Origin of the sequence: Mesorhizobium cantuariense (genome assembly GCF_042647205.1) — a bacterium.
Taxonomy (GTDB): domain Bacteria; phylum Pseudomonadota; class Alphaproteobacteria; order Rhizobiales; family Rhizobiaceae; genus Mesorhizobium; species Mesorhizobium cantuariense.
In genome coordinates this window covers 4,901,153-4,954,677 of record NZ_JBHRVD010000001.1, presented here as the reverse complement: position 1 = coordinate 4,954,677, position 53,525 = coordinate 4,901,153, and the positions used below count along the sequence as shown (strand labels likewise).

At 62.8% G+C, this 53,525-nt stretch carries 61 protein-coding genes (2 of these 61 running past the window's edge); 33 read left to right on the top strand and 28 right to left on the bottom strand.

What is annotated here, in order from left to right:
- The 5 genes from ACFOJ9_RS24185 to ACFOJ9_RS24165 form a co-directional block, all read right to left on the bottom strand.
- Nucleotides 1-132, bottom strand: the start of a protein-coding gene (locus ACFOJ9_RS24185; protein WP_378982023.1) for a hypothetical protein. The gene continues 243 nt to the left of window position 1, outside the view; the window shows 132 of its 375 coding nt (coding positions 1-132); its start codon is at nt 130-132; its stop codon lies beyond the left edge, outside the window.
- A gap of 54 nt (nt 133-186) precedes the next feature.
- Nucleotides 187-888, bottom strand: a complete 702-nt coding sequence (locus tag ACFOJ9_RS24180; protein WP_378982021.1) for an LssY C-terminal domain-containing protein — start codon at nt 886-888, stop codon at nt 187-189.
- 200 nt (nt 889-1,088) lie between these two features.
- Nucleotides 1,089-1,892, bottom strand: a complete 804-nt coding sequence (locus ACFOJ9_RS24175) for an extensin-like domain-containing protein (RefSeq protein ID WP_378982019.1) — start codon at nt 1,890-1,892, stop codon at nt 1,089-1,091.
- A 115-nt stretch (nt 1,893-2,007) separates the two neighbouring features.
- On the bottom strand, nt 2,008-3,069 hold the full coding sequence (locus tag ACFOJ9_RS24170) for an extensin-like domain-containing protein (protein WP_378988021.1): 1,062 nt from the start codon (nt 3,067-3,069) through the stop codon (nt 2,008-2,010).
- 186 nt (nt 3,070-3,255) lie between these two features.
- Complete coding sequence (locus tag ACFOJ9_RS24165) at nt 3,256-3,681, bottom strand: DUF3775 domain-containing protein (protein WP_378982017.1); 426 nt, start codon at nt 3,679-3,681, stop codon at nt 3,256-3,258.
- A gap of 143 nt (nt 3,682-3,824) precedes the next feature.
- Between ACFOJ9_RS24165 and ACFOJ9_RS24160 the strand changes: the two genes are divergently transcribed.
- Both ACFOJ9_RS24160 and greA read left to right on the top strand, forming a co-directional pair.
- A complete protein-coding gene (locus ACFOJ9_RS24160; RefSeq protein ID WP_378982015.1) occupies nt 3,825-4,364 on the top strand; it encodes a tetratricopeptide repeat protein in 540 nt (179 codons plus the stop codon).
- 274 nt (nt 4,365-4,638) lie between these two features.
- Nucleotides 4,639-5,112: a transcription elongation factor GreA gene (greA, locus tag ACFOJ9_RS24155; protein WP_013530066.1), complete on the top strand. Its 474-nt coding sequence runs from the start codon at nt 4,639-4,641 to the stop codon at nt 5,110-5,112.
- A 238-nt stretch (nt 5,113-5,350) separates the two neighbouring features.
- Here the strand turns inward: greA and waaC are convergent, their stop codons facing one another.
- The 3 genes from waaC to rfaD are packed head-to-tail and all read right to left on the bottom strand — an operon-like array spanning nt 5,351 to nt 8,252.
- A complete protein-coding gene (waaC, locus tag ACFOJ9_RS24150; protein ID WP_378982013.1) occupies nt 5,351-6,325 on the bottom strand; it encodes a lipopolysaccharide heptosyltransferase I in 975 nt (324 codons plus the stop codon).
- The gene (gene waaF, locus ACFOJ9_RS24145; protein ID WP_378982011.1) at nt 6,322-7,329 is read right to left on the bottom strand and encodes a lipopolysaccharide heptosyltransferase II; all 1,008 of its coding nucleotides are present in this window, start codon (nt 7,327-7,329) and stop codon (nt 6,322-6,324) included. Before waaF ends, waaC begins: the two co-directional genes overlap by 4 nt.
- Complete coding sequence (gene rfaD, locus ACFOJ9_RS24140; RefSeq protein WP_378982009.1) at nt 7,302-8,252, bottom strand: ADP-glyceromanno-heptose 6-epimerase; 951 nt, start codon at nt 8,250-8,252, stop codon at nt 7,302-7,304. Before rfaD ends, waaF begins: the two co-directional genes overlap by 28 nt.
- 154 nt (nt 8,253-8,406) lie before the next feature.
- Here rfaD and ACFOJ9_RS24135 point away from each other — a divergent pair, with 154 nt between their 5' ends.
- The 6 genes from ACFOJ9_RS24135 to ACFOJ9_RS24110 all read left to right on the top strand — a co-directional run bounded on the left by ACFOJ9_RS24135 (nt 8,407) and on the right by ACFOJ9_RS24110 (nt 12,586).
- Nucleotides 8,407-8,643: a type II toxin-antitoxin system Phd/YefM family antitoxin gene (locus ACFOJ9_RS24135; RefSeq protein ID WP_378982007.1), complete on the top strand. Its 237-nt coding sequence runs from the start codon at nt 8,407-8,409 to the stop codon at nt 8,641-8,643.
- Nucleotides 8,636-9,049: a hypothetical protein gene (locus tag ACFOJ9_RS24130; protein WP_378982005.1), complete on the top strand. Its 414-nt coding sequence runs from the start codon at nt 8,636-8,638 to the stop codon at nt 9,047-9,049. Before ACFOJ9_RS24135 ends, ACFOJ9_RS24130 begins: the two co-directional genes overlap by 8 nt.
- A gap of 38 nt (nt 9,050-9,087) precedes the next feature.
- On the top strand, nt 9,088-9,720 hold the full coding sequence (locus tag ACFOJ9_RS24125; protein WP_378982003.1) for a LysE family translocator: 633 nt from the start codon (nt 9,088-9,090) through the stop codon (nt 9,718-9,720).
- Nucleotides 9,721-9,860: 140 nt separating this feature from the next.
- Nucleotides 9,861-11,354 carry a D-glycero-beta-D-manno-heptose-7-phosphate kinase gene (rfaE1, locus tag ACFOJ9_RS24120; protein WP_378982001.1) on the top strand — a complete coding sequence of 498 codons (1,494 nt, stop codon included), beginning with the start codon at nt 9,861-9,863 and terminating at the stop codon, nt 11,352-11,354.
- A gap of 7 nt (nt 11,355-11,361) precedes the next feature.
- Entirely contained in the window at nt 11,362-11,934 is a 573-nt protein-coding gene (locus ACFOJ9_RS24115) for a D-sedoheptulose-7-phosphate isomerase (RefSeq protein WP_378981999.1), read from the top strand.
- The gene (locus ACFOJ9_RS24110; RefSeq protein ID WP_378981997.1) at nt 11,927-12,586 is read left to right on the top strand and encodes a D-glycero-alpha-D-manno-heptose-1,7-bisphosphate 7-phosphatase; all 660 of its coding nucleotides are present in this window, start codon (nt 11,927-11,929) and stop codon (nt 12,584-12,586) included. Before ACFOJ9_RS24115 ends, ACFOJ9_RS24110 begins: the two co-directional genes overlap by 8 nt.
- Before the next feature lie 4 nt (nt 12,587-12,590).
- Here the strand turns inward: ACFOJ9_RS24110 and ACFOJ9_RS24105 are convergent, their stop codons facing one another.
- Nucleotides 12,591-13,385, bottom strand: a complete 795-nt coding sequence (locus ACFOJ9_RS24105; RefSeq protein ID WP_378981995.1) for a glycosyltransferase family 2 protein — start codon at nt 13,383-13,385, stop codon at nt 12,591-12,593.
- 264 nt (nt 13,386-13,649) lie between these two features.
- Nucleotides 13,650-14,129 carry an Lrp/AsnC family transcriptional regulator gene (locus tag ACFOJ9_RS24100; protein ID WP_378981993.1) on the bottom strand — a complete coding sequence of 160 codons (480 nt, stop codon included), beginning with the start codon at nt 14,127-14,129 and terminating at the stop codon, nt 13,650-13,652.
- 250 nt (nt 14,130-14,379) lie between these two features.
- Between ACFOJ9_RS24100 and trxB the strand changes: the two genes are divergently transcribed.
- Together trxB and ACFOJ9_RS24090 are read left to right on the top strand one after the other, a co-directional pair.
- On the top strand, nt 14,380-15,354 hold the full coding sequence (gene trxB / locus ACFOJ9_RS24095; RefSeq protein WP_378981991.1) for a thioredoxin-disulfide reductase: 975 nt from the start codon (nt 14,380-14,382) through the stop codon (nt 15,352-15,354).
- A gap of 79 nt (nt 15,355-15,433) precedes the next feature.
- Entirely contained in the window at nt 15,434-16,330 is an 897-nt protein-coding gene (locus ACFOJ9_RS24090; protein WP_378981989.1) for a LysR family transcriptional regulator, read from the top strand.
- Nucleotides 16,331-16,498: 168 nt separating this feature from the next.
- Here the strand turns inward: ACFOJ9_RS24090 and ACFOJ9_RS24085 are convergent, their stop codons facing one another.
- The 3 genes from ACFOJ9_RS24085 to ACFOJ9_RS24075 form a co-directional block, all read right to left on the bottom strand.
- Entirely contained in the window at nt 16,499-16,996 is a 498-nt protein-coding gene (locus ACFOJ9_RS24085; RefSeq protein ID WP_378981987.1) for a methyltransferase family protein, read from the bottom strand.
- Between the two features lie 729 nt (nt 16,997-17,725).
- Complete coding sequence (locus ACFOJ9_RS24080; protein ID WP_378981985.1) at nt 17,726-19,777, bottom strand: elongation factor G; 2,052 nt, start codon at nt 19,775-19,777, stop codon at nt 17,726-17,728.
- A gap of 194 nt (nt 19,778-19,971) precedes the next feature.
- Nucleotides 19,972-21,501: a putative bifunctional diguanylate cyclase/phosphodiesterase gene (locus tag ACFOJ9_RS24075; RefSeq protein ID WP_378981983.1), complete on the bottom strand. Its 1,530-nt coding sequence runs from the start codon at nt 21,499-21,501 to the stop codon at nt 19,972-19,974.
- Nucleotides 21,502-21,785: 284 nt separating this feature from the next.
- On the opposite strand from ACFOJ9_RS24075, the gene ACFOJ9_RS24070 reads away from it, so the two are divergent.
- A complete protein-coding gene (locus ACFOJ9_RS24070) occupies nt 21,786-22,181 on the top strand; it encodes a (R)-mandelonitrile lyase (protein WP_378981981.1) in 396 nt (131 codons plus the stop codon).
- A gap of 70 nt (nt 22,182-22,251) precedes the next feature.
- Here the strand turns inward: ACFOJ9_RS24070 and ACFOJ9_RS24065 are convergent, their stop codons facing one another.
- A complete protein-coding gene (locus tag ACFOJ9_RS24065) occupies nt 22,252-23,454 on the bottom strand; it encodes a pyridoxal phosphate-dependent aminotransferase (RefSeq protein ID WP_378981979.1) in 1,203 nt (400 codons plus the stop codon).
- Nucleotides 23,455-23,649: 195 nt separating this feature from the next.
- Here ACFOJ9_RS24065 and ACFOJ9_RS24060 point away from each other — a divergent pair, with 195 nt between their 5' ends.
- The 3 genes from ACFOJ9_RS24060 (at nt 23,650) to ACFOJ9_RS24050 (ending at nt 26,108) form a co-directional block, all read left to right on the top strand.
- On the top strand, nt 23,650-24,543 hold the full coding sequence (locus tag ACFOJ9_RS24060) for an EAL domain-containing protein (RefSeq protein ID WP_378981977.1): 894 nt from the start codon (nt 23,650-23,652) through the stop codon (nt 24,541-24,543).
- Nucleotides 24,540-25,388: an EAL domain-containing protein gene (locus tag ACFOJ9_RS24055; protein ID WP_378981975.1), complete on the top strand. Its 849-nt coding sequence runs from the start codon at nt 24,540-24,542 to the stop codon at nt 25,386-25,388. The genes ACFOJ9_RS24060 and ACFOJ9_RS24055 overlap by 4 nt, the downstream gene beginning before the upstream one ends.
- 111 nt (nt 25,389-25,499) lie before the next feature.
- Nucleotides 25,500-26,108, top strand: coding sequence for a glutathione S-transferase family protein (locus tag ACFOJ9_RS24050; protein WP_378981973.1), 609 nt, complete (start codon nt 25,500-25,502; stop codon nt 26,106-26,108).
- 54 nt (nt 26,109-26,162) lie between these two features.
- Here ACFOJ9_RS24050 and ACFOJ9_RS24045 read toward each other — a convergent pair whose 3' ends face one another.
- The 4 genes from ACFOJ9_RS24045 to ACFOJ9_RS24030 form a co-directional block, all read right to left on the bottom strand.
- Nucleotides 26,163-26,408, bottom strand: coding sequence for a hypothetical protein (locus tag ACFOJ9_RS24045; protein ID WP_378981971.1), 246 nt, complete (start codon nt 26,406-26,408; stop codon nt 26,163-26,165).
- Entirely contained in the window at nt 26,405-26,605 is a 201-nt protein-coding gene (locus ACFOJ9_RS24040; protein WP_378981969.1) for a hypothetical protein, read from the bottom strand. Before ACFOJ9_RS24040 ends, ACFOJ9_RS24045 begins: the two co-directional genes overlap by 4 nt.
- A 273-nt stretch (nt 26,606-26,878) precedes the next feature.
- Nucleotides 26,879-27,091 (bottom strand): cold-shock protein, encoded by a 213-nt coding sequence (locus ACFOJ9_RS24035; protein WP_010910991.1) that lies wholly within the window; start codon nt 27,089-27,091, stop codon nt 26,879-26,881.
- Between the two features lie 81 nt (nt 27,092-27,172).
- Nucleotides 27,173-27,379 (bottom strand): hypothetical protein, encoded by a 207-nt coding sequence (locus ACFOJ9_RS24030; protein WP_378981967.1) that lies wholly within the window; start codon nt 27,377-27,379, stop codon nt 27,173-27,175.
- Here ACFOJ9_RS24030 and ACFOJ9_RS24025 point away from each other — a divergent pair.
- Entirely contained in the window at nt 27,369-27,698 is a 330-nt protein-coding gene (locus ACFOJ9_RS24025) for a hypothetical protein (protein WP_378981965.1), read from the top strand. The two genes, ACFOJ9_RS24030 and ACFOJ9_RS24025, sit on opposite strands and share 11 nt — an antisense overlap.
- Before the next feature lie 27 nt (nt 27,699-27,725).
- Here the strand turns inward: ACFOJ9_RS24025 and ACFOJ9_RS24020 are convergent, their stop codons facing one another.
- Entirely contained in the window at nt 27,726-28,616 is an 891-nt protein-coding gene (locus ACFOJ9_RS24020) for a LysR family transcriptional regulator (protein WP_378981963.1), read from the bottom strand.
- 160 nt (nt 28,617-28,776) lie between these two features.
- Between ACFOJ9_RS24020 and ACFOJ9_RS24015 the strand changes: the two genes are divergently transcribed.
- Both ACFOJ9_RS24015 and ACFOJ9_RS24010 read left to right on the top strand, forming a co-directional pair.
- Nucleotides 28,777-29,679, top strand: coding sequence for an MBL fold metallo-hydrolase (locus ACFOJ9_RS24015; RefSeq protein WP_378981961.1), 903 nt, complete (start codon nt 28,777-28,779; stop codon nt 29,677-29,679).
- A gap of 90 nt (nt 29,680-29,769) precedes the next feature.
- The gene (locus ACFOJ9_RS24010; RefSeq protein ID WP_378988018.1) at nt 29,770-30,078 is read left to right on the top strand and encodes a nuclear transport factor 2 family protein; all 309 of its coding nucleotides are present in this window, start codon (nt 29,770-29,772) and stop codon (nt 30,076-30,078) included.
- A 41-nt stretch (nt 30,079-30,119) separates the two neighbouring features.
- On the opposite strand, the gene ACFOJ9_RS24005 is transcribed toward ACFOJ9_RS24010, so the two are convergent.
- Nucleotides 30,120-30,689 carry a methylated-DNA--[protein]-cysteine S-methyltransferase gene (locus tag ACFOJ9_RS24005; protein WP_378981959.1) on the bottom strand — a complete coding sequence of 190 codons (570 nt, stop codon included), beginning with the start codon at nt 30,687-30,689 and terminating at the stop codon, nt 30,120-30,122.
- A gap of 180 nt (nt 30,690-30,869) precedes the next feature.
- Here ACFOJ9_RS24005 and ACFOJ9_RS24000 point away from each other — a divergent pair, with 180 nt between their 5' ends.
- From ACFOJ9_RS24000 to ACFOJ9_RS23960, 9 genes are all read left to right on the top strand, one after another.
- Complete coding sequence (locus ACFOJ9_RS24000; RefSeq protein WP_378981957.1) at nt 30,870-31,763, top strand: transglycosylase SLT domain-containing protein; 894 nt, start codon at nt 30,870-30,872, stop codon at nt 31,761-31,763.
- A 5-nt stretch (nt 31,764-31,768) separates the two neighbouring features.
- Nucleotides 31,769-32,257 (top strand): GNAT family N-acetyltransferase, encoded by a 489-nt coding sequence (locus tag ACFOJ9_RS23995; RefSeq protein ID WP_378981955.1) that lies wholly within the window; start codon nt 31,769-31,771, stop codon nt 32,255-32,257.
- Between the two features lie 127 nt (nt 32,258-32,384).
- A complete protein-coding gene (locus ACFOJ9_RS23990; protein ID WP_378981953.1) occupies nt 32,385-33,653 on the top strand; it encodes an ABC transporter substrate-binding protein in 1,269 nt (422 codons plus the stop codon).
- Nucleotides 33,654-33,705: 52 nt separating this feature from the next.
- Nucleotides 33,706-34,674 carry a carbohydrate ABC transporter permease gene (locus ACFOJ9_RS23985; protein WP_378981951.1) on the top strand — a complete coding sequence of 323 codons (969 nt, stop codon included), beginning with the start codon at nt 33,706-33,708 and terminating at the stop codon, nt 34,672-34,674.
- Nucleotide 34,675: 1 nt separating this feature from the next.
- Nucleotides 34,676-35,500, top strand: coding sequence for a carbohydrate ABC transporter permease (locus tag ACFOJ9_RS23980; protein WP_378981949.1), 825 nt, complete (start codon nt 34,676-34,678; stop codon nt 35,498-35,500).
- A gap of 147 nt (nt 35,501-35,647) precedes the next feature.
- Entirely contained in the window at nt 35,648-36,088 is a 441-nt protein-coding gene (locus tag ACFOJ9_RS23975) for a lysozyme inhibitor LprI family protein (RefSeq protein WP_378981947.1), read from the top strand.
- A 139-nt stretch (nt 36,089-36,227) separates the two neighbouring features.
- Entirely contained in the window at nt 36,228-36,971 is a 744-nt protein-coding gene (locus ACFOJ9_RS23970; protein ID WP_378981945.1) for a DUF899 family protein, read from the top strand.
- Between the two features lie 72 nt (nt 36,972-37,043).
- Nucleotides 37,044-37,592: a DUF4142 domain-containing protein gene (locus ACFOJ9_RS23965; RefSeq protein WP_378981943.1), complete on the top strand. Its 549-nt coding sequence runs from the start codon at nt 37,044-37,046 to the stop codon at nt 37,590-37,592.
- Between the two features lie 355 nt (nt 37,593-37,947).
- Complete coding sequence (locus ACFOJ9_RS23960; RefSeq protein ID WP_378981941.1) at nt 37,948-38,412, top strand: cupin domain-containing protein; 465 nt, start codon at nt 37,948-37,950, stop codon at nt 38,410-38,412.
- Nucleotides 38,413-38,419: 7 nt separating this feature from the next.
- On the opposite strand, the gene ACFOJ9_RS23955 is transcribed toward ACFOJ9_RS23960, so the two are convergent.
- A complete protein-coding gene (locus ACFOJ9_RS23955) occupies nt 38,420-38,740 on the bottom strand; it encodes a DUF1476 domain-containing protein (protein ID WP_378981939.1) in 321 nt (106 codons plus the stop codon).
- A 221-nt stretch (nt 38,741-38,961) separates the two neighbouring features.
- Between ACFOJ9_RS23955 and ACFOJ9_RS23950 the strand changes: the two genes are divergently transcribed.
- From ACFOJ9_RS23950 to ACFOJ9_RS23930, 5 genes are all read left to right on the top strand, one after another.
- Nucleotides 38,962-39,345 carry a DUF6152 family protein gene (locus ACFOJ9_RS23950; protein WP_378981937.1) on the top strand — a complete coding sequence of 128 codons (384 nt, stop codon included), beginning with the start codon at nt 38,962-38,964 and terminating at the stop codon, nt 39,343-39,345.
- Nucleotides 39,346-39,807, top strand: coding sequence for a DUF6644 family protein (locus ACFOJ9_RS23945; protein WP_378981935.1), 462 nt, complete (start codon nt 39,346-39,348; stop codon nt 39,805-39,807).
- Nucleotides 39,808-39,884: 77 nt separating this feature from the next.
- A complete protein-coding gene (locus ACFOJ9_RS23940; protein ID WP_378981933.1) occupies nt 39,885-40,277 on the top strand; it encodes a RidA family protein in 393 nt (130 codons plus the stop codon).
- Between the two features lie 203 nt (nt 40,278-40,480).
- Nucleotides 40,481-41,656 (top strand): FAD-dependent monooxygenase, encoded by a 1,176-nt coding sequence (locus ACFOJ9_RS23935; protein WP_378981931.1) that lies wholly within the window; start codon nt 40,481-40,483, stop codon nt 41,654-41,656.
- A 242-nt stretch (nt 41,657-41,898) separates the two neighbouring features.
- Nucleotides 41,899-42,261 (top strand): Rid family hydrolase, encoded by a 363-nt coding sequence (locus tag ACFOJ9_RS23930; RefSeq protein WP_378988014.1) that lies wholly within the window; start codon nt 41,899-41,901, stop codon nt 42,259-42,261.
- Between the two features lie 178 nt (nt 42,262-42,439).
- Here the strand turns inward: ACFOJ9_RS23930 and ACFOJ9_RS23925 are convergent, their stop codons facing one another.
- From ACFOJ9_RS23925 to ACFOJ9_RS23900, 6 genes are all read right to left on the bottom strand, one after another.
- Nucleotides 42,440-43,117 (bottom strand): P-loop ATPase, Sll1717 family, encoded by a 678-nt coding sequence (locus tag ACFOJ9_RS23925; protein WP_378988010.1) that lies wholly within the window; start codon nt 43,115-43,117, stop codon nt 42,440-42,442.
- Nucleotides 43,099-43,959, bottom strand: coding sequence for a hypothetical protein (locus ACFOJ9_RS23920; RefSeq protein ID WP_378981929.1), 861 nt, complete (start codon nt 43,957-43,959; stop codon nt 43,099-43,101). The genes ACFOJ9_RS23925 and ACFOJ9_RS23920 overlap by 19 nt, the downstream gene beginning before the upstream one ends.
- Before the next feature lie 311 nt (nt 43,960-44,270).
- Entirely contained in the window at nt 44,271-47,768 is a 3,498-nt protein-coding gene (gene carB, locus ACFOJ9_RS23915; RefSeq protein ID WP_378981927.1) for a carbamoyl-phosphate synthase large subunit, read from the bottom strand.
- Nucleotides 47,769-48,130: 362 nt separating this feature from the next.
- Nucleotides 48,131-49,054 (bottom strand): SH3 domain-containing protein, encoded by a 924-nt coding sequence (locus ACFOJ9_RS23910; protein WP_378981925.1) that lies wholly within the window; start codon nt 49,052-49,054, stop codon nt 48,131-48,133.
- 215 nt (nt 49,055-49,269) lie between these two features.
- Complete coding sequence (locus ACFOJ9_RS23905; protein WP_378981923.1) at nt 49,270-50,028, bottom strand: metallophosphoesterase family protein; 759 nt, start codon at nt 50,026-50,028, stop codon at nt 49,270-49,272.
- Nucleotides 50,029-50,298: 270 nt separating this feature from the next.
- A complete protein-coding gene (locus tag ACFOJ9_RS23900; RefSeq protein WP_378981921.1) occupies nt 50,299-50,655 on the bottom strand; it encodes an ArsR/SmtB family transcription factor in 357 nt (118 codons plus the stop codon).
- Nucleotides 50,656-50,862: 207 nt separating this feature from the next.
- On the opposite strand from ACFOJ9_RS23900, the gene ACFOJ9_RS23895 reads away from it, so the two are divergent.
- Nucleotides 50,863-52,041 carry an MFS transporter gene (locus tag ACFOJ9_RS23895; protein WP_378981919.1) on the top strand — a complete coding sequence of 393 codons (1,179 nt, stop codon included), beginning with the start codon at nt 50,863-50,865 and terminating at the stop codon, nt 52,039-52,041.
- A gap of 25 nt (nt 52,042-52,066) precedes the next feature.
- Here the strand turns inward: ACFOJ9_RS23895 and ACFOJ9_RS23890 are convergent, their stop codons facing one another.
- The gene (locus ACFOJ9_RS23890; RefSeq protein WP_378981917.1) at nt 52,067-52,525 is read right to left on the bottom strand and encodes a MarR family winged helix-turn-helix transcriptional regulator; all 459 of its coding nucleotides are present in this window, start codon (nt 52,523-52,525) and stop codon (nt 52,067-52,069) included.
- A gap of 218 nt (nt 52,526-52,743) precedes the next feature.
- Between ACFOJ9_RS23890 and ACFOJ9_RS23885 the strand changes: the two genes are divergently transcribed.
- A protein-coding gene (locus ACFOJ9_RS23885) for an SDR family NAD(P)-dependent oxidoreductase (RefSeq protein ID WP_378981915.1) crosses the window boundary here: on the top strand, nt 52,744-53,525 show its 5' portion. Its footprint extends 13 nt past the window's final position; only the first 782 of its 795 coding nucleotides appear in the window; its start codon is at nt 52,744-52,746; its stop codon lies off the right edge, out of view.

Below are 53,525 nucleotides of genomic sequence, written 5' to 3'. Positions count from 1 at the left end.
GATATGCACCGTCGGATCGATGTATGTGCCTTCCGGTTCGAATGAGGCGAACAACAGCCGGCGACGCTCCTCAGGTTCCGGGTCGAACCAGGCCCTGCAGTAGCTAGTCACCACACTTTCCGCGTCGAACATCAAAACCTCCTTTTGAAACCGCCGGACTGTCTCAGCTTGCGAGGCCCGTGCGACCTACCGTTTGACTATACCGACAATCGCCTCGCCGTCTGTGAAATAGGGATCGCCGCCGCCATTGCGCCCGGTGGTTGTTGCGCCAATGCCTGCAATGTCGCTCGTCGAGATCAGCATGCCGGCGGTGGCCAGGTCGCGCATCAGAAAATCGCGCTCGGCGTCGATGTCGGGGCCGATATGATGGGTGACGGCGCCGGTGTCGTGGCTCAGTCCCACGCCGCGATCGAAGCTGGCCGAGCCCAGCCACAGCGGCCGGCTGTCATCGCCGGTCGCACCGGTCTGCCAGAAGCGAACATGGTGCCGGCGATCGGCGCTGCCGCCGACCGGCTTTTCGAAGGCCAGATCCTGGGTGCGGCCGTCGAACAGCAGCTGGCTGACCGGCGCATCGGGATAGGGGTGGTCGAACAACACGCTCTCACCGATCTCGATCGCGGTCTTCAAGGTCACGGCGTCGGCGGTGTCCCAGCCGGCGACGGCGAAGGCATGGACCACCTCCTTCTGCGTGCCGACAAGGCCGACATTGATGGGGTCACCCGGAATGCCTTGCGGCGTGTGCGTCACCATCTCGAAGTGTTGGCTGCGAAAGCCGCGATCGCGGAATGTCCAGAATTCAGGTGCCGCGAAATAGGCGAGCGCCAGATAGGCGGCCAGCAAGGCCGCCACCCAGGTTACAAAGCGTCGCCGAAGGCTTCGTTGGCTCATGAATGCCGCTCAAACGTTCCGGCATCACATTAGGCGGTGTCGTGGCATTTCCGCAAAGGGTACCCGGCATCGATCTAAAGCGGCTCACCGTTTCAGAGAAACGGCCAACCGCTCTAACTATTTGTTTTTACGCAATTCCCAGGGGAAAGCGCTATGCGCTTTTCCCGGGAAAACCGTTTCACACTTTTCCTGGAATTGCTTTAGCGGCAAGCGCGATAACCGCTCTTGCGGTTCTTGATGTCGAAATGGAAATGGTTGCGGTGGTCGTAATTGTAGCCGGGGCCGAGCACGGTGGTGAAATACTGGCAGCCGTCGGCACGCACATTGTTGAGGAAGCCACGGGTGCGGAAGGCGAACAGGCCGGGCTTGCGCACGTCGATGTCGTCGCCATTGTTGAGCTCGATGCTCATGACGTCGAGCGCGTTGCCCTTGCCGTGCTCGGACAAGACGCCTTCGTCGGCAATCCTGCGGCAGGAATAGCTGGAGCCCTGGTGGATGGTCTTGACGCCGGAGAAGTAGCGCCAGTGGGCGGAGGGAACGAGTTCGTTCTTGGTCCAGCCGGCAAAGGTGGCGGCCATGTCGCAGGTCAGCGTCGCGGCGGGCTTCATCTGGATGTTGCCGATGGCCGAAACCTTGACCGGATAATCGATGCCGCACTGACCTTCATGGATCGGCGCCAGGTCAGTGAAAGCAACATCGAGGCGCCTCAATTGCTGGCGGCAGTCGGTTTCACTGGCCGGCATCTGCTCGACAGGGGACATCGGCTCGTCCATGCGCGGATAGGCGGCCTGCGTCATGTAGGGATTGGAGGGAACAAGCTTCTGCATGCCGGCATATTGCGGCACGGCCGCTGTCTGCGAGCCGACGTCGACGGCCGGTTCAAGCGACAGCACGCTGCCGGTGTTGCAGGCCGAAAGCGCCACGACGGCGAGGCCGGCGGCCAGCCCGCCGACTGCCGTGCGCATACGTCTCCATTGCCGCACGGCGGCAAATATCCCGGCCATTAGCGGAATCCCTGTTCCCAGATATCCGGCATTTTAACGATCAAGGGTAAAGGAAAACTCAGCGCCCGCGTTCATGCCTGCGGCCGAATTGCGGCGCGGTCTCGGCTAATTGCGCTCACTGGCAGAACGTTCCGCCATGCCGGCGCGGCTCGAGATCGAGATGGAAATGCAGGGAATGGTCGGGGTCGGCGCCGGGTCCGAGCACGGTCTTGAAGGGTCCGCAGGCGGCCTTGCGCACGGCGTTGAGGAATTTGCCCTCTTTCTCGGGCGGCGCCGGGCCGACCTCGATCTTCTTGCCGTCCGACAGCGTGAAGCTGGCGATATCGAGGGCGTTGCCGAAGGCATGTTCCGACAGTTTTCGTGTGCCATTGCGTGGCCGGCAGACAAAGGCCGATGCCTGGCCGATCGATTTCAGATCGGCGCCGAAATCGGCTTTCGCGGCCGGCTGGATGACACTTGCCGCAAAACGCGCGGCCACCTCGGCCATCGGGCAATTGAGCTCGGTGCCCGGCGCGATGGCGATCGACTTGCCGAGTGTCTTGAGCACGATCGGGTAAGGGATCGAGCAGCCGATTTTGGGATTGCTTTCCGCTTTGTGCTCCTCGAATTCGACGCCGAGGGTCTTCAGCCGCTCGCGGCAAGCGACTTCCTCGGCGGGCATCTTGCCGTCAGGCAGATCGGCCGAGCGCGGGTCGGGCAGCATCTTCTCGTCGCCTGCATCCGTCGGCTTTGGCGGCGGCTGAGGGGCGACTGCCGGCGGCTGAGCCTCGGGCTCTGCGATGTCAGGCTTTTGTGTCGGCGTTGGTGCGACCGCTGGCGGCTCCGGTTCGCTCTCCGTATCGGCTGACGGCTCCGGGGCCGACGGCTGGGGGCGTGCCTGCTTTTTTTGATGGGACTTTTCTTCATTGAACCGGTCGGGCGCTCCGGTGGTCTTTGGACCTTCCGTCTTCTGCTCCTCGGTCTTTGCAGCGTCGGCCTTTGGAGCGTCCGCCGGACGTGGCTCGGGCACCGGAATACCGGGCCCGGGCACCGGAACATCGGCCGGCGAGGGCAGCGGAGCCTGCGTTTTCTGCTGTGTCTGGTTGCGCGTGACGTGCCGTTTGCCCCGTGGTTTCAGGCGCTGTCCGCCCCGCGGTTTCAGAGGCTGATCGACCCGCGGTGTCAGCGGCTGCTCCACCCGCGGCGTCAGCGGCTTGTGCTGCCGATGGCGATGTCTGGCGTCGGCCGGCATCACCAGCAAGGCCGTGACGGCCATGACCAACGCAATCCTGCATGTTCGGGAAAGGACAAACGACCCCATGGCCCTCAACGGCGCCAACGCAAGGAGGTTGCCTGCGCCGCATCACGAACGGTAACCACGTCGTTACGCGCCAATCGCTTCCAGCCCTTCCTCCAGCCAGTCGGCAAGCAGCGGCATGCCAAGCAGGTATTTTGCGGTGCGCTTGTTGGCGCGTTCGCGCGCCGTGGCAAGCGCGTCCGCCCATTCGGTGGCGTCGTAGTCGCCGCGACCGACCCAGGCCAGCGCGATCAGTTCGGCTGCTTCATCGACATTGAGATCGTTGATCAGTTCGCGTAGCTCTTCTTCGGTGAGGTTTTCGGAACTTTCCTCGGCAAGGCCATCATGGTGATGGTTGACATGGGACTCGCCGTCGAGCTCGACCTCATGCTCGGCGCCATCGGCATAGTCTTCATTGACGGCCGCACTCAGCGCCTTGGCCTTGAGGATGAACAAGCGCACGGTGTCGGGGCCGATCGAAAGCTCCCAGTCCTTTTCAAGCCGCCGCTGCACGAGCCGTCTCCGTCAGGTCGTTTGCCCGATGATAGCGGATTTGCGGCATCCGTCACCTGATGTTCTCCGGCACGCATTTTTCCGGGATGAAACGCAAGCCGTCCGGCGTTAGTGTTGCATTCTCACCCCTCCAGGAGGCTTCGATGCATAAAAGAATGCTGATCCAGGCTGCGACCGCGCTGGTCGCTCTGCAGTTCCTTGCTGTTCCGGTGTTTGCCGCCGGCGGCGATAGTGGCGGCAGCGATCAGACCGTCACCCAGTGCAAGAAGGGCCAAGTCTGGGACAAGAAGAAGAAAAAATGCGTCGCACCCCAGGAAGGCATGCTGGATGACGACAGCATCTATGATGCGGGCCACGCTCTGGCGATGGCCGGGCGTTATGACGAGGCGATTGCCGTGCTCAGCCTCGCCGCCAACAAGCAGGATCCGCGCATCCTCAACTATCTCGGCTATTCGCACCGTCATTCCGGCCGCGTCACGGTCGGCCTCGGCTATTACGAGGAAGCGCTGCGCATCGATCCCAACTACACGCTGGTGCGCGAATATCTCGGCGAAGCACATCTGCAGATCGGCGATCTGGCCGGCGCCCAGCAGCAATTGATGGAGATCGAGAAGCGAACCGGCAAGGGTTCGCGCGAATACGGCATGCTGGCCGAGCAGATCGACCATTTCATGAGGAGTTGAAAAGGCCGCCGGGGCTCTTCGAAGCGGCCGCGAGCGATCGCGGCTGCTTTTTTGTTACCCCTTGGTCTTATTAGCCGCCCCCGACTGATGAAAGCGGGGATGATTTTTGCAAAACCGATTTTTGGGCGTGAAAAACCCGCGAAGATTGCTATATTCAGGGAAATTGCGGTGAAACGGTTCCGTTAGCCCGAGGCTGCCGGACCGTTTTCTTTTTGTACCCATCGACAAGGCTTTCCCCGAAACGCGGGGGTGGCAGCAGGAAAGGTCAGGCATCATGAACAAGGTCCCGATGACAGGCGAGGGGTTCGCGTCATTGAAGGAAGAACTGCGCTGGCGCCAGCAGGAAGAGCGGCCTCGCATCATCGAGGCGATCTCCGAAGCGCGCTCGCATGGCGACCTGTCCGAAAATGCCGAATACCATGCCGCCAAAGAGGCGCAGAGCCTCAACGAGGGCCGCGTCAACGAGCTTGAAGATTATATCGCGCGCGCCGAGGTGATCGACGTGAGCAAGCTCAGCGGCGACAAGATCAAGTTCGGCGCCACCGTGGTGCTGGTCGACGAGGACACCGAGGAAAAGAAGACCTACCGGATCGTCGGCGATCAGGAAGCGGACGTGAAGTCCGGCCGCATCTCGATCTCCTCGCCGATCGCCCGCGCGCTCATTGGCAAGGAAGTCGGCGACGCCATCGAGGTCAATGCGCCGGGCGGTGCCAGGGGGTATGAGATCGTCCAGGTGCAGTTTATTTAGGACCTCTAATAATTCTACTCTGGCGGCCGACTACAGCGCCGCGCGTCCTCTCGGACGCGCAAAGGACGCTGTAGGATTTTCAGTTAGCGCATGATCCCTTTCCGAAAATCAATTACGATTTTCGGGGTCATGCGCGGGCGGTTTTCTGCGCTTCCGGTGCTCATGTACTTGAAGTACGCTCCGCTCGGTTCTCGAAGAACCACGCTATTCGACTCGCCAGAGCGAATTCTGAAAGGTCCTATGCCGGCGCCTGTAATTTAAGTGCCAATAGCTTTTCTGCTTCCGCCACTACCTCCGCCGGCATCACACGCCCGCCAGGCACCGCCAAAAGCGTCGACGCATAGGGTCCGCGCGGGCCGGTGAGGCCGGGCTCGGTTGCCAGGAACACCGCAACCGTCGGCAGCCCGAAGGCGCTGGCAAGATGGGTCAGCCCGGTGTCGGCGCCGATGACCAGCTCCGAGCGGCCGATAAATGCAGCGATGTCGGCCAGCGGTGACTTTGGCACCACAACTGTTGATGGCACTGCCTTGGTGACGGCTTCGGCAACGGCCTTCTCGCGCTCGTTCGACCATGTGGTGACCGGCGTCATGCCGCGATCCACAACGAGGCGGGCGGTTTCGATCCAGTCTTGGACGGGCCATTTCTTGTCTTCGCGGCTGGTGCCGTGCAGCAGGAAGGCGGTTTTTCCACCGATGCCGGCCAGATTGCCGGCTGGCGGCACGATGCCGGAGCCCAGCGTCGAAAGATCGGGCTGATAGCCGAGTGCCAGCCCGAACAGCCGTCTTGTCCGTTCGATGGCGTGCAGGTTGCGCGGCACGGCATAGGTGACATCGTAGAACAGCGTCGCAGAAGGTTCGCGCGCGCTGGAACGGTCGAAGCCGGCAATGGGTGCGCCAGCCTGTCTTGCCACCAGAGCCGATTTCAGCAGTCCCTGCGCATCGAGGACCAGGTCGTAGCAGCAAGCGCGCAAGGTGCGGCGCAAGGCGGCGGCCTCGCGCCAGGTGCCGCCGTCGAACAGCGTCTTGCGCCAGCGCCGGATCGCCACTGTGTGGATCCTGTCGATCGCCGGGTGCAGCGCCACGATGCCGGCGAATGCCTCTTCCACGCACCAGTCGAAGGTCACGTCCGGCCGGTTGAGGCTGGCATCCTCGACAGCTGGAAAGGTGTGGATGACATCGCCCATCGAGGACGTCTTGACGATCAGCACCTTCATGCCGCGGCCGGAATTTCCAGCAGGCGGTCTGCTGCCGCGGTCACCTGGCCGACTTCAAGCGTCTTGAGGCAGTTGAGGTGGCCGAGTGGGCAGATTTTCTGGTGGCAGGGCGAGCACGACAGGCCGAGCCAGACCAGCTCGCGCTGCTCCGCCAGCGGCGGCGTGTTCTCAGGCGAGGTCGAGCCATAGATGGCCACGATCGGCGTGCCGACGGCAGCGGCGACATGCATCAGCCCGCTGTCGTTGGAGACCGCCAGCCTTGCGGCAGCAATCAGGTCGATGGCGTCCTCCAGCCGCGTCTGCCCGGCGAGGTCGATGATGCCAGGGGCAAGTGCGGCGATCTCCGCCGTCACGTCGCGGTCGTTCTTCGAGCCGAACAGCGCGACCTTCAGGCCTTTGCCCATGAAATCGCGGGCAAGCCCGGCATAGCTTTCGCTCGGCCAGCGCTTGGCCGGGCCGAACTCGGCACCAGGCATCAGTGCCGCGAATTTTTGCGGCGCCAGCCGGAAACGGTCGAGCAGGGCGACCTGGTTTTTCGTGTCCACGGTCAACCGGGGCGCCCGGAAGCTGCCGCCCTGGGCGAGACCGAAATAGGCCTGCGCGGTGCGTCGTTTCACGGCATCGGGCAGCGGCACAATGTCGGTCAACAGGCCGTAGCGCATCTCGCGTAGATTGCCGACACGGCGCGGAATGCGGGCAAAGAACGGGATCAGCGCCGATTTCCAGCTGCCCGGCAGGATATAGGCCATGTCGTAGCGGCCGCGCAGCAGGCGGCCAAAGCGGCGGCGATGGGTGAATTCGAGCGCGCCGGGTTTGAGCGGAAAGTCGATCTGCTGGCGGATTTCGGGCATGCGCTTGACCAGCGGTGCGGCCCATGCCGGCGCCAGCACATCGATAGCGGCGTTGGGATGCAGCTCCATCAGCGCCGAGAACAGGCACTGCGCCATCACCATGTCGCCCACCCAGCGTGGGCCGATCACGAGGATCGTTGGGCTTTCAGCCATTCGACATAGTCTCTGACACCGGTTTCCACTGTCCGGAATTGGCCATTATAACCGGCCGCACGCAAACGGGACATATCAGCTTGCGTAAAGCTCTGGTAGCTGCCCTTGAGATGGTCGGGGAAGGTGATGAACTCGATTTCGCCCTTACCCAGCGTGTCGATCACCGTTTCGGCGATGGCGCGGAAGGGTTGGGCGCGCCCGGTGCCGCAATTGAAGATACCGCTTGAGCCCCGCTTCCACAGCCACAGATTGACGTCGGCGACATCGCCGACATGGATGAAGTCGCGGCTTTGCTCGCCGGGTCCGAACCCGTCATAGGCGCCGAACAGTTTCGGGTTCTCGCCGCGGTCGACCTGGTTGAACAGATGGAAGGCGACCGAGGCCATGGCGCCCTTGTGCGCTTCGCGCGGGCCATAGACGTTGAAGTAGCGCAGGCCCGCGACCTGCGAATGATCGGTGTCGAAGACGGTGCGCCGGACATAATCGTCGAACAGCTTCTTGGAATAGGCGTAGACGTTGAGCGGCCGCTCGAGCGCCGGATCCTCGCGAAATTCGGAACCCCCGCCATAGACGGAAGCAGAGGAGGCGTAGAGGAACGGCACGCGCAGCGTCTGGCTGGCGTGCAGCAGCCGCTTCGAGAAGGCGTAATTCATCTCCATCATGAATTTGCCGTTCCACTCGGTGGTGGTGGAGCAGGCGCCCTGGTGGAAGACGGCCTCGATGCGGCCGAGCGAGCCGGCCTCCATGCGGAGCAGAAAATCGTCCTTGTCGAGATAGTCGGCTACCTGCAAGTCGGCGAGATTGGCGATCTTGTGGCCGTCGGTGAGGTCGTCGACGACGAGGATGTCGTCATGCCCTTCGGCATTCAGCGCGGCGACGATGTTGGAGCCGATCATGCCGGCGCCGCCCGTGACGATGATCATGTGGTTGGCCCTGATACGCGTTTCACTTGCCGATTCCGGCCCTTATAAGGGAGGCAGGGTGGGCTGTCGATAAAGCAGGCGTGTTGCCGATCCGTCGTTTCTTACGCTTGTCTGTTTTGTCTGTTTTGTCTATTATGTGCAAAATGGAGCGCTCATGAAACACTATCCATCAACCGATCTGAAGCAGAATCTCGGAGACGTCCTCGCGGCTGCCAGTCAGCAGCCAGTCTCCATCACACGTCACAACAAGCCGAGATACGTCCTGATGAGCATCGAGACCTACGAAGCGCGCTTCGGCAACGACAGCCGCCGCGTCTACGCGGCTAAAGACGCCCCACCCGAACATGTCGAGATGCTTGAAGAGTACATCGCAGAGCTGGATCGTGATTAGACCCATCGCCGCCGACGTCTGGAGATATCCATATCTGTGGTATCGCCAACATGGAGACGGCGAGACCGAAGGCCGCAAGACACGGCCTGTCGTCTTTGTGGCCGTCCTTCCTGGGAAAGCCGGCGGTACGAACCTCTTCATCCTTGCAATCACCTCCACGCAGCCGGGCCGTGATCGCGTTGCCGCCGGCATCCCGGAAATTGAACGCCGCCGCGCCGGCCTTGACCCTATCCCCCTTTGGGTCATAGTCGACGAGTACAACCACGATATCCTGGAATCTTCAGCCTATTTCGAACCGAGTGTGCGCATCGGCGCATTCAGCCCATCATTCCACAAGAAAATCATGTCCGCGTTCATTGCGGCTGTCCGCACAGGCCAATCCAAAGCCATCCCGCGTGCGGACTGAGCCGCCCGAAACCGGGCATGATCGTGAGGGACAAAGAAATGCCGTCGACCGAACTGCTGCTGGCGTTTTTCGCCACTACGGCGATCTTCGCCTACATTCCCGGCCCGGCGATGCTCTATGCTGCGGCGCAGACGATGGCGCGCGGCCGCTGGTCCGGCCTGACGGCGGCACTTGGCATCCATCTGGGCGGTTATGTGCATGTTTTCGCCGCCGCCGCCGGTCTGTCGGTGCTGTTTCACGCCGTGCCGACACTCTACATGGCGGTCAAGCTGGTCGGTGCGCTCTACCTGATCTGGCTCGGCGTCTCGCTGTTCCGCAAGCGCGTGGATGGCGATGCGGCGCTGCCCGCGATCGAGCGGAAATCGGCACGACGTGCCTTTTTCGAGAGTATCACCGTCGAGGTGCTCAACCCTAAGACGGCGATCTTCTTCATGGCATTCCTGCCGCAGTTCATCGATGCCTCGGCGGCGTTTCCGGTCTGGCTGCAATTCGTCGTGCTCGGCACGATCGTCAATCTGATGTTCTCTTCGGCCGATGTCGTCTGTGTGTTCCTGGCGGGCGCCGTGATCGGCCGTTTGCGGCGTTCGAGCCGCGCACAGCGGCTGATGCAGCGGGCCGGCGGCGCGGTGCTGGTTGGGCTGGGTGTCCATGTCGCCTTGCAGAAGAGCTGACCGCCCGGGCCGTCTCGATCGTGCCCTGCCGTTGCGCTGCGCGGATTTGCGGTATATCGGCTTCGCCATGAACGATCCGGCCTGTTGATGATGATGACCAGCACGATTGAAATCGGCCTTTTCCATGCGTTGCCAGTGACATGATCAAGCACAATCCGCCTTCCCCCGAACCCCTGCACCGCGCCATTGCGCGGTTCGGCCAGGCCACCGTGCTGGTGGTCGGCGACTTCATCCTCGACCGTTTCGTCAACGGCGTCATCGAGCGGATCTCGCCGGAAGCGCCGATCCCGGTGCTGCACGGGCGCGGCGAGACCTCGACCATGGGCGGCGCCGGCAATGTCGTGGCCAACATCGTTTCGCTCGGTGCTGCCGCTGTTCCCGTCTCGGTAATCGGCACCGACGTGGCGGGCGACAGCCTGGTGCGGATGCTTGGCGAGCTTGGTGCCGACACGGCCGGCCTTTCGCAGGAGCGTGGCCGCATGACCTCGTCAAAGAGCCGCTTCAGCGCGCTCAACCAGCAGGTGCTGCGTTTCGACGAGGAAGAGATCAAGCCGCTGGGTGCTGCGGAGCGCGCCGGCCTGATCCGGCATTTCCGCGCTGCACTGCCGCGCGCCGACATCGTCATCCTGTCCGATTACGGCAAGGGCATCCTGCTCGACGGTGTCGCCGGCGACCTGATCGCCATCTGCCGCGAGGCGGGAAAACCGGTTCTGGTCGACCCCAAGGGCCGCGACTATGCGCGCTATGCCGGCGCGACCGCCATCACCCCCAACCGCAAGGAGCTTGGCGAGGCCGTCGGCCATGCGGTGTTCGCCGATGACGAGATCGTCGGCGCGGCACGCCAGTTGATTTCGGCGCACAGCTTCGACTTCGTCGTCGCGACGCGCAGCGAAAAGGGCATGAGCGTGGTCGGCCCGACCGAGGCACGCCACATCGCCACCCAGGCGCGGGAAGTGTTCGACGTTTCGGGCGCCGGCGACACGGTGATCGCGAGCTTCGCGCTGGCGTTGGCCGTAGGCGCCGATACCGTCATGGCCGCTTCGATCGCCAACGCAGCCGGCGGCGTTGTGGTCGGAAAACGCGGCACCGCGCGGCTGACGGTCGAGGAACTCACCGGCGCGCTGTTCCGCTCGCATGGACCGACCGCCCACAAGGACGCCATCCTCGATGCCACATCGGCCGCACGCATGGTCGCGGCGTGGAAGGAAGAAGGCTTGAGCGTCGGCTTCACCAATGGCTGTTTCGACATCCTGCATGCCGGCCATGTCAGCCTGTTGCACGCGGCGCGCAGCCAGTGCGACAGGCTGGTGCTCGGCCTCAACAGTGATGCCTCGGTGCGGCGGCTGAAGGGCGCAGGGCGCCCGGTCAACGACCAGCACGATCGCGCCTGCGTGCTCGCGGCGCTCGCCTCGGTCGATGCGGTCGTGGTGTTCGAGGAAGATACGCCGCTGGCGCTGATCGAAGCCTTACTGCCCGACATACTGGTCAAGGGCGCCGATTACACGGTCGACACCGTGGTCGGCGCCGATGTGGTGCAGAAGGCCGGCGGACGCGTCGTTCTGGTCGATCTCGTCGCCGGCAAGAGCACCACCAGCACCATTGGCAAATTGCGTGCCGGCGGCACCATAAACTGAGGGTTTCATGTCCGACTTGAACGATTACCTGGTCCGCTCGGCGGCTGCCATATCAGCCATGGTCGAGCGCGACCTGACCAGCGAGATGGAGCGGGCGGCGAGCGCCGTTGTGACCGCGCTTTCGTCGGGAAAAGCCCTCCTGATCGCCGGCAATGGCGGCTCGGCCAGCGATGCCATCCACATTGCCGGCGAACTGGTCGGCCGCTTTCTCAAGGAGCGCAAGGCCTACAACGTCATCGCGCTGCCGGCCAATGCCGCCGTGCTGACCGCCTGGGGCAACGACTACGGCTTCGACACGGTGTTTTCGCGTCAGGTCGAGGCGCATGGCGCGGCCGGCGGCGTGCTCCTGGCAATCTCGACCAGCGGCAATTCGCCGAGCATCATCGCCGCCGCGGAACAGGCGCGGATGATGGACATGACGGTGATCGGCCTGACCGGCGACACCGGCGGCAAGCTGAAGCCACTGTCCGACATCCTGCTCAACGTGCCGTCGACCTCGACGCCGATCATCCAGCAAGGGCATCTGTGCCTCTATCATCATCTGTGCGAGGTGGTCGAAGCGCGCCTCAGCGATGGTTGATTCCACGACCTCTGGCCGCTATCCGCTGGCGGAGCCCGGCCTATGGGTCGAGCGGATCGGCTCGACGGTGTTTCCCGTCGGCAGGCCGGCGCTGTTCCTCGACCGCGACGGCACCATCAATGTCGATACCGGTTATCCCGATGATCCGGCCGAAATGGTGCTGCGCGCGGATATCGCGGCGGTGATCGCTACCGCCAACCGGGCCGGCATTCCCGTCATCATCGTCACCAACCAGTCGGGCATCGCACGCGGCTATTCCGGCTGGGGCGATTTCGCCGCCGTCAACGGCCGCGTGCTCGACCTGCTGTGCGCCGACAATGCGTTCGTGGATATGGTCCTCGCCTGCGCCTATCACGAGGCGGGCTCCGGTCCGCTTGTGGTCGCCGACCATCCGATGCGCAAGCCCAATCCGGGCATGCTGCTGGAGGCGGCCAAGCGTCTCGGGCTCGATCTGCAGCGCTCGCTGATTGTCGGCGACAAGAAGGCCGACATGGAGGCGGGAAAGCGCGCCGGCCTCTCGCAGGGCTGGCTGGTCGACGGGCAAGCGGCTGTTCAATCGGGCTTCACGGTCAGGCCCTGGCGCGACCGCGGGGACTTCGACGGCCTGCTCGCCGCAATAGCGGCACTTGGCGTAGTGTCAGGCGAGCGGTGACGGCTCACACCGGATCGTTGTCTCGCCAAGCCTCATAAAGCTTGGCCTCGGTGGCGAACGAATACACCATCACCATCATCGAATAGACGAAGCCGTGCCGGCCGCACAGGAAGTAGCGCTTGGCCAGGTAGAACTTCAGGAAGTTGCCGAGCGGCGACAGCACCAGTTTTACCAGGCCGGGCTTCTTGCCTCTCTCGACCAGCGTGGCAACCTTGAGGCTGGAGTAGGTGTTGGCCCTTACCAGATCCTCGGCGACAGTCATTTCACGGCGATGCAGCAACACGCCATTCTCAATCGTGCCGGTCTTGCCCGGCACTTCGAATGATTCATGGACCCGCAAATTGAGGTCCATGGTGGCCTTGTCACGGCGGAAAAGACGCAGCAGCCTGTTGTGCAGCACCCAGCGGTGCGCATAGCCATAGCCCTTCAGCTTGTCGCGGCGTCTGATGTACCATCCGTCGAAGGCGTCATTGCGAGGCTGCGTCACGTCCATGATCGACTGCCTGAGCAGGTCGTCGATGGCCTCATCGGCTTCAATCGAAAGGCACCATGGCTGCGTGGCCTGATCGAGGGCGAATTGCCGTTGACGTGGAAAACCCGGCCAGTCGTTGTGAAACAGCCTTATCGGGTAGCCCTTGGCGATGAACTCCTGGACGACGTCCATGGTGCTGTCCGTCGAGCCTGAATCGACGACGATGATCTCGGCACAGAAGTCGACGCTTTCCAGGCACTGGCCGATCATGTCGGCTTCGTTCATGCAGATGACAAGCGCCGAAACCGGGCTAGCAAATCGAGTCATGGTCCCCACCCTACGGCACACTGTTCTCGGAATTTGCGCTGCTTGCACCATCTGTTTTTACGCAATCCCCAAGGGGAAGCGCTATGCGCTTTTCCCGTTACACACTTTTCCTGGTATTGCTCTAGGAAACCAACAGGGCGGGCCACGGCAGAACGATCCGGATTTTTCTACACGACAGCCTATCGAATGCCAAAGCGGCCCTGATATGGCGAAGCGCGCAACCCGCATCGGCCAGGCCCGATGTGGCGCTGCCGTTCGATCGGCTCAAGGCTGCGCAAACGAGACCAGCCCTTCGTCCTTGACCCGGCGGATGGTGAGCGCGGTGCGCACCGTGTCGACATTGGGGGTCGAGGTCAGCTCCTCGATGACGAAGGTCTGGAAGGTGCCGAGGTCGCTCGCCACGCAATGCAGCAGGAAATCGGATTCGCCCGACACCATCCAGGCGTCGCGCACGATCGGCCAACCTCGGGTGCGCTCGGCAAAGGTACGCAACTCGGCGTCGGCCTGGTGATGCAGGCCGATCAGGCAGAAGGCGACGACATCGAGGCCGAGCGCCGGTGCATTGAGCAAAGCGCGGTAGCCGCGGATGATGCCGGCTTCCTCCAGCCGCTTGACGCGGCGCAGGCATGGCGGCGCCGAAATGCCGACGCGGCTCGACAGTTCGACATTGGTCATGCGGCCGTCGTCCTGCAGTTCGCGCAGGATCTTCCAGTCGATGGCATCGAGGTCGGCCTTGAGCGGCATGAGGGCTCTCGAGAAGTCAGGGGCCACACGCAAGAATCTTGCGTGATTTTGTAATTAAACGACTTCGCTGTCCATTCCATCCCTCGCCCGGAATATTTCGCAGGATCAAGCGGGGCGGGGGTGCGACAAAGCTTTCCGGGGACGAACGCCAACTTGCCTTGCTGGCGTCGTGGGCAACACTTACATTACGCGCGATACAGACCGAGTTTTCCATGCCGCAATTGCCGGCAGCCCTCCGCAGAGGCTTTAGATGACCACCAAGCACGCGCCCGTTCTCATCATCGGTTCCGGCCCGGCCGGCTATTCGGCGGCGGTCTATGCCGCCCGCGCCATGCTGAAGCCGATGCTGGTCGCCGGCCTGCAGCAGGGCGGCCAGCTGATGATCACCACCGATGTCGAGAACTACCCCGGCTTCGCCGACTCGATCCAGGGTCCGTGGCTGATGGAGCAGATGCTGAAGCAGGCCGAGCATGTCGGCACCGACATCATCAACGACATCATCACCGAGGTCGATCTCAACGTGCGGCCGTTCCGTGCCAAGGGCGATTCCGGCACCACCTACACCGCCGACGCGCTGATCATCGCCACCGGCGCGCAAGCGAAATGGCTGGGCATTCCGACCGAACAGACCTTCATGGGTTTTGGCGTATCGGCCTGCGCCACCTGCGACGGTTTCTTCTATCGCGGCAAAGATGTCGCGGTGATCGGCGGCGGCAATTCGGCGGTGGAAGAGGCGCTCTATCTGTCCAACCTCGCCAAGAGCGTGACGGTCATCCATCGGCGCAGCGATTTCCGCGCCGAACGCATCCTGCGCGAGCGGCTGCTGAAGAAGGACAATGTCCGCGTCATCTGGGACACGATCGTCGACGAGATCACCGGCCGTCCCGGCAAGACGCCGCTGCCGCCCTCGGTCGAAGGCCTGAAGCTCAAGCATGCGGCGACCGGCGAGGTGTCGCACCTCAAGGTCGACGGCGTTTTCGTGGCGATCGGCCACGCACCGGCGGTCGAATTGTTCGCAGGCAAGCTGAAGCAGAAGCCGAACGGCTATCTGTGGACGGCGCCGGACTCGACCCGCACCGACGTGCCCGGCGTGTTCGCGGCCGGCGACGTCACCGACGATATCTACCGCCAGGCGGTGACGGCGGCGGGGCTCGGCTGCATGGCCGCACTCGAGGCGGAGAAGTATCTGGCCGGCATCGAGGTGCACCGCGAAGCGGCCGAGTAGAGAGTTCAGAAAGCGGCTTAGAGACGCCGTGTAAAAGCCTGATTTTTCATTCAGACGCCAAAACAGAACGAGGGGTATCATGGCGTTGGACTGGGACAAGCTACGCGTGTTTCACGCTGCGGCGGAGGCGGGGTCGTTTACCCATGCGGCCGAGACATTGCATCTGTCGCAATCGGCGATCTCGCGGCAGGTCAGCGCGCTCGAGCATGATGTCGGCGTGCCGCTGTTCAACCGCCACGCCCGCGGGCTGGTGCTGACCGAGCAGGGCGAAATGCTGTTCCGCACGGCGCATGACGTGCTGATGAAGCTGGAGACCATCAAGTCACGGCTGACCGAGACCAAGGACCGCCCGTCCGGCGTGCTCCGGGTGACGACGACGGTGGGTCTGGGCGCCGGCTGGCTGACCGAGCGGGTGCAGGAATTCATCGAGCTCTACCCCGAAATCAGCCTGCAGCTGATCCTCGCCAACGAGGAACTCGACCTTACCATGCGCCAGGCCGATTGCGCCATCCGGCTGCGCCAGCCGCAGCAGCCGGACCTGATCCAGCGCCGCCTGTTCACCGTGCATTTCCACCTCTATGCGGCCCCTTCCTATGTCGCCAAGCATGGCAAGCCGGCTTCGGTCGCCGAGCTGAAGGCCCATCGCATCGTGACCTTCGGCGTGCCGGTGCCCTCGCATCTGTCGGAGCTGAACTGGCTGGAAACGGTCGGCGATTTCGACGGCGGACAAAGGGTGCCGACGCTGCAGATCAACGACATCTTGTCGATCAAGCGTGCGGTGCAGGGCGGCGCCGGCATCGCCATGCTGCCCGACTATGTGATCAGCAAGGACTCCGACCTGGTGCAATTGCTGCCGGAGACCGAAGTGCCGTCCTTCGACACCTATTTCGCCTACCCCGATGCGATGAAGAACCAAGCCAAGCTGCACGTGTTCCGCGATTTCATCATCGCCAAGGCCAGGAGCTGGTCCTTCTGAGGGGCATATCGATATTCAGGTGATGCCGGCCTGCGAACGAGGGCTTCCTGCGCTTCCGGTACTCACGGACCCAAATGTCCGCTCCGTTCCGGTTCTCGGAATCCCCCGCTCTCGGCTCGGCCTGACCTGAATCTCAACATGCCCCATGTGGCGCTGCTTCGACCTAATTTAGCCCCGCCAGGGCGTCAGCCGAGGCAGCCAGCCGGGGACGTTGCGACGGTAGGTCTCGTATTCGGCGCCGTAGCGGTGGGCCAATGTCGGCTCCTCGTAGAACCGCACGAAGGAGCCCATGGCAATCGCGCCGATGACGGCAAAGGCGACCAGCGTCCAGCTCGAGAACAGCAGCGCCTGGCCGAGGATGATCGACAGCACGGCGACATACATCGGGTTGCGGACATGGCGGTAGATGCCGCCGATCACCAGCCTCTCGGTCGGCGCGACCGGAGCGGGCGTACCGAGGCCCTCGAGCGCAAAGCGGCCGAAGGCATGCAGGAGTGCTGCGATCGCGGCGACGATCAGAAGCCCGCCAACAGGGACAAAGCCCGGCAGGCTCGACCACGGCAAGCCCCAGCGACCGGTCAACAGCCAGGGTACCAGCCCGGCAACCACGCCGGGTGCTGCAATAAAGAAGGCCGCACTGCCGGCGATCGCCGAAAACGTCCGCATTGGCTGCGTCCTCCCTGATTGCCTTAGAAATGAACGCCTGCTGCCCGCTTCCACATCACTACGCAGTTTTGGCAATTCGGGGCAAAACCAGGCCGCGTTTCGCGATTCTGTAGTGACAACCACTCGGTTCAGCGCTCCATTTTGACGATTTTGCTGGTCCTATTGGCTCCGGGAATGGGTTAGACCACAGCCTGCGTCTTTTTGCATGCGTGTGTTGCAAAATAGATGCTTGTTTCTTGGGCATGATGAGCACATATAAAGATCATCTCCTGGGCGCGTTCTCCTCCCATTAGCGCCCTCGAGTGTTCCCCTCTGGAGGTTAGCCTTAACAGGCACTTCCAATCAAACTCAGCCGGATCTTCGTTGATCCGGCTTTTTTGTTGCCTGTGCCTGCTGGGGTGGCCAAAAAATCCATCACAATTGCCACGTAACAGTGACATGTAACCTCGGGTAACATATCGCGGACGTCCGTGGCCTGCTATGTAGACCATAGGACGCGGTGTGGTTCGGACGGGAGATGGGGGCATCACTCGTACGGCCCGGGCTCAGGCGGCTACCGCGTCCGAACCGTTTTTCCGCTGAAGTTCGGCGGCTCCAAATGCGGCGGACCTGCCGTTTTACCTCCCAAGGAAACGGTCCGCGAACAAAACGACGCCCGGTCCCCGCCGGGCGTTGTTTTCTTTTGCCCCCCGAATCAAGGTTCGAGGGGCGTGCCGCAACGCGATAGAATCAAGCAGCCTTGCCGTCGGTGTTCATCGCGTCGTCAGCCAGACGGCCGGTGAGTTCGGCCATGTGGTCGAAGACGGCACGGTAGCTGGCGACGCCCGCGGTCGCCGAGCGCAACTCGATGATCAGGTCGCCGATCTCGGCTTGCGGCATGGTCGCCTCGACGACATCCCATCCGGGCCAGTCAGGCCGTGCGTCGTAACCGAGGATCTGGCCGCGCCGCTGCGGGATGAGCGCGATGATCTTCGAGGTTGCGTCCGACGGCGTGACGATCTCGACCTTCATCACCGGCTCCAGAAGCACCGGCGAGCAGGCGGCCATGCCTTCCTTCATCGCCAGCCGTGCCGCCATCTGGAAGGCCATGTCGGAGGAATCGACCGCGTGATAAGAGCCGTCCGACAGGTTGACGGCGACATCGACGACGGGGAAGCCGAGCGGGCCGGACTTCAGATAGTCGCGCACGCCGGTCTCGACCGACTGGATGTAGGTCTTCGGCACGACGCCTCCGGTGATGGTGTCGGTGAACTGGAAGCCGGAGCCGCGCGGCAGCGGCTTGATCTCGATCACCACGTCGCCGAACTGGCCATGGCCGCCGGACTGTTTCTTGTGACGGCCGCGCTGCTGCGCCGGTTTGCGGATCGTCTCGCGATAGGGCACCGCCGGCGCATGGCCTTCGACCGGTATCTGGTTCTTGCCTTCCAGCCGCTCGCGCACGACACGCAGATGCATCTCGCCATGGCCCGACAGCACGGTCTCGGCCGAATCCTGGTTGTGGCGCAGGCTGAGCGAGGGATCTTCCTCGGCCAGCCGCTGGATGGCGGCCGACATCTTCACTTCGTCCTTGCGCTCCTTGGGGCGCAGCGCGAAGGCGAAGACCGGCTGCGGCGGCTCGAATTCAATCAGCGGCTTGATGCCCCCCTTGGCCGAACTCAGCGTCTGACCGGTCTTGACCCCATCCAGCTTGCCCAGCGCCACCGTGTCGCCGGCCTTGGCGAGGGTAAGCTTGGACTGGTCCCTGCCGAGCATCCGGTAGATGCCAGAGACCTTGGCTGTGTCGCCGCCGGGCAGCCAGAGTTCGGAGCCATCGACGACCTGGCCGGAGAGGATGCGCGACACCGACAGCTTGCCGCCATGCGGCGTGTGGATGGTCTTTATCACCTGGACCACGGTAGCAGCGCCATCGGGCGCGCCGAGCCGCTTGCGGGTCGCCTCGATGTCGGGCGCGTCGTGGCGGATCGCCTTCAGGAGGCGCAGCACGCCGTTGCCTTTCTCGGCGGTGCCGATCAGGACCGGCGTCACCGCGCCGTCGCGCAGATCGGCGGCAAGGTCGTCGAAGATGGCGTCCTTGGGCGGCTCGATCTCTTCGAGCAGCTGTTCCATCAACTGGTCGTCATGGTCGGCCAGCGCCTCCAGCATGGAGAAGCGCGCTTCCAGTTCGCGCGCCTTGTCGTCGCCCGGAATCTCGGCCACCTCGCTCTCGGCATATTCGCGATAGATGTAGGCGCGCTCCAGCGCCAGATCGATCGAACCGATGACGACGCCGTCCTTGCGCAACGGAATCTGGCGCAGCAGCAACGGCACCGAGCTTGCCGGCTGCAGCATCTTCAGCGTGTCGCGCACACCGGCGATTGCCTTGTCGACCTTGTTGAGAAACAGGATGCGCGGCACGCCGAGATCGTCGAGCTTGCGCATGATCAACTGCAGGGCAGGGATCTTCTTTTCATCGGCCTCGGCAACGACCACCGCTAGGTCGCAGGCTGCCAGCACCGGCTCGGCCTCGAAGGAGAATTCGATGGAGCCGGGACAATCGACGAAAGTAAGCTGCTCGCCCATGAATTCGGTGGTGGCGATTGTCGCCTCGACGCTCATGGCGTGGGCGCGCGCTTCGGGCGAATGATCCGAAACGGTGTTACCTGATGAAACGGGATTTTGTCGGGGAATTGAGCCCGTACGGGCCAATATGGCTTCGAGAAGTGTCGTCTTACCGCTGGCAAAGGGACCGACTATGGCAATGCATTTCGGTCCCGTGCGTCGTCCTCCGGCGCGAGTACCCATAACTGACCTCCACTCAGGCGTTTCCCGCAGGACCGACTGGCATGCATGGTTCAGGCGTGGTCAATCGGTCCTGAGCGGCGGCCGGCCTGTTCGACCGTCGCGGGCGGGGTTCTTTTCGTTTCGCCACCTGCCCAAATCCATCGTCCCACTTGTTTGCCGGCAGGGCAAGAAAAATAGAAATCGTCGCTGTGGCCTCAGGCGCTCAGTGCCAGCGGCTCGGCATGGGTAGCGCGCAGGGAAGCAACCTTGTCGCGCGGTGCCGGCCTGCCGAAGAAATAACCCTGGAACCGATTGCAGCCGGCGGCCTTGGCGAGGGCGAACTCCTCTTGCGTCTCGACGCCCTCGGCGACGATGGTGACGTCCTGGATGCGCGCGATCTGCGCCAGGGCCGAAACGAAGATCTGCGCTACCTGGTCATGGGCGAGGCTGCGGATGTAGGAGCGGTCGATCTTGATGCTGTCGATGGGCAAGGTCTTCAGATAGTTGAAGCCGCAATGGCCGGTGCCGAAATCGTCGAGTGCGATGTGGAAGCCGAGGCCGCGCAATGCTTCAAGGCGCCTCAGGATTTCGGGCGTCGCGGCGGTCGCCACCGTCTCGGTGATCTCGATGACGAATTGCGCGGCGGAGCGGCCGGTCTCCTTCAGCACGCGGTCGCACATGGTGACGATCTCGTCGCGCTTCAGCTGTTCGCCGGAGACGTTGATGGAGATGCGCCGTCCCGGGAAATGGCCGATGTCGGCGCAAGCCCGCTTGAACACCCATTCGCCGAGCATGTCGATCAGGGTCGAACGCTCGGCGATCGGAATGAACTCGGCCGGCGAGATCAGGCCGCGAACCGGATGGCGCCAGCGGATCAGCCCTTCGAAGCCATAGGTGGAACCGTCCGGGTTGACGATCGGCTGGTAGTAAAGCTCGAGTTCGCCGAGATAGACCGCCGCACGCAGTTCCCGTTCGACCAGGCGACGGTAGCGCTTGTCGGACAGCATCTCCTCGTCGAACACGGTGACGCGGCCACGGCCCGCCGCCTTGCTCTCATAAAGCGCCAGGTCGGCAACCAGCATCAGTTCCGTCGTGTTCGAGGCATGTGTCGGTGCCAGCGCCACGCCGATGGAAATGGAGAGCGGGATGGTCTTGCCCTCATGCGATTTTCCGGCCCGCATGGTATCAAGCAATCGCCTGACATCCTTGTTGATGGCGGCGAGATCGCTGTGCGGAATGATGACGCCGAACTCGTCGCCGCCGAGCCGTCCGACCATGCCGCCGGCAAAGATGCGCTCTGATGTCTTGACCAGATACGCCAAGGCGAGGTCGCCGAACTGATGCCCGAACGTGTCGTTGAGTTGCTTGAAATGATCGACGTCGATCAAAAGCAAGGTCGCATCGCGCCGGTCGCGCATGCTACCGAGACTGTCGCGCAGCGCTTCGAGGAAATAGCGGCGGGTCATCGCCCCCGTCATCGCGTCCCTGGTCAGGAAATGATGCTTTTCCGCCTCGGCGACGGCGGCCGACCGCAAGCGATGGACGACGCTGCTGCGCATATACATCAGCGCCAGCAGGGCCAGGCTGGTGGCCAGGATCGAGACGGTGAAGGCGCTGCCCGAGGGCTGGTTTTGAGACCGGTCGACCGCGCCAAGCAACGCAGCGCCGATGCTGATCAGAAGCAACAATTGGATGCCGCGGTAGACGCGGCCGCTGTGGTCCCTGATCGTCGCCAGTATGCTCATCTCATCGCCCCTACACCTGCCAGCGAAGGGCTAGAGGGCAGCCATTAAGAAGCCCTTGCGTCGGCCACGCCTAGCCAGCGATTTGGCCACCCGTGCCGGTGATCGAACGTTCATGGTTAAGAAGCCTGCCGTGGATGCCCGCAGGGTGGCGGAGAAGGCCGATCGCAGTTGCACGGCGCGGCATATCGGAGGAAGGTGCCGACTTGCGCCAATGTCATTTGCGCCAAATGCCAGGAGAGGCGGTGTTCTGCCGCCAGCCCGTCAGAGATCAAGGACCATCGACCATGAAGATCATTGCCTGCGGCAGCGTGCCGACCATCATAGCGCCGGAAAAATACTTCACCGGCCGGGTGCTGCAGACGCCGATCATCGAGAAGGAGGCGCCGGCGCGGCTGCGGGCCGTACTGGTCAGCTTCGAACCGGGCGCACGCACCCATTGGCATACGCATCCGCTTGGCCAGACGCTCTATGTTACCGTGGGCGCCGGGCTTGCCCAGACATGGGGCGAGCCGGTCCAGGAGATCAGGGCCGGAGACGTCATTTCCTTTGCGCCAGGTGAAAAGCACTGGCATGGCGCGGCGCCGACATCGGCGATGACGCATATCGCCATGCAGGAGGCGGTCGACGGCGTCCATGCCGACTGGCTGGAAGCGGTCAGCGGTGAGCAGTATGGCGACTGATGTTATCTGAGCCAATACGAAAAACCCGGCGTCGAGCCGGGTTTTCATTGATTGCGATGCCGTGCGCCGATCAGGTGAGCGATGCCGTGAAGCGTTGGATGCGCGTGCAGGCTTCCTCCAATAGCGTCTCCGAGGTGGCGTAGGAGATGCGGAAGTTGGGGCCAAGACCGAAGGCCGAGCCGAACACCACCGCGACACCCTCGGCCTCGAGCAGTTCCGCGCAGAAGGTCTCGTCGGTGTCGATCAGCTTGCCGGCCTTCGTCTTCTTGCCGATCAGCTGGGCGCAGGAGGGATAGACATAGAAGGCGCCTTCCGGCGACGGACAGGTGATGCCGCGCGCCTGGTTGAGCATCGACACGACAAGGTCGCGCCTGCCTTGAAAGATCGCCTTGTTTTTGGCGATGAAATCCTGCGGGCCGTTCAGCGCCTCGACGGAGGCCCATTGCGCGATGGTGCAGGCGCCTGATGTTTGCTGGCCCTGGATCATGTCCATCGCCTTGATCAGCGCGACCGGACCGGCTGCATAGCCGATGCGCCAGCCGGTCATCGCATAGGCTTTCGACACGCCGTTCATGGTCAGGGTGCGGTCGTAGAGCTTCGGCTCGACCTCGGCGAGGGTCTTGAAGACGAAGTCGCCATAGGTCAGGTGCTCGTACATGTCGTCGGTCAGCGTCCAGACATGCGGGTGCTTCAACAGCACGTCGGCCAGCGCCCTGAGTTCGGCCTCGGTATAGGCGGCGCCTGACGGGTTCGACGGCGAGTTCATCAGCAGCCATTTGGTCTTCGGCGTGATCGCCTTTTCCAGCACGGAAGCGGTCAGCTTGAAGCCGTTGTCGATCGAGGTGTCGGTAAACACCGACGTGCCGCCGCAGATCGCCACCATCTCGGGATAGCTGACCCAGTAGGGGCGGGGGATGATGACCTCGTCGCCAGGATTCAGCGTCGCCATGAAGGCGTTGAACAGGATCTGCTTGCCGCCGGTGCCGACTATGGTCTGCTCGGGCTTATAGTCGAGATTGTTCTCGCGCTTGAATTTCTTCGCGATCGCCTCGCGCAGCGGCACGATACCCGAAACCGGCGGATACTTGGTCTCGCCACGGCGGATCGCCTCGATCGCCGCATTCTTGATGTTGTCTGGTGTGTCGAAATCCGGTTCGCCGGCGCCGAGGCCGATAATGTCACGGCCGGCATTTTTCAGCTCGCGCGCTTTCTGCGTCACCGCGATGGTGGCGGAAGGCTTTACGCGGGAAAGAGTGTCGGCAAGAAAGGCCATGACCAGATATCTCCAAACAAGGTCGGCGCGGGCCGGGAGCGGCCGCGGCGCTTCTCATGTCGCATGATTTCGCGCAGTGCAAGCATTGTCGGCTGATCCAGGTCTCAAGGAGCTGTGATCGGCAACAATAAATTCATTAACAGACGGTAGAGGCTTGAGTGGCAGGATCGCAATCCAATTGCGGAGCGAGGAACCGTGTCGCGCAGCGTCGGGCTTGCCCACATCATCCGTCAGGACGACGGCACCTCCACGGGTGTCTGGGGCATCTACACGCTGCAAAGCGCCTTCCAGCCGATCTTCGCCTTCAACGAAGGCAAGCTGTCGGTGGTCGCGTTCGAAGGGCTGATCCGGCCGTTCCGCGACGGCGAGCCGCAATCGCCGATGAATTTCTTCTCGACCTGCCCGGCCGCCGACCGCCTGCATATCGAGGCGCTGACCAGGACGCTGCATCTTCTGAACGCCGGCGCCTGCCTGCCGCAGGAGGCGTCGATCTTCGTCAACTTCGACCCGTCGGTGTTCACCGAACGCACGGTTGCCGACGCCGCCTTGCGCGAAATGCGGCTGGTGCTGCATGAGGCCAGCATCGATCCGCGCCGCGTCGTCTGCGAGGTGACCGAGCAGCGGTCGGCATCGCAGGAGACCCTGCACAACTTTGTCGCGGCGCTGAGAGCCAACGGCTTTCGCATCGCCGTCGACGACTATGGCGCCGACGATTCCGACATCAACCGCATCAAGGAGCTGAAGCCGGATATCGTCAAGTTCGACGCCTACTGGATCACGCAGCTGATGGAATCCGGTGCCGGCTTCGCGCTGCTGACCACCATGGTGAAAAGCTTCGAGGAGCAAGGCATCCACACGGTGTTCGAAGGCATCGAAGAGAGCTGGCAACTGGAGCTCGCCGAGAAATCGGGAGCGTCGATGGTGCAGGGTTTCGTGCTGGCGCGGCCCGAACTGGCGCCGACCAGTTTTCGTGTTTTCGGCAAGACCATGCAGGGACCTGTGGCTGCTGCCGTCGACACACCTGTTCCTGCCCCGGCAACGCCTTCAGCGCGGCCGGCGAAGGCATTCGGGCGCCGGGTGACGCCATGAGGCCTGAACGGCGGCGCAATGTCGGCGATGCGATCCGGGTCGACGAAGTCGGCATCGAGTACGGCATCCATGGCGAGTTCCGGCTGCGCAGCGCCTATCAACCGATTTTCGCGCCGCGCGGCCGGTTGCTTCATGCGGTCGCGGTCGAAGCGCTGATCGAGCCGCACCGTGCCGGCCGCCCCGGTGCGCCGAAAATGTTCTTCGAAAGCATTGCCGCTCCCGACCGGCTGTTTGTCGAGACCATGTGCCGGGCGCTGCATCTCAGGAATTTTCGCAACATCGGCGTCGACGGGCTCGATCTGTTCTTCAACTACAATCCGCTGATCAACGACCATCCGGGGCGGGCGCTGGCCGAGATCCGGCTGATGACCAGGCATCTCGGCGATTTCGGCCTCGCGCCGGCCATGCTGGTCTGCGAAATCACCGAACAGGCGGCCGATGACGCGCTTCTTGCCCGGCTGGTGCGCGAAATGCGGCGCGACGGCATCCGCATCGCCATCGACGATTTCGGCACCGGGCACTCGACCGAGGAGCGGGTGAGCCTGCTCAGGCCCGACATCGTCAAGATCGACGGCACCTGGTTCGCCGAGTTCTGCCGCCACGCCGCTGCCGAACGGTTCTTCCGCCCGCTGGTTTCCAGCCTGCATGACCGTGGCGCCAAGGTGCTGGTCGAGGGCATCGAGCAGCCCACCCATCTGCGCGTCGCGCTCGAAGGCGGCGTCGACCTGCTGCAGGGTTTTCTTCTCGCCCGTCCGGCCTTGGCCGGAACCGTTTTCGAGGAAAAACCGCTGCACATCGACACGCTGCTTGGCAATGTCGGCAATGTCGTCCCGCTGTTCGGCTAAGGTTTGCTCCACACATCAGCGGCGCTGATCGTCGCGCCAAAACAAATCATTGGTTGAGGGCGCCGTCGCTGCGATAGTTGCGTCGGCAGAGGCAGCGCTCCGGGGAACAGCATGATACTTTACGGCATGATCGACAGCGGCAATTGCTACAAGCCGCGCCTGCTGATGGCCAAGCTTGGCCTTGCCTTCACCAATGTCGAGGTGAGTTCGCATACCGGCGACACGCGCAAAGCCGACTTTGTCGCCAAGAACCCGAACGCCATGGTGCCGCTGCTCGAGCTCGATGACGGCCGGCGGCTGGCCGAATCCAATGCCATCCTGCTCTATCTCGCCGAAGGCACGCGCTTCCTGCCGGCGGACAGGTATGAGCGGGGGCTCGCCTATCAATGGCTGTTCTTCGAGCAATACAGCCACGAGCCCTACATCGCCGTGCGCAAGGCGTTGCTGACTTTCCCGGAAAGAGCCGCGGATGCGACGCCGGAGCGGCTGGCGGTGACGCTGGAGCGCGGCAACAAGGCGCTCGGCGTGATGAACAGGCATCTTGAAAATAGCGCCTTCTTCGCCGGCGGCGCGCTCAGCGTCGCCGACATCGCGCTCTATGCCTATACGCATACGGCAGAGCAGGGCGGCTTCCAGCTCGACGCTTATCCGGCGGTGGCGGCATGGCTTGGCCGAGTGGAAGCGGATCCGGGGCATGTGCCGATCGAGTGGGTGGGGTAGTTTTGTCCCGCACGCCGCCGTCGCCGTTTCGCGGCTGCCCGCACAAGGCGCCGCCTATTTCAGGAGACGATCGTATTCGGCATGAGTGCCGATCCAGAACCAGTCAAAGCCTTCAGCGCTCTCCAGAGCCAGGGCGCGATAGTTGATGTCTATTCTTGCTGACCAAAACTCGCTCACCTTTTTGAAATGAAGAGATGGATGGCGGGGGTTGCTTTCGAAGCTTTTGTCGGCCAGACGGCGAGCGGCTTTCGGCAGAGATTGATACTTCGCCCAAAAACTCGCGGTCGCGCGGTGCTTCACAAGTCGCGCAATTTGCCGGCCGCTATTTCAGCCCGCGCCTCGGCCACCAATTTATCCAATCGGCCGGCCTTGGCGTCGGCTTCGATCTGCCGATCCCACATATCCTCCCGAAGCCCCTCGAACCAGGCGGCAAACGCCTTCAGTTCCTCGGGGCTAAGGGCTGCGACGGATTTTTCGATTTGCTCAAGCTTAGTCATCGCTGAATAGTATCACTATTGGGCCAAAAGTACCACAAGTGGGACTATAGGTTCTGGCGGCGGCATTTGAACCCCAGACAGCAAAAAGGCGGGATAAATCCCGCCTTCCCATGCTTGGTAGCCTGATCGGGAGCGTCCGGTCCGGGCTGGCAGCTATCTGCTGATCCAGCTTGTCGGGTCTTTCCGCTCCAGCGCGCTTCTCGCGCGACTGTCAGTACATCCGTGACTTGCCGCGCGCCCCGAGCTCTCGCCCGGCGCGCGCACTTCGCAAAATCAGGCTGCCTTGCTCAGAGATCCAGCGGACGACTTGCCAGTGCGGCGGTCCTGCTCGATCTCGAAGTTGATCTTCTGGCCTTCGACCAGGGTCGACAGTCCAGCACGCTCGACAGCGGAGATGTGGACGAAAACGTCCGCGCCGCCCGCGTCAGGCTGAATGAAGCCGAAGCCCTTGGTGGCGTTGAACCACTTGACCGTTCCAGTTGCCATTTTAGATAGTCCTTCAACATTTGCTTTAGTTTGACCAGACCGAGGTCCAGCCGGTGTGCATCGAGATTTTGGAGATAGACGTCAGCAAACGCGAAGATCGCGAGGCCCGGATCGATCGGCCGAAATATCAATGGAAGGCATATAGGCTGGTTTCGCATAAAAAACAAGACTGCGTGAGAAAGCCGTGATCGAGGCGCTGCCCAACGGCTGCCCCAATCTGCTGAAAACCTTGCGGTAGATCACGCTGTCCTCGAGCGGCGGATCAGGGGAGAGCACCATGAAAACCATTCTGCTTGCCGCCTGCCTGACGCTGGTGGCCGCCGAGGCGCAGGCGGTCTCGCGCTACGATCCGACCCGCATGAGCTGCGGCAAGGTTCAGGCGACGATCGCCCGGCAGGGCGCCGTCATCCTGCGTTACCAGTCGACGCGGGTGCCGGGGTTGCCGCTCTACGACCGCTATGTGCAAAGCCAGCAATTCTGCACCATGGGCGAGGTGAGGACGCGCGCCTACGTGCCGAGCGCCGACACCAGGTCCTGTCCGGTCTACAACTGCAAGCGGCCGGACAATGACCGGCATTTCCGCCGGCGGTTCTTCCATAACAATTAAGGGCTTATCAACCGGCAGCGATTGCTCTCAATCTCGGATGTGTTCCATGAGCATGGACACGAATTGCGTCACTTTTTGCGGGCGAAAGCGGGCCGCCGGATAAACCACGTGAATGCCGCCGGAGGGCAGCTCCCAGTCCGGCAGCATATGGACGAGGCGACCCTGCGACAAATAATCGACGACCAGATAGTCCGGCAAAACCGCCACCCCGCCGCCGGCGAGCGTGGCTTCCAGTACCGCCGGGGTTGAGTTGATGGAGAACGCCTCGCGCATGGTGACGGTGCGCGGTTCGAAATCATCTCGGGTGAAGCTCCAGGTGAACGGCTTGCGAAGCACGGCATTGGCCACGAGCGGCAAGGAAGAAAGATCTTCTGGCTTGTCCACCCTAATCCCGGCGGCGAAATCCCGCGACGCGACCAGGATTTGCCGGAAAGTGCCGATGCGGCGCGCCTGCAGGCTGGAGTCTTCCAGCCAGCCAACCCGGATGGACAGGTCGATCTTGTTGCCGATCAAATCAATTATGGCATCGGAAATGAACAGTTCGACGCCGCAGGCAGGAAATTTCTGGCGAAAGCGGGCGGCGATCGGGGCCAGCACGATCGCGCCATAGTCATTGGACGCGGAAACGCGCAGCACACCAGCCACTTCGGTATTGCTCTCGCCGACCTCAGCGACTGCCTCTTCAACATCCCGCAGGATCAGAACGCAGCGTGCATGCAAAAGGCGGCCTGCTTCGGTCGGCTCAAGCCTCCGCGTCGTACGCACGAGAAGCGCGGTCTGAAGTTCGGCTTCAAGGCGGGCGACCTGTTGGCTGACGACGGCTTTCGTGATGCCGAGTCGCTCGGCTGCTCGGGTAAACGAACCTGCGTCGATGACGGTGGCAAAATAGGCGAGGCGGTTGAGGTTGATTGGTTCCACGGGACGCCTCAGATTGTAAGCTTATGCCATACAGTCTGTATTATTATAGACAATTTATCAATTAATCCAGTGGAGGTACCTTCCGCGCTGTTCGCTCAGCCAGAGGCGGACCCGCAGACTGCCATCGCGGCCTGACCCATTCACGCACCGGAGCTATTCCATGTTCACGAGGAGACAGATCATGAAGACCTCATTGGCCCTTGGCGCAACCGCCGTTTTCGCCCCCATCGACAGCGGCCAGGCCGCCAGCGCCAAGCTTGGCTGGAAACATTTCCCGGCAGGTCCAAACGGCTTCTTCCGTGCTCCGGTGCTGCTGTCGGGGCCGAGCGAAGCCCTGTTGATCGACGGCGGCTTCACCTATCCGGACGGCAGGGCGCTCGCCGATGCCATCAAGGCTACCGGCAAGAAGCTGACCACCATCTACGTCACTCAGTCCGATCCCGATTACTACTTCAGCCTGAAGCCGGTGCGGGAGGCCTTCCCCGAAGCAAAAGTGATCGCTGCCTCCGCCACGCTGGACGCCATCAAGGGCAATGTAGAAAAGAAGCTCGCCGTCTGGGGCCCGCAATTGAAGGAAAATGGCCCTCAGGCGCTATCGGACATCGTCTTTCCGGAGGCCTTCGACGGCGCAAAGCTGACCGTCGATGGCGAGACTGTCGATATCGTCAACGCGGAAGAAGGACTAGCCAACCGCCGATATCTGTTCGTGCCGTCGCTCAATGCCGTTTTCGGCGGGGTGATGATCTTCTCGGGCGTTCATGTCTGGACCGCCGACACGCAAACCAAGGAAAGCCGCGCCGCTTGGGTCAAGACGCTGGATGCGATCGCCGCCCGCAAACCCGCCGTCGTGGTGCCTGGCCACATGGCCCTCGAGGCCGCGATCGGTCCTTCGGCCGTGGAGTTCACCAAGTCCTATCTGCTCGCCTTCGAGGAAGAGCTGGACAAGGCGGCCGATAGCGCCGCGTTAAAATCGGCCATGGAGGCCCGCTTCCCCGGCCTCGGTATGGGTGTAGCCCTCGATATCGGATCCAAAGTCGCCAAGGGCGAGATGAAGTGGGGCTGAGATGGCGACGAACCTCGATTTGATCCGCGGAACCTATGAGGGAACTTCCGAGGAGAACGGCCGCAATCTGCTGGCCGTTCTTCCCCCGACATCGAATGGACCGAGGCGGAAGGATTCCCCTATGCCGGCACCTATGTCGGTGTCGACGCCCTGATGCAGGGTGTCTTCAAGCGGCTCGGCTCGGAATGGACGGGATATCACGCGGACGTGCACAGCTTCATTGCCGATGGCGACCGAGTAGCGGCCTTCGGCGTGTATTCCGGCACATACAAGGCGACAGGAAAATCCATGACGGCCCCCTTCGCTCATCTTTCCGAACTGCGGGACGGCAAGATCATCCGCATGCGGCAATATGTCGATACCGTCCTGGTCGCGCGCGCCCTGACCTCGACGCACTAGATGTACTGATCCAGGCCTTCTGCCCGCGCCAGCCGCAGCCGTCAAAATCCGAAGGAAACCTGCGCCGGTGGCGACGGGCCGACGCGCACGCCTTCCATGGCCAGCATCTTCTCCTTGGTGGCCGAGCCGCCCGGCGCAGAGAAGCCGCCGATCTTGCCGCCGGCGGCAAGGATGCGATGGCAAGGGATGACCAGCGGCACCGGATTGGCGCCAAGCGCTGCGCCAGTCTCGCGGGCGAGCCCGGCATGGCCGGCGGTTTTGGCCAGCTCGCCATAGGTGGTGGTTTCGCCGAAGGAGAGTTTTCGCGCCGCGTCGTAAATGGCCAGGCGGAAATCGTCGACGCCGTCGAGATCGACGGGCACGGCGGAGAAATCGACGTCCTCGCCCGCCGCATAGGCCTTGATCGCTGCGATCAGCTCGACCACCCATGGCGGCTGGGCCGTGGAGACGGAAACGCCGCCATGGCGCAGCAGGCGACGCTCCACCGTTTCGCGGCTGCGTTCGGGCAGGCAGAGCCGGATCAGGCCCTTTTCGCTCCAGGCAATGCCCATGAAGCCGATCACTGTTTCTAACACTGCGTGGCCGGCCGTGATCGAGGATGTCGTGTCCATGATGCGTTCCTTTCCGCAAAGTGGCGAAAACCGGGATTCGTCCCAGTACAGATCCAGAACAATATGGCATCGGAGCCCAGGTCTCGCCACCCGAAAACCACCTGGTGGCCCCGATTGCCCGGCCTGAATCGCTGGTGTAAGGATTTTCTTAACACCCGACAAATCGGACCCGAGCGCGGCTTGCCAGCAAAACTCAACCTTATCGCGCTCGGCATGATCCTGGCCGCCGCCGGCATCAGCGGCTGCACGTCGACCTCGCAGATGAAGTCCGCGCCTGCGTTTACCGAAACCGCGACCGCCGCCGGCACTGACGTCGGCTTCACCGTGCCGCTGCCGGAGACCGTTTCGGTGCTGCCGGAATCCTCGGGTATTGCCCCTGTTCAGACGGCCGAACTGCCGCTCGATCCCACAGTACAACCGGCGGCGGTGACCGCCGCCTTTGCCGGATCGACGCCGGCGGCACCAGCCGTGCCTGCCGTGATGACCGCCAATGCCTGGCAGGCGCCGCCGCCGGAAAATGCGGCTGAGCCGGCCGAGACCTATACGACGGCAGGCCTCGTCAGGCCAGCGACCGCCAAGGGCGACCGGATGCCCGGCGTCCAGCAGGTCGCCTATGTCGTGCCGCAGAACCCGGCCGCCCTGGTGCAGGGTCCCGTCGGGCCGACGGAAGAACACGCGACGGGCGCGCGTGGCGATGTCGAGCGGCTGATCGAGAAATATGCCGTACTCTACCAGGTGCCGGTGGACCTGGTGCGCCATGTCGTCAACCGCGAGAGCACCTTCAACCCGAAAGCCTACAACAATGGCCATTGGGGGCTGATGCAGATCAAGCACGCGACGGCGCGCGGCATGGGTTATGACGGACCGGCCAAGGGCCTGTTCGACGCCGAGACCAATCTGAAATACGCGGTCAAATATCTGCGCGGCGCCTGGCTGGTGGCGGGCGGCAACGCCAAGCGCGCCGACTGGCTCTACCAGACCGGCTACTATTTCGACGCCAAGCGCAAGGGCCTGCTCGAGGCGACCGGTCTTGGCCGCGACCGCCAGCGTCGCCGCCTGCAGCCCGACGCCTGAGCGCGATGCCTGAACCGCGCCCGCCGGCTCTGAACGATATCCGGCTGCGCAAGATCCTCGACGAGACGCTGGTTCCGCCGCATTGGCCGGATGGGTTTGTCATGCGCAGCTTCATGCCCGGTGACGCGCCGGCCCTGCATGCGCTTTTGACCGAAGTGTTCGACGACGGCACTGACGGCCCGTTCGACGAATGGTGGCCGCGCATATCGGACGATCCCGAATTCGACCCGGCACTGTGCTTCCTCGTCATCGATGCCAAGGGCCGCCTGGCGGCGGCTGCGCTGTGCTGGACCCGCGCCTTCGTCAAAGACCTCGCCGTTCATCCCGAGGCGCGCGGCAAGGGCGTTGCCGAGGCGCTGATGTGGCACGCCTTTGCCATTTTTCGCGAACGCGGCGCCGATCATGTCGACCTCAAGACCAACACGGTCGAGAACGCCGCCGCCGTCCGGCTCTACGAGCGGCTGGGCATGATGCCCGTCGCCTGGGAAGGCTGAAACCGTCCCAGCCGCGTGATTTGGGAACCCAAAGCGTCGCTCCGCATTCAATGCAGGGTGGGGTCTGACAAGCTGCCGGCGCGTGGGAGGATTTTCCGTCGCCGGCCGCAGAGGGACATCCACCACCATGAAGCTTTTTCACGCATTCCTGGCGCTCGGCGTCGCTGCCATGCTGGCTGGCACGCCGGCATGGGCTGTCGAGCTGTCGATCGTGTCGGGCGATACCGGCGACGGCATCAAGGTGCTGCGCGAGATCCTCGACCGTTACGAGAAAGACAGCGGCAACAAGGTCGGCATCGTCGTCATGCCGACGTCCGGGACCGACCAGTTCGGCCAGTACCGGCTTTGGCTCGCCGCGGGAAACAGCGACATCGACGTCTACCAGACTGATGTCATCTGGGCGCCGCAGCTCGCCAGCCAGCTCGTGGATTTGACCGCGGCGTCCAAGGACATCGTAGCTGAGCATTTCCCGTCGATCATCCAGTCGCAGACCGTCAATGGCAAACTCGTCGCCCTGCCGATCTTCACCGATGCACCGGCGCTCTACTACCGCAAGGATCTCCTCGACAAATATGGCGCCAAGGTGCCGGCCACCTGGGAGGAACTGGCAGACACCGCCAAGCTGGTCATGGACAAGGAGCGTGCGGCCGGCAATCGCGATATCTGGGGCTTCGTCTTCCAGGGCAATGCCTATGAGGGACTGACCTGCGACGCGCTCGAATGGGTGATGTCGAATGGCGGCGGCCAGATCATTGAGCCGGACGGCTCCATCTCCATCAACAACCCAAACGCGGCGGTGGTGCTCGATATGGTCAAGGGCTGGGTCGGGACCATCGCGCCGCCCGGCGTGCTTGCCTACCAGGAAGAGGAATCGCGCGGCGTCTGGCAGACCGGCAACGCGGTGTTCATGCGCAACTGGCCCTATGCCTACGCGCTCGGCAACGGCCAGGGCTCGCCGATCAAGGGCAAATTCGACGTGGCGCCGCTGCCGGCCGGCACGGGCGAGGGCGCCCGACCGGTCGCGACCCTCGGCGGCTGGAACCTCGCCGTCTCCAAATATTCGAAGCATCCGGATGCCGCGATCGAGCTGGTCAGGTTCATCGCCTCGCCCGCGATGCAGAAATACCGCACGCTCAAGACGTCCAACCTGCCGACCATCCAGGCGCTCTATGACGATGCCGACATCGCCAGGCAACAGCCGATTGTTCCGCGCTGGAAGCAGATATTTCTCAATGCGGTGCCGCGCCCTTCGGCCGCGACCAGGATCAAATACAACGAGGCGTCGAGCCAGTTCTGGAACGCCGTTCACAACACGCTCTCGGGCGACGGCACTGCCGCCGACAATCTGGCCGACCTCGAAGCGATGCTGACCAAGCTGAAGGGCCGAGGCTGGTGACGCGACGATGCCGGGGCATCCGCCTGGCGGGACCGCAACGAGCGGGTGCGAGATGACAAGAATGGAACCGGTACGTGAAACAGCCAGGGCTGCGCACTCGCCGTTGACGGCACAGCGCGTTCGCTCGGCGTGGCTTTTCCTGGCGCCAATGCTTCTGGTGCTCGCCGCGGCCGCCGGCTGGCCGCTTCTGCGCTCGGTCTATTTCAGCTTCACCGACGCCTCGCTGGCCGACCTCGACGCGCGCCAATGGGTCGGCTTCGCCAATTATTTCTCGGTGCTGCACATGCCGAGCGGCCGGGCCATCTATGACGGGTTGCTCGTCGACCCGGTCTGGTGGCGTGCCGTCTGGAACACGGTTCGTTTCACGGTGATTTCGGTGACCTGCGAGACGATCCTGGGCATGATCGTTGCCCTGGTTCTCAATACCAAGTTCGCCGGCCGCGGCATCGTCAGGGCAGCGATCCTGATCCCCTGGGCCATTCCGACGATCGTCTCGGCAAAGATGTGGCAATGGATGCTCAACGACCAGTTCGGCATCATCAATGTCGTGTTGCTCAACCTCGGCCTGATCAGCACCAAGATCGCCTGGACGGCCAACGCCGACACGGCGATGGCGGCGGTCCTCATCGTCGATATCTGGAAGGCGACACCATTCATGACGCTGCTCATCCTGGCCGCGCTGCAGATGCTGCCGGGGGAGATCATCGAGGTCGCCAGGCTCGACGGCGCCAACCCGTGGCAGATCTTCTGGCGGGTGACCTTGCCGCTCATCCGCCCCGCGCTGATGGTTGCCGTGATCTTCCGCGCGCTCGATGCACTGCGCATCTTCGACCTGATCTATGTGCTGACGCCCAACAATGTGCACACAAAGTCGATGTCGGTGTTCGCCCGCGAGAACCTGTTCGAGTTCGACAAGTTCGCCTATGGCTCCGCCGCCTCGACCTTGCTCTTCCTGATCCTCGCTCTGCTCACCATCGTCACCATCCGGATCGGCCGGATAAGCCTGGACGGAGGCCGCTGACATGTGGATCGTGAAGCGCACGGCCTTTTACCTGCTGGTCGGGGGAATCGTCTTCATCGCGGTGTTCCCGTTCTACTACGCCATCGTCACCAGCCTGAAATCGGGGACCGATCTGTTCCGGGCCGATCTGTGGCCGACGACGATCAGTCTCGCCAACTACCGGAACGTGCTGACCGAGGGCAGCTTCGTGCGCAACCTCGCGAACTCGCTGTTCGTCTCGGGCGCCGTCGTTGCGCTGTCGCTGTTGCTCGGCGTCACATCAGCCTATGCGCTGGCACGTATTCGATTTCGCGGCCGCTCGGTCCTGCTGTTCACCATCCTGTCGGTGTCGATGTTCCCGCAGGTGGCGCTGCTGGCCGGGCTGTTCGAACTGGTCCGTATGTTCGGCCTCTACAATTCGCTGTTCGCGCTGATCTTCTCCTACATGATCTTCACCTTGCCGTTCACCGTCTGGGTGCTCACCACCTTCGTCCGCGACCTGCCGGTCGAGGTCGAGGAGGCGGCGATCCTCGACGGCGCGACGCCGTGGATCATCATCACCCGGGTCTTCCTGCCGCTGATGTGGCCGGCGCTGGCAACCACCGGGCTGCTGGCCTTCATCGGCGCGTGGAACGAGTTCCTGTTTGCCCTGACCTTCACCTCCAACAACGCACAGCGGACCGTGCCGGTGGCGATCGCGCTGCTCTCCGGCAACTCGCAGTTCGAGATCCCATGGGGCAACATCATGGCCGCATCGGTGATCGTCACGGTGCCGTTGGTGGTGCTGGTCCTGATCTTCCAGCGCAAGATCGTCTCCGGCCTCACCGCCGGCGGGGTCAAGGGGTGAGGCCCGCCGCGTCGATGCCAGGAGTAGCGCGAGGCGCGTTCGAGCAATGGAAAGAAACTGTCCACCAAGTCGGCAGGCAACATCTTGCCTGCGCTCGTCCGGTTGCTAAGCTTCGCCTGCGTGGGGCTTGCTAGAACCGGAGGAAACATGATGCGGCTTCTGTTCTCCAGCCTTGCCACCCTGATCCTTGCCACCCCGATCCTGGTCACCCCGCTGTTTGCCGGCGTGGCGCGGGCTGCCGACGATTGCGCCAACGCGCAGGACCAAACCACGATGAACGAGTGCGCGGGCAAGGATTTCACCACCGCCGACAAGAAGCTCAACGACGCCTACAAGCAGATCGAGGGCCGGCTGAAGGACGATGCGGCGTCGAAGAAGCTGCTGGTCGATGCACAGCGCGCCTGGGTCGCCTTCCGCGATACCGAATGCAAATTCCAGGGCGGCCCGATCGACATGGCGGGCACCATCTACCCAATGGTGGTCGCCAATTGCCAGACGTCGCTTACCGACGACCGGCTGAAGGATTTTCAGGGCTATCTCAATTGCAAGGAAGGCGATCCGAATTGCCCGGTGCCGGCGGCGCAGTAGGCACGTCCGCCCATTTCGGGAGGCTTAGCTCCACATCGCCGCGCGCGTGCAAAAATGTCGGAACCGATCGTCGCCAAACGTCCTTGGGTCGCAGAGCAACCGCGCCGGGACGCCGGCGCTGCGATCCAAGGAGCCGATCATGATCACCTTTCCCAATGAATCCGCGAAGTACCGCACCGCGCGCGAAAAACTGCTGCGCAAGGAAATCGAGCTGCGCCGCGTCATGGAAGAGGTCGCCGAGGCACGGCGCGCGCTGCCGCCGGGCGGGCTGATCCGCCAGGACTATGAATTCGACGGGCTGGATGCCCAGGGCAAGCCCGCGAAGATAAAACTGTCGGAGCTGTTCGCGCCCGGCAAGGACTCGCTCGTCCTCTACAACATGATGTTTCCGCGCCACCCGCAGGAGAAGCGCGATGTGGCGACCAGCGGCGGCACGGCGAAACTCGCCCGACGGGATCAGCCATGCCCGTCCTGCACGGCGCTGCTCGACCAGTTCGACGGCGCGGTCGGCCATCTCGAGGCGGCCGGCTTCAATTTCGCTGTGGTGGGCAAGACCGCGCTCGAAAACCTGGTCACGCTTGGTCGTGACAGGGGCTGGCGCAACATGCGGCTGGTGTCTTCGGCTTCCAACAGCTTCAAGCGCGACTACAATGCCGAGGATGCCGACGGCGCGCAGATGCCGCTGCTGTCGGTGTTCCGTCGCGATGCCGACGGCATCCGACATTTCTGGTCGTCGGAACTGGATTTCGCGCCAACGGAACCCGGCCAGGACCCCCGTGGCCTCGGCACCTGCGAGACGCTGTGGAACCTGATGGATTTCACGCCGGAAGGCCGGCCGAGCTGGAACGAGCAGCTGCAGTATGGGGAGGCTTGTTGCCACTGAGGGGCCGGGCGAAGCGCAACCTCACCGCATCTGCCGCGTTGGGCCTTCGAGGACCCAACACGGAGAGTTCAGATGAGACCCCATCTCGCCATTGCCACGCTGGCCCTATTGGCCGGCGCGCCCTCGGCCTTCGCCCAGCAGGCGGCGCCTGCCGACCTGCCGTCGGTGTCGGACAGCAAGGTCGACACCGAGATGTTCTCGAGGACGCTGGTCAGCGCCAACCGTTTCGAGATTGACAGCAGCAAGCTGGCCGAGACCAAGGGGGTCGCCGCCGACGTGAACGATTTTGCTGCGCTGATGGTCAAGGACCACACCAGGGCCGGCCAGGATTTCAAGGCAGCGCTGGAAAGGAGCCAGACCACGGCGTCGGTGACGCCGGAGGGCCCGCCGCTGCTGCCGAAGGACCAGGCGATGCTGGACCAGCTCAAGGCGCTGGATGGCGAGGCCTTCCAGGCCAAATACATCATGTTGCAGACCGAGGCGCACAAGCAGGCGGTGGCGCTGTTTTCCACCTATGCACAGTCGGGCGACGACCCGGCGCTGAAGGAGTTCGCCAAGAAGACGCTGGAGACGCTGAAGACGCATGAGAAGCGTTTGAAGGATGTGGCGGCGGCGCATTAGGGGTTCGATGGTGAGGTTGGCCGTTCGAATGCACACCGCCATCGCTTCGTCATCCTAGGGCGGAGCAAGGAGCGAAGCGACGCGGCGCAGACCCTAGGATCCATGCCGGAACCTTGGAGCGCTGCTACGGTGCGGAATTCCGCTCCGTTGCGGCCTAGATTGATGTCGCGGCATGGATCCTAGGTGTCTCCGCGACGCCGCTTCGCGGCTGCTTCGCCCTAGGATGACGAAGTCGGGGGCGTTTTTGCTAGTCTCCAGTGTTTGCGACCCCTTGGCAAACCAAACACCGCAAGCTGGCTCTGTGCCCGCGCCCACCATGTATTACACTGCGAGCATCCATCCAAGGAAGCATCCCATGCCCAAGATCGACCTGTCCGCCGTGCCCGTTCGCCAGGGCTCCGGCTACCCCGCGCCTTTCGATGCCCCCTGCGCCTCCCGCACGCGCCGCCGCCTGGGCGATGCCGGCGGCCTCACCGATTTCGGCGTCAATCTGATGACATTGCCATCAGGCGGCTGGTCCAGCCAGCGCCATTGGCACAGCCATGAGGACGAGTTCGTCACTGTGCTGGAAGGCGAACTAACGCTGGTCGAGGATGGCGGCGAGACGCTGCTCAGGGCCGGCGACTGTGCGACCTTCGCCAAGAACAGCGGCAATGGCCATCATCTGATCAACCGGTCCGCCACGATGGCGCTCTATCTGGAGGTCGGCTCGCGCAACCCGGACGATGTCATCACGTGCTCCGACATCGACATGATGAGCCCGAGTTCCGACGGGCGCTTCCTGCACAAGGACGGCACGCCCTATCCGGGTCAAGGCTGAGCGATGCTCAGGTCGTCCTGATCTGCTCGACCGCGGTCACCAGCAGATCTTCCATGGCGGTGCGTATCTGAGCATCCGACTGGGCGATGCCTGCCGCGTCGAAATCGGCGCGGACCTTGCGGAACACGTCGTTGTCGCCTGCTTCTTCGAAGTCGGCGTGCACGACTTCCTTCGCATAGGCGTCGGCGTCAGCACCGGATTTGCCGAGCTGTTCGGCGGCCCACAGGCCGAGAAGCTTGTTACGGCGCGCCATGGCCCTGAACTTGGTTTCCTCGTCCATCGCAAACTTCTTTTCGAAGCCTTCCTGACGGTCTCTCATGCTGCTCATGGTTTGCCTCGTTTCGGTGTAAGTCCGGTCTTCAGCCTGGGGGAAGAGCGGGCCGGAGAGGCGAGAGTGGCGCGCATGGATGTCATTAGCAAGGCCGGATCGTTCATGCCGGTGATTGAGCGGGCGCTTGGCGGTTCCCGGTCTTTCGACCGATGTGATTTGACGTTGCCGCGCGGTGTCCTAATCTCGATTGCCTGCTGGACGAACCGAGGAGACGAGCGATGCAGTTCAACGGAATTCGCGGCGTGGCGCTGACGGCGGCCGTGATCCTTGCCGCCGGCAGCGCGGCCTATGCCCATCACGGCTGGTCGTGGACGCAGGACGGGTTTTTCGAACTCAGGGGCAAGATCACGGCCATCTATATCGGCAATCCGCACGCCACACTGGATGTCGACGCGGAGGGAGAGGCCTGGCGGGTGGAGATGGCGCCGCCGTCCCGCACGATCGCCGCCGGCTTCACGGAGGAGGTTGCCAAAGTTGGCGACGAGGTGACCGCGATCGGCAACCGCTCGGTCGACGAGACTGAAAAGCGCATGAAAGCGGTCCGCGTCATCGTCGGCGGCAAGACATATGATGTCTATCCCGACCGCGTGCCACCTGCGTAAATGGCCGAGCTCCTCGCCGGCATCGAGCACCTTGCGTTGGCGCGGTGGCTGAAGGGCTCTTTCATTGCCTACCCCATCGTCAATGCGCTCCACATCCTGTCGATCGGCGCGCTGCTGACCAGCGTCGTTCTCATGGACCTCAGGATCTGCGGCGCCTTCCGTTCGCTGCCGTACGCGGCGTTCGTCGCGCTGCTGCGCCGCGTTGCATTAAGTGCGTTCGCGGGTGCGCTTGTCACAGGCTCGCTGCTGTTCTCGGTCAAGGCCAGCACCTATGCGGCGATGCCGATTTTCGTCGCCAAGATGGCACTTATCCTTCTCGCCGGCGTCAACTTCCTCGCCTTCATGCGCTTTCGCCGCGCAACAGGCGGCGACGAGCCGGCAGGCGGGACCGCTCTGGCCGTGCTCTCGATGCTGCTGTGGATTTCCGTGCTTTTCGCCGGACGGTTCATCGGTTTTCTGTAGCCAAATCGTGCCTCGGCACTGGCCTTCCCAAGGCGGACGGATAAGCTCCCTGCAAATGCAGGAGAGGGAGATTTGCCATGAAGAAGGAAATCATCGAAGTGCCGGTGCTGTCGGCGGCCGTGCGTGCGCTGGGCGTGCCGCTGTCGCTGGTGACCAGAGCCGCGGGGCTGGTCTTCGTGTCCGGCACGCCGCCGCTCGATATCTTGACCGGCAGACTGGTCAAGGGCGACATCGAAACGCAGACCGAAGCGTCGCTGAAGGCGCTGAACCATTGCCTGGAAGCCGCCGGCACTTCGCTGGACAATGTGGTGATGGTGCGCATCTACGCCGTCAATTCCGGCTTCTACAACGCCATCAACCGTGTCTACGCCCGGCACTTTCCCGAAAATCCGCCATCGCGGACCTTCGTGCCGGTGGCGTCATGGCCGATGGAGTTCGATATCGAGATCGAGTGTGTGGCGGTGGCGTGAGCTGGGTCTTCCTTCTCCCAAGGCTGGCTTCTCCCAAGGCTGGGTCGGGTTCGTATCAATATCGGCGTTTTTGGTCTGCGACACCTTTCAACGCGGCAGCCGGTTGCCTGCGCTGTGCGCCGTGTTAGGCTGCCCACACTCACGGGCGGTCCCGGTGCCTGCACGCGCCATGGGGACTGACAATTGCTCGAGGAGCCGGAGCAATGAGCACGAGCCCACTACGCGTGGCGGTCGTTGGCGGCGGCATTGGCGGCGCCGCCACTGCTAATGCCCTGCTTCAGCGAGGCATGGACGTTCGTCTCTACGAGCAGGCGGCAGCCCTGACCGAGGTCGGCGCCGGCGTCGCGATCCAACCGAACGGTGTCCGGATGCTTCGTCGGCTCGGCCTCGGTGACGAGCTGATCCGCTCGGGGGCCAGATGGATCGACCCACAGTTTCGTCGCTTCGATGGATCCTATGCCGCGGCGATGTGGCCCCCAGAGCTTGCCAGCCAAATCGAGTTCTACGGCATGCACCGCGCCGATTTGCTGGCAATGTTCGTCGACCGGCTACCTGCCGACATTGTGAAGGCTGGCCACAGATGCATCGGCTTCGAACAGGATGATGAGCAGGCCGTCATCACTTTCGCCAATGGTGCGCGCACCACGGCCGACGTCGTGATCGCGGCTGACGGCATCCATTCAACCCTTCAGCAGTTCGTAGTCGCCCCGTCCGCCCCGCTCTATTCGGGATCAGTCGCCTATCGAGGGGTCATCTCGGCGGCGAGCGTCTCATGGCCGCCAGGCGCGATGCGCAACTGGCTCGGTGCAGGCAGGCATTTTCTCGTCTTTCCGGTGCGCGCCGGCCTGCTCATCAACTATGTCGGCTTTGTCACGACCGATGAACCGATGAAGGAGTCATGGTCGGCGCGGGGTGATCCCGCCGCCCTTGCCCGGGAGTTCGCCGGCTGGGACCCGATGGTCGAGACGATTATTGCCCAGGTGAAAGCGACGTTTCGCTGGGGCCTGTTCGATCGCGAGCCGCTCGCAGCCTGGACGCGCGGGCGCCTGACCCTGCTGGGGGACGCCGCCCACCCGATGCTGCCGCACATCGGGCAAGGAGCCAATCAGGCGATCGAGGACGCCGTTGCCTTGGCGACCGTGCTGAGCCACGCAGACCGCAAGTCGGCTCCACGGGCGCTGCTGATTTACGAGCAGTTGCGACGCGAGCGGACTGCCGGTGTCCAGCGCATGTCGCGCGTGAGTGGTGCTCGCTATGACGCCTCCAGCGGCGACTTGCATAGCCGCGACCGCAAGCTTGACGCTCAGCCGCAGGAACGCGCCTGGGTCTGGAATTACGACGCCGAAGCCGAAGCTGAGGCCGCCGCCGCGGCGCTCTAATCGCCCCTTCCATTCAATCGCGTCTATGCGACGTATTTCAGCGTGAACCCGCGGGCGCGCAGTTTTGTGCCGGTGGCGTCGTGGCCGATGGAGTTCGATATCGAGATCGAGTGTGTGGCGGTGGCTTGAGCCGAGCGGCCCTGGACCATGCGTCGGCGCTGGCGTTCCACCAGCGCCGGGATAAGCTCGTTCGCAAACCTGGGGAGAATTACCATGAAAAAGAAGTCATCGAAGTGCCGGTCATGTCGGACAAGGTGCGGGCGCTCGGCCTGCCTTGCTCGACAGCGGTGAAGGCCAACGGCTTCGTGTTCGTCTCGGCGACGCCGCCGGTCGACATGGTGACCGGCGAGATGGTTCGCGGCGACATCGAAACCCAGACAGACGCATCGCTGAAGGCGCTGAAACACTGCCTGGAAGCGGCAGGCACCTCGCTGGAAAACGTGGTGATGGTGCGCATCTACGCCGTCAATTCCGGCTTCTACAACGCGATAAACAGGGTGTATGCCCGGTATTTCAGCGTGAACCCGCCGGCGCGGAGTTTCGTGCCGGTGGCATCGTGGCCGATGGAGTTCGATATCGAGATTGAGTGTGTGGCGGTGGCGTGAGGAGGCATCACTTTTCCGACTGTCGAAGGCTCTGTTATTTTCGAAAGTTCGGAGCATGAGATTGTGCCACCTGCTCGCCGTCAGCGTCTTGAGACTGACACGCGCAACACGGCGTCCTTAAGTTGCCAACTTAGCCTAGACTTTTAATGCAAAATGAACTCAAGGAGAGCCGGTCGCTCTAGCCAAAGGCCTTTAGAACTGTCGGGTGGATCAAGACGCGCCCATCTCTGTGAAAACTTCTGTTGCCTCTATGGTAAGTTTGAACGATTGCTTGGCCAGATGCGTCATCCCGCATCGTTCCAAATATGCCGAGTATATATATAAGCTCTATAAAATGCTCTAAGCTATAGAATTCAGCAATACTCCCTCTAGCAATCGTATATATTGGTTTCAAAACTTCCAAGAAAGTTTTGTAGCTATATGTCGTATGCTTATCTATTATGTTTGGAACGATTTTTCTGAATATATTTTCCATTTCAGCTATTGACTGAGAGTTCATAAAGGGGCTTGCTGACGACTTTATCTCGTTCCATGACATCTGAGCATAGGTTCTCCAAATGGCGTTTATCTCAGAGCCGGTTAGTTTCGATCTTTGCGAGTACAACTCTCTCGCGCATTTGAAAAATCTTACAAAATCGCGAGGTTTTGCCCATGTTCTTGTTAGGAATTCTTCTGGATCTATATTTCCCATATAGATACGAAAAAAAACTCCCATTGAAAAATGAGATTGTACAGATAGTCTAAATCTTTCGTGAATAAAATGAAATAACGGATGGTCACGGTTTTGAGGGAAGGAAGACCAACTAAGGTTATATCCCACCGATTCAACAGAGTGATTTACGTCGGCAGATGAAATAATTGGATGCTCGAGGTATTCAGATCTGAGGCGGAATATATTCTAAGGTCTAGTCTCTCTTCGGTAAATCTATCATTCAAGCTGTGCATTGCCAAAATACAGTCTCGAACCAACATGGCATCTTGTTGCAGTGCTTCTTCCGACCTGTAGGCAAAATGAATCTCGTCGACGAAGATGCAGGATCTTATTTTTAAGCGCTTCGCCCTCCGCACGAGGAAGTTCAAAAGGTCATCATTATTCCTTTTAAGTAATTTCCCTGCGTCCAGCAGAGCTACCCCGGCAGTCGCTTTTTCAAGGTTGACCCCGGCTGAATTAAAGATGGCAGTGATAGAATCAAATCCAACAGAGATAAGATCTCCAATTGTGGAGTTTTTGATTTTTTCTATCCAAGTTACATCGGCGCCAGGTCGGTCGTCTTCGTAATTAGTTGAGTTAGCGAACGTCTGTTTTATAAGTATAAAAATCAAAATTCTTTTTATTGCGTGGTGGAAATGCTTAAGTCTTTCAACTTTTGCTTCATCAAGCATCAACGGGATGGTTGAAAAAGCTTGAAGGTCGCTTTCCTCAAGAAATGACCGGCGAAACACGAGGAAATGAGTAGTAAACTCATTTTTAAGGCGATTTTCAAGGTAGCGAATAGCGGCCGTTTTTCCCGTTCCCTTTTGCCCGTATATAAGGAATTTCTCTCCAGAGAGAAATTGCTCGATAGGAAAGTTTGGGATCGCAAAGAAAGCGTCTAAGAATATTGGATTTCTTTGGGCTCTAATAGCATTATAGTACTCAACATTGGCGTCCGGTTCTCCAACTCGTATGTCTCCGAAAGTCGGGTAAATTGTTGCCATGGTGAAATTCGCCCCCCAAAGAAATAGCTTGCAGCAATTTGTCGGTCGATGTCCAGTTAAAGACTGAGTTTTATGCACAGCCTTGATATGCTGTGCATTTCGGCACCTCCGGTTGATTGCCCGAGTGCGGTGCCGGGTCTGCAGGGGCGTGGTGGCTCGCGACCTCAACGTCAGGATTCTGGTTTGTTTCACAGTTTAATGAATGGACGTCCAACCTCCAAAGTCGGCGCTGCCCCTCATCTGCCTCCCGGCACCTTCTCCCCGTATAGGGATGGGAAGAAGGGCGCTATCGTCAACGGTTTCGCAATCGCTTAAGCAAAATACTCCTGCAGCGGCCTGACCTCCAGGCTCCCCGCCTTCAGCGCCGCGATCGCCTCCGCCACGGCCGCCGCACCAGACAGCGTCGTGTAGTACGGCACCTTCTGCATCAGCGTGGCGCGGCGGAGCGACTTCGAATCCGACACCGCCTTCTGGCCGTCCGTGGTGTTGAAGACGATCTGCACCTGGCGGTTGCGGATCGCGTCCTCGATGTGGGGGCGGCCTTCCAGCACTTTGTTGATCTTTTCCGCCACCACGCCGTTTTCGGCGAGGAAGCGGGCGGTGCCTGATGTTGCCAGCACCTTGAAGCCGAGGCCGGCGAGGCGCTTGACGGCCGGCAATATGCCTTTCTTGTCCTCGTCGCGCACCGAGACGAACAGCGTGCCGGAGCGTGGCAGGTCGACGCCGGCGCCGAGCTGGCTCTTGGCGAAGGCCAGGGCAAAATCGCGGTCGAGGCCCATGACCTCGCCTGTCGAGCGCATTTCCGGGCCGAGCAGGATGTCGACGCCGGGGAAGCGGGCGAAGGGGAAGACGGCTTCCTTGACCGCGATGTGGCCGGGATTGCGCGGGTCGGGCATCGGGCCGTAATGGGCGAAGGCGTCTTCCAGCGTCTCGCCGGCCATGATGCGGGCGGCGATTTTCGCGATCGGACGGCCGATGGTCTTGGCGACGAAGGGCACGGTGCGCGACGCGCGCGGGTTGACCTCCAGCACGTAGACCGTGCCGTCCTTGATCGCATACTGCACGTTCATCAACCCGCCGACATTGAGCGCGCGGGCAAGTGCGGCCGTCTGGCGCTCCAGCTCGTCGACCAACTCCGAAGGCAGCGAGTGCACGGGCAGCGAGCAGGCGCTGTCACCCGAATGGATGCCGGCTTCCTCGATGTGTTCCAATATGCCGGAGACGAAGGTTGCCTTGCCGTCACAGAGGCAGTCGACATCGACCTCGATGGCGCCCGAGAGATAGGTGTCGAACAGCAGCGGGTTCTTGCCCAAGAGCGTGTTGATCTGGCCGGTCTTGTCGTTGGGGTATTTCTGCTTGATGTCCTCCGGCACCAGGCCGGGCACGGTGTCGAGCAAATAGCTCTGCAGCATGCTCTCGTCATGGATGATCTGCATGGCGCGGCCGCCGAGCACATAGGAGGGGCGCACCACCAGCGGGAAACCGAGCTCGCCGGCAACGAGGCGGGCCTGCTCGACCGAATAGGCGATGCCGTTCTTCGGCTGGCTTAGGCCGAGCTTGTGCAGCAGCTTCTGGAAGCGGTCGCGGTCTTCGGCGAGATCGATCATGTCGGGCGAGGTGCCGAGGATCGGGATGCCGGCCTTCTCCAGCGCATCCGCCAGCTTCAGCGGCGTCTGGCCGCCGAATTGGACGATGACGCCGACCAGCTCACCCGAGGCCTGTTCGGCGCGCAGGATCTCCAATACGTCTTCGGCCGTCAGCGGCTCGAAATAGAGCCGGTCGGAGGTGTCGTAGTCGGTCGAGACGGTTTCGGGGTTGCAGTTGATCATGATCGCTTCATAGCCGGCGTCGCGCAGCGCGAAGGCGGCATGGCAGCAGCAATAGTCGAACTCGATGCCCTGGCCGATGCGGTTCGGCCCGCCGCCGAGGATGACGACCTTTTTCCGCGACGACACCTGCGCCTCGTTGGCCAGCGCGCCGGCGAACGGCACCTCGTAGGTCGAGTACATGTACGCGGTCGGCGAGGCGAACTCGGCGGCGCAGGTGTCGATGCGTTTATAAACTGGATGAACGTCGAGCTTTTCACGAGTCTTCGCAATCACTTCGGCGTCGGTCTTCGTCAGCGACGCGAGGCGCGCATCGGAGAAACCCATCGCCTTCAGCATGCGCAGGTTGACGGCGTCCTCAGGGATACCGTGCTCGCGGATGCGGGCTTCCATGGCGACGATGCCGGCGATCTGTTCGAGGAACCACGGGTCGATCTTGCACATGGCGTGCACGTCTTCGAGCGAGGTGCCCATGCGGATCGCCTGCGCCACCATGCGCAGCCGGTCGGGCGTCGGCGTGCCCAGTGCGGCGCGGATGGCGTTGCGGTCGTCGGCGTGGTTGGCGGCACCGTAGCCGAGGCCGGGAATCTCGATCTCATCCAGACCCGTCAGGCCGGTCTCCAGTCCACGCAGCGCCTTCTGCAGCGATTCCTGAAAAGTGCGGCCGATGGCCATCACTTCGCCGACCGACTTCATGGCGGTGGTCAGCACCGGCTCGGCGCCGGGGAATTTCTCGAAGGCGAAGCGCGGGATCTTGGTGACGACATAGTCGATCGACGGCTCAAAGGAGGCGGGTGTCGCGCCGCCGGTGATGTCGTTCTCCAGCTCGTCCAACGTGTAGCCGACGGCGAGCTTGGCGGCGATCTTGGCGATGGGGAAACCGGTCGCCTTGGAGGCCAGAGCCGACGAGCGCGAGACGCGCGGGTTCATCTCGATGACGACCAGACGGCCATCGGCCGGGTTGACGGCGAACTGCACGTTGGAGCCGCCGGTCTCGACGCCGATCTCGCGCAGCACCGCGATCGAGGCGTTGCGCATCATCTGGTATTCCTTGTCGGTCAAGGTCAGCGCCGGGGCGACGGTGATCGAATCGCCGGTATGCACGCCCATCGGGTCGATGTTCTCGATCGAGCAGATGATGATGCAATTGTCCGCTCTGTCGCGAACCACCTCCATCTCATACTCCTTCCAGCCGAGCACGCTTTCCTCGATCAGCACTTCGGTGGTCGGCGAGGCGTCGAGGCCGGACTGGACGATCTCGTAGAATTCGGCACGGTTGTAGGCGATGCCGCCGCCGGTGCCGCCCATGGTGAAGGACGGGCGGATGATGGCGGGCAGGCCGACATGGTCGAGCGCCTGGGCGGCGATCGCCATGCCATGGCTGATGTAGCGCTGCTTGCGATCGCCTTCGCCGAGGTTCCAGCGGGTTTCCAGCGCGTCGAGCGCGGCATCGAGATCGGCCGGGGCCTCGGCCTTCACAGCGGCGCGCTCGGCCTCGTGCGTCTTGCGGTCGGTGTTCTTGACGTCGGTGGCGTTGGCCAGCATCGACTTCGGCGTTTCCAGGCCGATCTTGTGCATCGCCTCGCGAAACAGCGCCCGGTCCTCGGCCTTGTCGATGGCCGTGGCGTCGGCGCCGATCATCTCGACATTGTAGCGCTCGAGCACGCCCATGCGGCGCAGCGACAGTGCGGTGTTGAGCGCGGTCTGGCCGCCCATGGTCGGCAGAAGCGCGTCGGGCCGCTCCTTGGCGATGATCTTGGCCACGACTTCAGGCGTGATCGGCTCGATATAGGTGGCGTCGGCCAGTTCCGGGTCGGTCATGATGGTGGCCGGGTTGGAATTGACCAGGATGACGCGGAACCCCTCTTCCTTCAGCGCCTTGCAGGCCTGGGTGCCGGAATAGTCGAACTCGCAGGCCTGGCCTATGACGATGGGGCCGGCCCCGATGATCAGGATCGACTTGATGTCGGTGCGTCTTGGCATGTCATAGGTCCGTTCGGCGGGCGGCTTGCACAAAAAACCGGGACGGGAAGACCCGGCCGGTTGTGCTCGCGATTCTGGTATCAGGCTAGGAGGGCCTTATAGGGAAGAGTTTTGACTGATGTAACCCCGAAAATGAGGGTTGTTGTGGGCGGCCCCAAACAAGCGCCTCATCCCTTGGCGCCCCCCTCTGCCCTGCCGGGCATCTCCCCCTCAAGGGGGGAGATCGGACGTCGCGACCGTTTTCGCCAATTTTCGACGTTAGAGAAAAAGCTGTGAAGTTGAAGCTGCCAATCTCCCCACTTGAGGGGGAGATGTCCGGCAGGACAGAGGGGGGCGCTGTCCCGCTGGCGTCAAAGGAGAGCCTACTCCCCAAGCGCGACGGCGTCCGTAATCTCGAAGCGCTCGGCCTCGCCGACGCGGATCATGTTGAGTCTGCCCTCCCGAGTGAAGCGGAAATTGCCGTCCGCATCCGAGCCAGCCGGCTGGCCGCCGCGGAAGGAAATAACGCGCGTGCCGCCATCGGGCCAGGTGACCGTGACGTCTACGCTGTCGCTGCCCTTGCGCATGACACTGACCTCGCAACGCGTCATCGGCTCGCCGACATAGCGAGCGCAAGGAATCTCGCTGGCGCCGGGGGCGGAAGCGGGCGGGGCGTCCGTCGCCGCCAGTGCGAGGCGGTAGGCATCCTGCATGGCGGCGCGGCCGATTTCGGCGGCGGATTTCGGCGTGCTTTCGGCTGCCGGACCGGCGCCGCCAAGCCGCGCCGTCAGGTCGGGTGGGGCGACTGGCGCCTGGCTCGGGGTATCCGCGCCGGCGGCCACCGCGCTGTTGGCTGAGCCGGTGGTCTGCGTCTGGTCCTGCGCCGAGGCCTGCTCGGCCTCATTGCCACTACCCGTGGAGGCAGCCACCGGTGCATCGGCAGGTCTTGTCTCGCCTTCGACATAGGGGGCCGGATTGAGGGGGATGAGGTAGCGCGCCGGCGCCCATCCGCTCAGCTTCTCCTTGCCCGTGCTCTCGACCTTGCACCATTTGTAGCCGTTGATGTCGTTGCAGCCGAGATTGGTGACCCTTTCGCCGCCGGTCAGGCGAGTCTCGACCTTGGCGATCGGCGATGCGGTGGTGCGGAGATTGAGAAGATCGTCCGGCGCCAGGCCGGTCACGATGGAAATGACGAGATCCGGCGCCTCTTGGGCCATAGTGGGAGCAATGGCCGGCCATGCCGCCATCAGCAGCGGAGCGGCAATCAGCGCATGCAGGGTTGTTCGGAGCGTAACTGTGCGCCTCATCGTTTGGCCGTGCGCTGATACCTAGAGACACCATGCCGCGGCGGATCGAGCCCGCCGCGTGCCCGGCCGGTTTTATAAGGGACGACGCGCCGCCATGTAAGCCCGAAAATTCGGCTGCCGATTCACCTGTGCCAGCCCGGCCCGCCAGACTGTGGGCCAGTTCAGCCGGGCGGCATGAACGCAAGAGCGTTCAGCCGGACATGAACGCGATGCGTTCAGCCAGATATGAACCCAGTCCCGAGCGCGCGAGCCCATTCCGGCCGGCCCGCCTGTTCAGCCTGGCGCGCCGCTGCCTCATGGTTGTAGTCGACGGCGATGGCTTCGAAGCGGTCGGGCTGGCCCGCGCCACCCAAGGTGACGATGCCGTAGCGGGCATGCGGCGAGCCCTGCTCGGAGACATGTGCCGGCGGCGTCGGATCGTCATAAGCGGGGCAGCCGATGCTGCCCGGATTGAAGATGACGGGACCATCGGGGACGCGGATCAGTTCCGCGCGGTGGCTGTGGCCGCACAGCGCGATGCGGCAGGCGGGGTCGAGCGCCTTCAGCCGGCGCCGGATCGCTGCCAGCGGCGCGCGCACCAGCTGGCCATTGACGATCGTATCGAGCAGATATTTTTCGTCATGGTCGGGGCGGGCATGGAAGGCGGTGACGCCCGGCGCGATCTCCAGCGTCAGCGGCTGGGCGAAAAGCACCTGGCGCTGTGCCTCGGTCAGCCGCTCCTGCGCATAGACATCGGAGGCCCACATGGTCTCGTCGGCCGGATCGGCGGCGACGCGGCGGTCGTGGTTGCCGCGCACCGTCGGCAGGTTGAGCGCCTCCAGCCGTTCCATCGTTTCGCGCGGCCATAGCGGGCCGGAAACGCTGTCGCCGAGATTGACGGTCAGATCAGCACTGCCGCGCAGGCGCAGATCCTCCAGAACGGCGTCCAGCGCCAGGACGTTGCCATGGATATCGGCGAGGACGGCGATGCGCATTGGGGGAAGGCTCCGTGGGTTGACGAATGTCTGGTTGGAAGGGCGACGCTAGCAGGACTTGGGTTCCTCGCCCCCACGGGAGTGGGGGAGGTGGCTCGGCGAAGCCAAGACGAAGAGGGGGCTTGGCGCTGCCACTCAGCATTTAGAAGAAGACCCCAGCATTTAGAAGAAGACCCCAGCATCTAGAAGAAGACCCCAGCATCGTGCAGCCCCCCACTCCGGCCGCTGCGCGGCCACCTCTCCCCCGCTTCGCGAGGGAGAGGAAAAGGGTCAGGCGTGCACTTCGATATCGTGGCTGCCGACCGCCGGCAGTGCGGGATCGTCTCCGGCGGCGGCGATGACGCTGTCGAGCAGGCCGGGGAAGCGGGCGTCGAGGTCGGCGCGGCGCAGCGAGATCATGCGGTTGGTGCCGGCCACTTCGGCGCGGGTGACGCCGGCCTCGCGCAGTTTGGCCAGGTGGTAACTCAGATTGGTCTTCGAGCCGAAATTGAGGAACTGGCTGCAGTTCAGCGGCACGCCTTGCTTGCTGGCGAGATAGCGCACGATGGCGAGCCGCGTCGGGTCGCCGAGCACGCCGAGCACGATCGGCAGACTGATCTGGTCCGTATTGGGGTGTGGCAAGGTCATGGCTCGAAACTAAGCACAGTCGGGGCCGATTTCAACGCATCTGTCCTTCTGTGCCCGTATACACCGTTTCTCCGTTCGCGGCCATGCCAACCGACCGTGCTGACACAGGGCTGTCAGGAGGGTTCAACTATTTTCCGCTGGCTTCATTGACATGATGCCCTGTTATGTCCAATTGTTCAATAACTCTTGAACTAAGGACACCGCTCCATGGACAAGCGCCTCTACTGGCTTGCGCTCGGATCGTTCACGATCTCGACCGAAGGCTTCGTCATCTCCAGCCTTCTGCCCGACATCGCGGCGGACGCCGGCATTTCCATTCCGCTGGCCGGCACGCTGATCACCGCCTTCGCGCTTGCCTATGCGGTCGGCACGCCGATCCTGGCGACGCTGACCGGCGAATGGGACCGGCGCCGCGTCATCCTGTGGACGCTGGTGTTCTTCGTGCTCGGCAACATCGCCGCCGCCTTGAGCTCCTCCTTCGAGCTGCTGTTGATCGCGCGCATCGTCATGGCGCTGTCGTCGGGCCTGTTCGCGGCGACCGCGCAGGGCACGGCGGTGGCGCTGGTCGATGACCATCACCGGGCGCGTGCCATCGCCGTAGTCGTCGGCGGCACCACGGTGGCCGTTGCCCTCGGTGCGCCGCTGGGCGCGCTCGTTGCCACCGTTGCCGGCTGGCGCGGCACCTTTTTTGCCATCGCCGGCCTTGGCGCGCTTGCAGGCGCGATCCTGTGGTACCGGCTGCCGCAGGGCATCGTTGGCACCAGGCTGCCCTTGAAGCGCAGGCTGGCGGCCGCGCTGCGTCCCGGCGTGATGCCGATCCTTTTGACGACAGTGCTGGCGCTGATCGGCGCTTTCACCGTCTTTGCCTATGTCGCGCCGCTCGCCATCGAGGGCGGCGGTCTCAGCCAGATCGCGCTGCCCGGCATGCTGCTCGCCTTCGGCGTCGGCGCCGTCATCGGCAACATTGGCGGCGGCCAGGCTGCCGACCGGTTCGGCGCGACCCGCACCGTCGGCTGGTCGCTGGCGCTGAGTGCCGGCATGCTGGTCTTGCTGTCGGTCATCCCGGCCTTCCTGCCGCACCATATTGCCGGGCCGGCGCTGATGGCGATGATGGTGCCGTGGGGTATCGTCGGCTGGGCGTTCCCACCGGCGCAGGCCAGCCGCATCATCAAGCTGGCGCCCGATGCCGCCCCGATCGTGCTGTCGCTCAACGCCTCGGCGCTCTATCTCGGCGTCGCGCTGGGCGCCGTGGTCGGTGGTGCGGTGCTGCGCTACGGCGCGCCGGCCGATCTCGGCCTGGTCGCCGCGATCTTCCCGATCATCGGGCTTGGCATCGTGGTGGCCGGCCGCTGGGCGGCTCGGCCTGTAGAGATGCCTGCCGAGTAGACCCTTCATAAATCCGTCGGCCGGCTCAGTTGGCCGGCGGTAGATCAAAATCCAGCGCGGCGATGTCATCCAGCGCCGCGCGCAGCCATTCCGCCTGTTCCTTGCCGACGACATCCTCCAAACGCTGCTGGGCGACATGCCATAGCTTCATCGCTTCGTTGAGCTTCACCAAGCCTTGCGGCGTCAGCCGTACGCGCTTGATGCGGCGATCGTCCGGGTCGGCGAAGGTCTCGACATAGCCGTCGCGGATCAGCGGCTTCAGCGTATGACCGAGCGCCGACAGGTCCATGATCAGCGACGCGGCGATGGCGCTCATTGCCGGTTCGTCGCCGATATGGATCTGGTAGAGCAGGCCCTGCTGCGTGGCCTTCAGGCCCGAAGGCTGCAGCACATCATCATACAACTGGCCGAGCTTGCGCGCCGCACGGCGCAGCGCGGCGTTGTTGCAGAGCGTGAGGCCGGGCAGGGTGTTGTCCTTTGACATGATGGGTCCTTGGCGTCGGCGAATGATGCCCGGCCGCTGCCTCTCAAATAATCCCCGCTCCAATCATTGACAAGATAGTGGCATATGCCTATTTCACGATTAGTGGTATATGCCACTAAATAAGATCAAATGGCTTTGCCGGCAGTGCGAGGGCGATTGCCCACGGTGCCGGCGGCCAGTCGAAAACGAAGCAAATCAGTCGAAGAAGGAACAGGACAATGAGTGGACAGAGCAACAAGGGCACGGCGGTCGTCACCGGTGCTTCGGCAGGCATCGGCGCGGTCTATGCGGACCGGCTGGCAGGGCAGGGCTACGATCTGGTGCTGGTGGCGCGGCGCGCCGACCGGCTCGAGGAACTGGCCGAGAAGCTGCGTCGCGCTTACAGCCATAAGGTCCGCGTGATCAGCGCCGATCTCGCCGACGACAATGACGTCCGCCGCGTCGAGCAGACAATATCAGCCGACGACAGCGTGACGCTGCTGGTCAACAATGCCGGCATTGGCGGTGCGCAGGTGGTGGCGACGGCCGACGCCGATGCGGCGGAGCGCATGATCAAGGTCAATGTCATCGCCTTGACGCGCCTGACCCGCGCCGTGCTGCCGGGGTTTTTGGCGCGCAACCGCGGCGCCGTCGTCAACATCGCCTCGGTGCTCGCCTTCGACACCTCGTTCGGCGGCATCTACAGCGGCACCAAGGCCTATGTCGTCAACTTCACCGAGGCCTTGCAGCGCGAAGTCGCTGATACCGAGGTAAAGGTGCAGGTGGTGCTGCCCGGCGCGACCCGGACGGATTTCTGGGAAATTGCCGGCGGCGATATCGACCAGCTTCCGAAGGAAATCATCATGACGGCCGACGATCTGGTCGATGCCGCACTTGTCGGCCTTGCCAGGGGCGAAGCCGTCACCGTGCCGGGACTTGCCGACGCCGCCAAGCTGGAGACTTTCCTCGGCGCCCGGCAAGCCTTCTACGGCAGCCTGCACGCCGACAAGCCAGCGGCACG

Bases quoted from the DNA above. Each gene is read 5' to 3' on its own strand.
- ACFOJ9_RS24180 (WP_378982021.1), bottom strand. From the start codon at position 888: ATGAGCCAACGAAGCCTTCGGCGACGCTTTGTAACCTGGGTGGCGGCC.
- ACFOJ9_RS24175 (WP_378982019.1), bottom strand. From the start codon at position 1,892: ATGGCCGGGATATTTGCCGCCGTGCGGCAATGGAGACGTATGCGCACG.
- ACFOJ9_RS24160 (WP_378982015.1), top strand. From the start codon at position 3,825: ATGCATAAAAGAATGCTGATCCAGGCTGCGACCGCGCTGGTCGCTCTG.
- greA (WP_013530066.1), top strand. From the start codon at position 4,639: ATGAACAAGGTCCCGATGACAGGCGAGGGGTTCGCGTCATTGAAGGAA.
- waaC (WP_378982013.1), bottom strand. From the start codon at position 6,325: ATGAAGGTGCTGATCGTCAAGACGTCCTCGATGGGCGATGTCATCCAC.
- waaF (WP_378982011.1), bottom strand. From the start codon at position 7,329: ATGGCTGAAAGCCCAACGATCCTCGTGATCGGCCCACGCTGGGTGGGC.
- rfaD (WP_378982009.1), bottom strand. From the start codon at position 8,252: ATGATCATCGTCACGGGCGGCGCCGGCATGATCGGCTCCAACATCGTC.
- ACFOJ9_RS24135 (WP_378982007.1), top strand. From the start codon at position 8,407: ATGAAACACTATCCATCAACCGATCTGAAGCAGAATCTCGGAGACGTC.
- ACFOJ9_RS24125 (WP_378982003.1), top strand. From the start codon at position 9,088: ATGCCGTCGACCGAACTGCTGCTGGCGTTTTTCGCCACTACGGCGATC.
- rfaE1 (WP_378982001.1), top strand. From the start codon at position 9,861: ATGATCAAGCACAATCCGCCTTCCCCCGAACCCCTGCACCGCGCCATT.
- ACFOJ9_RS24115 (WP_378981999.1), top strand. From the start codon at position 11,362: ATGTCCGACTTGAACGATTACCTGGTCCGCTCGGCGGCTGCCATATCA.
- ACFOJ9_RS24110 (WP_378981997.1), top strand. From the start codon at position 11,927: ATGGTTGATTCCACGACCTCTGGCCGCTATCCGCTGGCGGAGCCCGGC.
- ACFOJ9_RS24105 (WP_378981995.1), bottom strand. From the start codon at position 13,385: ATGACTCGATTTGCTAGCCCGGTTTCGGCGCTTGTCATCTGCATGAAC.
- ACFOJ9_RS24100 (WP_378981993.1), bottom strand. From the start codon at position 14,129: ATGCCGCTCAAGGCCGACCTCGATGCCATCGACTGGAAGATCCTGCGC.
- trxB (WP_378981991.1), top strand. From the start codon at position 14,380: ATGACCACCAAGCACGCGCCCGTTCTCATCATCGGTTCCGGCCCGGCC.
- ACFOJ9_RS24090 (WP_378981989.1), top strand. From the start codon at position 15,434: ATGGCGTTGGACTGGGACAAGCTACGCGTGTTTCACGCTGCGGCGGAG.
- ACFOJ9_RS24085 (WP_378981987.1), bottom strand. From the start codon at position 16,996: ATGCGGACGTTTTCGGCGATCGCCGGCAGTGCGGCCTTCTTTATTGCA.
- ACFOJ9_RS24080 (WP_378981985.1), bottom strand. From the start codon at position 19,777: ATGGGTACTCGCGCCGGAGGACGACGCACGGGACCGAAATGCATTGCC.
- ACFOJ9_RS24075 (WP_378981983.1), bottom strand. From the start codon at position 21,501: ATGAGCATACTGGCGACGATCAGGGACCACAGCGGCCGCGTCTACCGC.
- ACFOJ9_RS24070 (WP_378981981.1), top strand. From the start codon at position 21,786: ATGAAGATCATTGCCTGCGGCAGCGTGCCGACCATCATAGCGCCGGAA.
- ACFOJ9_RS24065 (WP_378981979.1), bottom strand. From the start codon at position 23,454: ATGGCCTTTCTTGCCGACACTCTTTCCCGCGTAAAGCCTTCCGCCACC.
- ACFOJ9_RS24055 (WP_378981975.1), top strand. From the start codon at position 24,540: ATGAGGCCTGAACGGCGGCGCAATGTCGGCGATGCGATCCGGGTCGAC.
- ACFOJ9_RS24050 (WP_378981973.1), top strand. From the start codon at position 25,500: ATGATACTTTACGGCATGATCGACAGCGGCAATTGCTACAAGCCGCGC.
- ACFOJ9_RS24040 (WP_378981969.1), bottom strand. From the start codon at position 26,605: ATGACTAAGCTTGAGCAAATCGAAAAATCCGTCGCAGCCCTTAGCCCC.
- ACFOJ9_RS24035 (WP_010910991.1), bottom strand. From the start codon at position 27,091: ATGGCAACTGGAACGGTCAAGTGGTTCAACGCCACCAAGGGCTTCGGC.
- ACFOJ9_RS24025 (WP_378981965.1), top strand. From the start codon at position 27,369: ATGAAAACCATTCTGCTTGCCGCCTGCCTGACGCTGGTGGCCGCCGAG.
- ACFOJ9_RS24030 (WP_378981967.1), bottom strand. From the start codon at position 27,379: ATGGTTTTCATGGTGCTCTCCCCTGATCCGCCGCTCGAGGACAGCGTG.
- ACFOJ9_RS24015 (WP_378981961.1), top strand. From the start codon at position 28,777: ATGTTCACGAGGAGACAGATCATGAAGACCTCATTGGCCCTTGGCGCA.
- ACFOJ9_RS24005 (WP_378981959.1), bottom strand. From the start codon at position 30,689: ATGGACACGACATCCTCGATCACGGCCGGCCACGCAGTGTTAGAAACA.
- ACFOJ9_RS23995 (WP_378981955.1), top strand. From the start codon at position 31,769: ATGCCTGAACCGCGCCCGCCGGCTCTGAACGATATCCGGCTGCGCAAG.
- ACFOJ9_RS23990 (WP_378981953.1), top strand. From the start codon at position 32,385: ATGAAGCTTTTTCACGCATTCCTGGCGCTCGGCGTCGCTGCCATGCTG.
- ACFOJ9_RS23985 (WP_378981951.1), top strand. From the start codon at position 33,706: ATGACAAGAATGGAACCGGTACGTGAAACAGCCAGGGCTGCGCACTCG.
- ACFOJ9_RS23980 (WP_378981949.1), top strand. From the start codon at position 34,676: ATGTGGATCGTGAAGCGCACGGCCTTTTACCTGCTGGTCGGGGGAATC.
- ACFOJ9_RS23975 (WP_378981947.1), top strand. From the start codon at position 35,648: ATGATGCGGCTTCTGTTCTCCAGCCTTGCCACCCTGATCCTTGCCACC.
- ACFOJ9_RS23970 (WP_378981945.1), top strand. From the start codon at position 36,228: ATGATCACCTTTCCCAATGAATCCGCGAAGTACCGCACCGCGCGCGAA.
- ACFOJ9_RS23965 (WP_378981943.1), top strand. From the start codon at position 37,044: ATGAGACCCCATCTCGCCATTGCCACGCTGGCCCTATTGGCCGGCGCG.
- ACFOJ9_RS23960 (WP_378981941.1), top strand. From the start codon at position 37,948: ATGCCCAAGATCGACCTGTCCGCCGTGCCCGTTCGCCAGGGCTCCGGC.
- ACFOJ9_RS23955 (WP_378981939.1), bottom strand. From the start codon at position 38,740: ATGAGCAGCATGAGAGACCGTCAGGAAGGCTTCGAAAAGAAGTTTGCG.
- ACFOJ9_RS23950 (WP_378981937.1), top strand. From the start codon at position 38,962: ATGCAGTTCAACGGAATTCGCGGCGTGGCGCTGACGGCGGCCGTGATC.
- ACFOJ9_RS23945 (WP_378981935.1), top strand. From the start codon at position 39,346: ATGGCCGAGCTCCTCGCCGGCATCGAGCACCTTGCGTTGGCGCGGTGG.
- ACFOJ9_RS23940 (WP_378981933.1), top strand. From the start codon at position 39,885: ATGAAGAAGGAAATCATCGAAGTGCCGGTGCTGTCGGCGGCCGTGCGT.
- ACFOJ9_RS23935 (WP_378981931.1), top strand. From the start codon at position 40,481: ATGAGCACGAGCCCACTACGCGTGGCGGTCGTTGGCGGCGGCATTGGC.
- ACFOJ9_RS23930 (WP_378988014.1), top strand. From the start codon at position 41,899: ATGTCGGACAAGGTGCGGGCGCTCGGCCTGCCTTGCTCGACAGCGGTG.
- ACFOJ9_RS23920 (WP_378981929.1), bottom strand. From the start codon at position 43,959: ATGGCAACAATTTACCCGACTTTCGGAGACATACGAGTTGGAGAACCG.
- carB (WP_378981927.1), bottom strand. From the start codon at position 47,768: ATGCCAAGACGCACCGACATCAAGTCGATCCTGATCATCGGGGCCGGC.
- ACFOJ9_RS23910 (WP_378981925.1), bottom strand. From the start codon at position 49,054: ATGAGGCGCACAGTTACGCTCCGAACAACCCTGCATGCGCTGATTGCC.
- ACFOJ9_RS23905 (WP_378981923.1), bottom strand. From the start codon at position 50,028: ATGCGCATCGCCGTCCTCGCCGATATCCATGGCAACGTCCTGGCGCTG.
- ACFOJ9_RS23900 (WP_378981921.1), bottom strand. From the start codon at position 50,655: ATGACCTTGCCACACCCCAATACGGACCAGATCAGTCTGCCGATCGTG.
- ACFOJ9_RS23895 (WP_378981919.1), top strand. From the start codon at position 50,863: ATGGACAAGCGCCTCTACTGGCTTGCGCTCGGATCGTTCACGATCTCG.
- ACFOJ9_RS23890 (WP_378981917.1), bottom strand. From the start codon at position 52,525: ATGTCAAAGGACAACACCCTGCCCGGCCTCACGCTCTGCAACAACGCC.